Raw genomic sequence first — 42,296 nt, forward strand, 5'->3', positions numbered from 1 at the left:
CAAACAAATGGAAAAGTGATATGATAAATAGATAGAAAGAAGTGATAAACATTGTTTATTACTTCCTAAGCAATGTTTATCCTCCTTAATAAGGTTAGCTATGAACAATAAACGTCGTCCTATTGCCATTTTTCTTATTGTCATATTAATCGGTCTTGCTGTCGGTGGTTATTATTACTATCAATCAAAACAAGATAATGCATTAACGTTATACGGTAATGTAGATGTCAGAACGGTTAACCTTGGTTTTCGAGTTGGTGGTAGATTAGCTTCCCTTGAGGTTGATGAAGGTGACAAAGTCACTGCAGGCAAACAACTCGGAAAGCTCGATGACGCAACCTATATTAATGCACTGAATAAAGCGAAAGGTGTTCGAGACAGCGCAAAAGCACAACTCGCGCTGAAAGAAAGTGGCTACCGAACTCAAGAAGTTGCACAGGTTGAAGCTGAAGTCGCCCAAAAACAAGCGGCTTGGCAATATGCTGAAAGCTTTTATAAACGCCAACAAGGGCTTGCAGCTCAACGTGTTATTTCAGCAAATGACCTTGATAATGCACGTAATAACCGCAACCAAGCTTTAGCTGCATTAAAGGCCGCACAAGATAAACTCAATCAATATCAAAGTGGCTTTCGCCAAGAGGAAATTGCCGCGGCGCGAGGGGAATGGCTACAAGCTGAAGCTGCCGTGGCCCAAGCTGAACTAGACTTAAGTGATACTATTCTTACCGCCCCTTCTGCGGGAACAATTTTAACCCGAGCGATAGAACCGGGGACTATTGTTGGTGCGGGTAATACTGTTTTTAGTGTCACACTGACCCGCCCTGTTTGGGTTCGCGCTTATATTAATGAGCCTCATTTAGGCGCAGCGGTTCCCGGTAGTGAAGTGCTTTTATACACAGATAGCAGACCGAACACCCCATATCACGGTAAAATCGGGTTTGTTTCCCCAACCGCCGAATTCACGCCTAAAAGTGTGCAAACCCCTGAATTACGTACTGATTTAGTCTACCGATTACGTATTATCGTGAGTGATCCTGACGATGCATTACGCCAAGGTATGCCAGTTACCATTCGCTTTTCTGAAAACAAACAGTAAGAATCAGCGATGAATACTGACTACAACATACGTCTTCAAGGTATCGAAAAGTCCTTTTTAGGCCTTGATTTTCCTGCGGTTGAAAGTCTTACCGCTGAAATCCACGGAGGATCAGTCACGGGCCTCGTGGGTCCCGACGGCGCGGGAAAAACCACTCTGATGAGAATGCTAGCTGGGTTATTAAAACCCGATGCTGGCAATATCAGCCTGATGGGGCTAGACCCAATTAAAGACAGCATTGAAGTGAGAGCAAATCTTGGTTATATGCCGCAAAAATTCGGTTTATATGAAGATTTAACGGTGCAAGAAAACCTCGACTTATATGCTGATTTACGGGGCGTGATAGGGGAAGAACGAAAAAAAACCTATCAACAGCTACTGAACTTTACTAGTTTGACTGATTTTACTTCTCGCCTTGCCGGTAAACTTTCGGGAGGGATGAAACAAAAGCTCGGTTTAGCCTGTACTTTATTAGGTAAACCCAAGGTATTACTTTTGGATGAACCCGGTGTCGGTGTCGACCCAATTGCACGGCGCGAGCTGTGGCAAATGGTACATACCCTTGCTGACGATGGCATGTTGATCCTATGGAGCACCTCTTATTTGGATGAAGCCCAACAGTGCAAAGAGGTATTGCTGCTGAATAAAGGCAAGCTATTATATTCGGGCAAACCTGAACTATTGACTCAGAAAATGGTGGGAAGATCGTTTTTATTAGAAGTCCCAGCAACACAAAAGCGTACTCAACTACAAAATGCGCTGGTATTGCCCGAAACCACCGATGGCGTGATCCAAGGTCGCTACATTCGCTTAATTTTAAAGCCTGATGCCTCCCACGAAAATCTATTAACTGCGCTTAATCTCAGTTCGCAAAAATTGGTTGAGGCAGAGCCGCGCTTTGAAGATGCTTTTATTGATTTACTCGGAGGCGGTCCCTCTCATCGCTCTGAACTGGCTTCAATCGTGCCTCAAATCCCACCCAATCCGGATGAAACGGTCATTGAAGCACGTAATTTAACTAAAAAATTTGGCGATTTTGCGGCAACTGATACGGTTAATTTTCAAGTTAAACGCGGAGAAATATTTGGCTTATTGGGACCTAATGGAGCGGGTAAATCGACCACCTTTAAAATGATGTGTGGATTAATGAAACCGACCGATGGTCAAGCTTTAGTGCTGGGAATGGATTTAAAAACCAGTTCAAATAAAGCACGGCAGCATCTTGGTTATATGGCACAAAAGTTCTCACTCTATGGCAACCTAAAAGTAGGTCAGAATCTGAAGTTTTTTTCTGGGGTATATGGGCTCCATCATAAAAAGCAGTCCACCAAAATGAAGGAAATGATTGATGCCTTTAGTTTCACTCCCATTATTAATCAGATCACGGATTCATTGCCCTTAGGTTATAAACAGCGCCTTGCCCTTGCCTGCTCACTGATGCATGAACCTGATATTTTATTCCTTGATGAGCCCACCTCCGGTGTTGACCCACTAACCCGCAGAGAGTTTTGGTTACATATCAACGGAATGGTCGATAAAGGCGTTACTGTAATGGTCACGACCCACTTTATGGATGAAGCAGAATATTGCGATCGTATTGGCTTGGTTTACCACGGTAAAATTATTGCTGCCGGCACACCTGATGAGCTCAAGCAACAAGTCGCAACCACAAAAAATCCAAATCCATCCATGGAAGATGCGTTTATTGAGCTCATCTCTAATTATGACAAACAACAGGAGGCACAATGACCACCGCCGCCTCCCATTTTTCATGGCGCAGGCTTAAAGCCTTGTGCTGGAAAGAGAGTAAGCAAATTGTACGCGACCCAAGCAGCGCACTCATTGCAATCGTCATCCCGTTGATGCTGTTATTTATTTTTGGTTATGGCATTAATTTAGATTCAAGCAAGCTGCGTGTAGGCATTTTATTGGATCAACAAAGTCAGGAAGCACGTGAACTTGTTGATACTTTTACCGGATCCCCATTTATTGATGCCACGATCAGTGATAATCGGCAATTATTAGTGGATAAAATGCAAGCGGGTGAAATCCGTGGAATAGTCGTCATTCCGGTTGATTTTGCTGCACAATTATTAAAACCTGAAGGCCATGCGACAATCCAAGTGATCACCGATGGTAGCGAACCCAATACAGCTAATTTTGTTCAGGCCTACACCAAAGGTATTTGGCATACATGGCTTGTGCAGCAGGGTGAAAATAAAGGCTATCCCACTGACCCATTGATTGAGTTAAATATGCGCTATTGGTTTAATGAAGCCGCAATTAGCCAGCATTTTATTATTCCAGGTGCAATTAGTATCATCATTACTGTTGTCGGTGCTATTTTAACATCACTGGTGATCGCCCGAGAATGGGAGCGGGGCACAATGGAAGCCCTACTTTCCACGCAAATAACACGTACTGAATTACTGCTTTCTAAACTATTACCTTACCAAGTACTTGGCTCATTGGTGATGGTGTTATGTATGTTTGTCACCACCTTCGTGCTAGATGTGCCCTACCGAGGCTCACTTTTAGTCTTATTTGTCATTACCAGCCTTTACCTTGCCACCGCCCTCGGTATGGGGTTGCTAATTTCAACCATAACACGCAATCAATTTAACGCCGCCATGGTGGCCTTGAATGCCGCATTCTTACCCGCAATTATGTTATCTGGATTTATTTTCGAGATCGACAGCATGCCGGCAATCATTCAGGCTGTAACTTATTTTATCCCCGCACGGTACTTTGTAAGCAGCTTACAAACACTGTTTCTTGCCGGAGATATTTATATGGTGTTGTTCACTGATTTTCTTTTATTGATTGCTTCAGCAATTTTATTTATTGGCTTGACCGCGCTAAAAACGCGTCGCCGGCTTGATTAAGGTGCAACCATGTTTTATCGCTTATATACCTTGATTATGAAAGAACTACAATCATTACTGCAGGAGCCTCAAACGCGGATTATTTTGATCCTGCCGGTCATTTTTCAGATGATTTTGTTCCCACTCGCGGCAACGTTAGAAGTGACGAATACCACGATTGCTATTTTTGATGAAGATAGCGGCAAACACTCCGTTGAACTAACACAACGACTTGCCAAAGCCAGTGCATTTTCACAGGTGCTGTTACTAAAAAATGAACAGGAAATTCGCGAAACACTCGATAACCGTAAAGCGCTGTTAGTTGTTCGCTTTGGACAAAATTTTAGTGCTGATATTGCCAGCCAACATGGCGCAAATATGATGCTATTACTTGATGGCCGAAATTCAAATAGCGCACAAATTGCCGCCAACTATATTGAGCAAATAGTGATGCAATATGAGCAAGAACTCACAAGCGGTCGAACCTTACCCAATAATAGCGAATTAGTTGTCCGAAATTGGTATAACCCAAATTTAGACTATAAATGGTTTATCGTGCCTTCATTAGTTGCGTTGATAACAACTATTGGCGTGCTGATTGTCACCTCACTTTCTATTGCAAGAGAACGTGAGCAAGGTACGCTGGATCAGTTACTGGTTTCACCACTGACAACATGGCAAATTTTTATCGGTAAAGCGATACCTGCGCTGATTGTCGCAACAGTGCAAGCAACCTTAGTTTTGATTATTGGTATTTTCTGTTATCAAATCCCATTTGCGGGTTCATTACTGCTTTTCTATGCCACCATGCTTTTTTATGGATTATCTTTGGTCGGCTTTGGCTTGTTGATCTCAGCCCTCTGCTCAACTCAGCAACAGGCATTTATTGGCGTTTTTGTCTTTATGATGCCAGCCGTACTGTTATCTGGCTATGTTTCCCCTGTTGAAAACATGCCTGTGTGGCTACAAGACATCACTTGGATAAATCCAATACGACATTTCACTGATATAACTAAGCAGATCTATCTCAAAGATGCTGATTTTTCGGTAATTTTTCATAGTTTATGGCCGCTATTTATCATTGCCGTCGTCACTACGAATGTTGCTTACTATTTGTTTAGGAAAAAGATTGCATAGATTGCAAATTTTCAAAAAATGATATTGAAGTGATTCATTAGCTGATTAGATTTTATGATATTAATGCAATAAAAAACCCTTGCCTGTGCAATTATATTAATTCAATAAATTGCAGGGCAAGGGTTCTAATTTTTTAGTCTGTTACGCTAACGTTAATAAAACAGATTAGCGACGGTCACCGAAAATACGTAGCAACATCAGGAACAAGTTGATGAAGTCTAAGTACAGAGATAACGCACCCATAATTGAGTATTTGCGCATCGTTTCTCTGTCATTTTCGTCAATCTGTGAGCCCATGTCTTTCAGTTTTTGTGTGTCATATGCAGTCAAAGCAGCAAACAGTAACACACCACCGTAAGTGATCACCCAGTACATCATTGAGCTTTGCAGCCAGATGTTAACCAGTGAAGCAACCACGATACCAATCAGTGCCATAAACAGGAAGTTACCCATACCAGTTAAGCTACGTTTAGTGGTATAGCCATAGAAGCTCAGCGCACCAAACATCACTGCCGTGATAACAAACGTCCCTGCGACCGATTCACCAGTATAAACAGCAAGAATAACCGAGATAGTTAAACCGGTTAGCAGCGAGTACAGCATAAACATACCCGTAGCCATCATTCCGCTCATTCTTTGCAGTAAAAATGATAGCCCCATCACTAAGCCAAGCTCAGCAATGATCATGCCAAAAAATAAAATTTTATTCGTTGCAATCGTGATGTATAAACCACTGCTCAAAGAATACATCGCGACGAACGCTGTCAGCAGTAGACCGACTGTCATCCAGCCATATACTTGCGACATAAATGCCTGAACGCCAGTGTTGGCCCTCTGGACAAGAGAATCATTACGTTGATCAAACTGACCCATGATGGTTACCCTTCCATTAAAAGAAAAATCGACCTAGTAAAAATACTGCGATCGGAAAAATTATACCAAAGTTTATCACAATATTTTGACAATACATTCAGCAAATTCGTATTTTTCAGGGGAAAATGTGCGATTACCAGCGGTTAGCTGATGCTTCATCACTTTCTTTGGCTTCGACCCAACGCTCACTTTCAGGAAGCGCCTCTTTTTTCCAAAATGGGGCTTTAGTTTTTAAGTAATCCATAATAAATTCAGCCGCTTCAAATGCTGCATTTCGATGAGCACTCGTCACGCCAACAAATACAATCTCTTCACCGGGCTGTAAAGTTCCCACCCGATGAATAACACTCACTCGCTGCAAAGGCCAACGACCTCTCGCTTCTTCCGTTATATTTTTTAACGCTTTTTCAGTCATTCCTGGGTAATGTTCGAGGGTTAACGCCGCAACACTGTCCCCTAAGTTATGGTTTCTCACTTTACCCGTAAAAGTTACTACCGCACCATCGCTATCACATTCAGCCAACCACTGGTATTGTTCACCAACACTGAAGTTCTCAGTTTGAACGGCTATATGGGTATTTTCCATCCTCACCCTCCGGTTACTGGCGGGAAGAAAGCCACTTCATCCCCAGCGGTTAAAGGATGATCGCTTAAAACAAATGATTGATTAACTGCCGCAAGCAATTTGCCATCTTCGAGTGCGAGAGCCCAACGATCACCTTTTTGAGATAATACTTGGCGTAAAGACTCAACGGTTGGGTAATTTTCAGTGAGTTCTAAGCGATCCGTTCCGACTAATTCCCGAACTTGAGCAAAAAATAAAACTGTAATCATCATGCCACCTTAAAGTGTCCAGATTTGCCGCCTGTTTTTTCAAGTAAACGAACAGGGCCAATCACCATGTCTTTTTGCACCGCTTTACACATATCGTAGATTGTCAGCGCTGCCACAGAAGCCGCCGTTAAAGCCTCCATTTCAACCCCAGTTTTACCAGTTAAGCGGCAACAGGTTTCAATACGAATACGATTGTGTTCCTGTTCAGCTTCAAGCATGACTTCAACTTTGGTCAATAACAATGGATGACACAAAGGGATCAGCTGCCAAGTATTTTTAGCTGCTTGAATACCGGCGATACGTGCCGTTGCGAAAACATCGCCTTTATGGTGGCTACCATCAACTATCATGGCTAACGTTTCTGGGTTCATGGTGACATAAGCTTCGGCTCGTGCTTCACGAACCGTTTCTGTTTTTGCAGAAACATCAACCATATGAGCCTCGCCCGACGCATTGAGGTGAGTCAGCTGGGACATATTTTCTCCTAAAAATCAAAAATAGTTAGCCGCCAATGACGGATAAATTTGGGGTAATGCCGCTATCGCCCATATGAAGGAAATGTGTTTCACGTTTCGATAACAATCCACGTTGAATGCGTGCCTTAAGGGCTTCATTTTGATTATCATCACCCAGTAAATCACGAAGTGGAATGCCATTTTCACCAAATAAACACAAATGCAGATTGCCTAAAGATGAAACGCGCAGGCGGTTACAGCTTTGGCAGAAATCTTTTTCATATGGCATGATAAGCCCGATTTCACCTTGGTAATCAGGATGGCTAAACACTTGAGCGGGGCCGTCACTGCGAGAACGAGGAAGCATATACCACCCTTCGTTAATCAAGCGATCGCGGACGGTTTCTCCTGAAACATGGTAACGTTGGAATAAATCACTGCCGTCACCGGTTTCCATTAATTCAATAAAACGCAGTTGGATTGGTCGATGCTTAATCCAATTTAGGAAAGACTTCAGTGCGATGTCATTGACATTTTTCATCAACACCGCGTTAACTTTAATTTTTTCAAAACCCGCATCAAAGGCAGCATCAATGCCTTTCATCACTTGGAAAAATTTATCTTGCCCTGTAATGGCCGCAAACTGGCGTGGATCTAGACTATCAACACTGACATTAATCGCGCCGAGTCCTGCTGCTTTCCATTCTTTAACATCTCTTGCCATACGATAGCCGTTGGTCGTCACTGCGATTTTTTTGATAACGTCATTTTCATTAATTGCAGCAATGATATCGCTAAAATCTTTACGCATGGTTGGCTCACCGCCAGTGATGCGCACTTTTTCAGTGCCCAGCTCTGCGAATGCAGTACTAATACGGCGAATTTCATCGAGCGTTAGGAATTCATGGCGACCACTGGGTTTGTAGCCATCAGGGAGGCAGTATGTGCAACGAAAGTTGCAAACATCTGTAATAGAGAGACGAAGATAGTAAAATTTCCGGTCAAATTGATCGACAAGTTGCTGCATAATCACACCTTTCCAAATACGGGAGATGCAGACATTTCTATCACGCACCCTGGTGGTTCTAGACCACGGCCAGAGCATCATATTCGATTCATCGAACTTAGATACAAAGGCTAGGAGTTTTAATCGGAACTCAGTCACTGATTTTAAAACATAAAATAAGCAACAAGTTCACTTAATTTCTGTAAGGATTCTAGCGTATAGAAAAAGAAAAAGCGAATTGCAAATCGATATATAACAACATATACAACGACTTACAATAATTACTATATAATTACCGAAGCCCTTATTATCACAGGTAATTTTGGAATTATTAATCTGGAAACCAATACAATTCCACCTTGAATGGTTAACATATCTTATTATTTAAATAAACATTTATTGATATAGATCTAAAATGGGGCCTCAAGACCCCATCTAATTGTTTATATTATAAATATTTGAGTTAAAACGTATAAGTAACCCCACCACTTACCGTTCGTCCACGCCCTAACGTATTCGAAAGACTCTCGCCAAAACTGACTACATAGGCTCTATTGGTTAAGTTTTCGACATTTCCGCGAATAATAAGATCGTCAGTAATTGCATAACTCGCATAAAGATCGATTAGGGTATATTTCGGCCAATCTGCCAAATACGGTTGGTTACTTTGTGCTGAATGATCTTGAAAGCCCGGCGTAAAGCGAACAACCATACCCCCGTCTAATTTACGATCAAATGCACGCCCGCCTAAAGTAAATGCGCCTCGATCTCCCGGTAGGTTAGCCGAGCTGCTAAAAACAGCGCCATTGTGACAATTAATATACTCGCTTTGTTGTTCATCTGCTTCCATATACCAGTTGCCGGGACCACTGTTAGCACCGCCTTTCAGTACACCACCTAGCCATGCGGGATGCGCACAAAATTTATTTTTGCCAATCATATGAGTAAATGTTAAATCAGCATAAACAAAGCCTGCATCATAATTGATTTGATATTCAAACCCTCTAAACCGTGTTGTACTCAAGTTATTACTATATGCTGCATTACCAATACTCGGGTTAACCATTCCCGGTTTGGTACGGTTTAACGCCAGATTAATATAATTATCAACCCGGGTATCAAAGTAAGCCACTTTTGTCATCAATCGGTCTTCTTCAAGCACGAATTGGGGGTAATTGACATTCATTCCAACTTCCCATGCATTTGAGCGCTCAGGTTTTAAATAAGGGTTAGGGAATTGAGTCGATGAACTATGTGCACTGCCGGTCGTGAGTGTTTCGGTGATAGCAGGTGGTCGCCAAGAACGGCCATAGCTGGTAAATAGCTCCATCCACTCCAGACCGGGGTGAACAGCCAACCGAATATTAGGTGAGAATGCGCCTTCGGACTTATCTACATCCCATGACTGTACAATATTAACCCCCTGACATGCTCGAGAACTCAATGCCTTACACGGGTTATCTTTAGTATAAGGATATGTCCGATACCCCATACTTGTTTGACCTTTTAAATGGTAATAGTCGTAACGTATCCCACCTTCAAGAGTTAACCAATCATCATGCTCATAGGTCAATGTGGTAAATAATGAGCTAAGAGAGCGCTTACCATCTGGTGTAACACCACTTGCAGACTCTTGGGTTGAGCTACTTGAGGCCTTATCTTGGAATGTTTCTAACCCATAATGGGCTTTTAGTACATTATTATAGTTAAATTCAATTTCAGACTGGTTTTCAAGCTGTAATCCAACGGTTTTAACGCGGGTATCCATTTGATAACCGTTGTTAAACGCCTTACTTGTTGAATAAGTTTGACTATCATCTTGGGTATCGACGAAATAAACCTTACTTTTGAATTCGGTACTCCATGGACTATCACTAAATTGCTGATAATCTAAGGCAACGTTTTTAGTGGTTACATCACTAAATCCACTGCTTTTCCAACCCAATTTATACGGCCAACTTCCCGATAAGTTGGTTAAAGTTCCTGCATTTGGTGTCGCAACTTTAGTTTCTAAATAATTAAACTGTAATCGCTGGGAATCACTGATATTCCAACCTGCTTTTGCCAAATACGAGGTCATTTGATAATTACTGTCAGTCACTCGGGTATGTTTAAGGTCACGAACTAATTGGTCATAATGCCCAGTGTCATTATTGATCCGAATATCACCAATATTGCCATGAGTTCCGGGTTTGTAATCTCCTAAACGACGCTCGCTAGCGGCAAAGAGCAAGTCCCCTTTATCGTTACCTAACGCAATAATACTACTGCCCACAAAATGGGTATTGTTCGTTCCTGTGCTAGCATGGAGTTTTCCACCAAACGTTTTGTCTTTCGATAAAAAATCGGCAGCATTCACCGTCGTGAAGGTAGCAACACCACCAAGGGTACCGCCGCTTCCCATACCGCTACTATTGCCTTTTTGAATTTCAACTCCGGATAGCAGTTCAGAGTCGATATACATTGTGCCATTACGCTGACCATGACCACTTTTTTGGAAGTTTTGTCGCATACCATCAATATTCATATTGACGCGTCCATAATCTTGGATCCCACGAATATTGACTGATAAAGAAGGGTCTTGTTGACTAACGCTGGAGTAAACGCCCGTCGTCAATTCCAGCAAGTCTGCAATATGCTTTGGCGGCCTATCTTCAATTTGCTTTTGACTAATAACACTCACAGAGGAAGGCGTGTTATAAACCCAATCCCCCTGTTGAGTTGCGGATGCTATGACGGTAATTTTATCTAAGGTTACTGCGACTTTATTATCGGATTCGTTTTTCACTCCATTGATAGTATTACGATAAATAACCACACGGTTATTTTCGATTGTATAACGCACAGGGTTTGATCCAATGAGTTGCCGTAACCCGTCATTAAGCGATAAATCCCCTTTTATTGCGCGACTTTTTAAGCCCGTAATCTCCTGGCTATCAATTAATATCTCAACCTTAGCCTGCTGTGCATATTGCAATAGTGCCCGTTCAAGGGATTGAGCAGGAATCGAAAAGGCAATTGTTGATTGTAATTGATCCGTTGGTTGTAGCGCTTGAATTTGGGCATAAGCCACAAACGGCGCTACAGGTAATGCCATCAACGCAAAGTGAATACAAAGTGCAGTTTTGTTTTTATGGTGCTTTTTCAAAGTAGTTTTCATCCCTAAAATGATAATGGTAATAAAAATCATAATCACTTAGATTAAGACGCGCGAGATAGAAAAACCCGTAAACAATTCTTTATTAAATTGTTATCTAATTATTTCATTTTAACTATAGTGGTTATTTATCAATACATTAATGTCATAAATGGCACTTCATAAATTGATAAATGACGCGATGTAGCCAAATGCGTTAATCCACTTTCGATGGAGGCTACTTGAAACACACCACTGATACGCTGGTCGGACTGCTTAGCTAGCAGAATAACCGGCTTACTACGATAGCGGTTTATTTCACTGACCACGTCGCTCAATGTTCGCTGGTGGAAAATAATTTGCCCTTGTCGCCAAGCGGTGGAATTATTATGTTGAAGGGATGAAATAGGTAAAATATATTGCTGATATTGAATGGAATTCCCTGCCTTTACCGTCACACTTTGGCCTGTAAGCAATGAAATTTTCACACTGTGCTGATAAACGCTGACTTCAACTTGGTCGCTTTTATCATCAACGACAAATTCAGTGCCTAAAGCTTGAATAAATCCATTTTGTGCCAAGACGCGAAATGGGCGGAGTTCTTGTTGTGTTATTGGCGCAACCGTGAAGTAAGCACGGCCTGATAGTAGATTGACCTGCCGATAATTTTCATTAAAAGCTAGCGATAATTGCGCCCCACTATCAAGCTCAACTTGGCTACCATCGGGTAAGTTAACCCGCAATAATTCCCCCGTACTTGCTTGATAATCAGGAATTTCTTGAGCGTGATAATGCCAAATACTGACAGATAATACGCAAAAAATAATCATTGATGCCAATGCATACCAAGCCGTGTTATTGGTTGTTTTTTTCACGCTAATCGCTTTTGGTATAGCAATTGCCTCAACTTTAGTTTCACTCACTTTAACAGGTAGTGATGCCGTTAAAGACCATAACTGCCGGGCTTTATAATAAGCCGCTAAATGGTACTCAGATTGATTAATCCAAGCTTGAAAATCTTGTTCCTCTGTAACCGTCAGCTCTCTGTGAGTCGTTTTAATCACCCATAATGCCGCGTTATTTTCTATCTCTGAAGGGTTATCAATTAAATGCATCATTATCAATCCCTCCACTTATGAATAAGCATCGCCAATGCGCTGGCCAAATGTTTTTCGACTGTACTCAATGAAATATCCAGCATTTCAGCGACTTCACTTTGTGTTAAGCCCTCTTCCCGGTGTAACCGGAAAATCGCCTGAGTACGAGGAGGCAATGTTGAAAGGATTGTTTGTATTTGATTAAGTTGCTGCTCTCGGATGACTTGCGCTTCAAGGCTTGTTGTATTTGAAGGCAATGCTTGCCATTGTTCATCACTGATCGCCATTGATGAGCGCGTTTTTTGTTGGCGAAAATGGTCAATCATCAAGTTTTTAGCCGTTCGATATAAATATGCATCAAAGTCTTGTATCGATGAATATTTCATTAATTCAGCCATACGAGCGAAACTTTCCTGCACAATATCCATGCTTAATGTATGGTCTTTTAAATATCCGTTCAGATAACGACATAACGAAGAGGAATGACGTGCAAATAAACCTTGCAACTCAGAATCTGACATATCAAGCCATAATATAATAATGAAAATGAGAATTATTTACATAGTATCGTTAATTATTCAAAATGGGAACTGGATGGATAAATTTGATTACCTTATCTAAGCCAGATACGGAATGTTCTCTTTTATTGTTTTTTATCACAGTAACCCAACTAAGAATGATGTTTTATGGTAGATTAACGCCCAATTATTGTTGCCAAGATTAAGAAATTATCGCTTGCAGAGCTATTTCCACCCTGAATAACATACCAAGTGACTATTTTTTATGATAATAGTTACTTGGCTTAAGCTTGCAGCTCTGAGTCATTAACGGATATAGGAATAGTATGCCAAATTGCAGTCTGACGGATCTCAGACATGTTGTCGCTCTTGGTGGCGGACATGGACTTGGTCGTGTGATGTCTTCACTTTCATCTTTAGGCTCCCGTTTAACTGGTATCGTTACAACAACCGATAACGGCGGCTCCACAGGTCGAATTCGTCGCGCCGAAGGCGGGATTGCTTGGGGAGATATGCGCAATTGCCTCAATCAATTAATTACTGAGCCGTCAATCGCCTCTGCCATGTTCGAATACCGCTTTACTGGTAATGGCGAGCTTTCAGGCCATAATTTAGGTAATCTGATGTTAAAATCATTGGATCACTTAAGTATTCGTCCTCTCGAAGCGATTAATTTGATCCGTAATATGTTAAAAGTAGATGCTCAATTAATTCCCATGTCTGAATCCCCTGTCGATTTAATGGCTATCGATGATATGGGCAATGAAGTCTATGGTGAAGTGAATGTGGACGCATTAGCTGAACTGCCAAAAGAATTACGCCTATATCCAACAGTTAAAGCTACCTCAGAAGCTATTCACGCGATTCATCAAGCTGAGTTAATTATCATCGGTCCTGGTAGTTTTTTTACCAGCCTGATGCCATTACTGTTAATGAATGAGCTCACTACCGCCTTACGTGAATGCAAAGCACCAATGATCTATATTGGCAATCTTGGCAAAGAGTTAAGTTCTTCCGCCGCTAACCTGACATTGCCCGAGAAATTGGTGATGATGGAAGCACATATCGGCTGTAAAAAGATCGATGCGCTAATTGTGGGTCCCCGTACTGATATTAGTGATATCAGTCGCGAGCGAAAAGTGATCCAGCGGGTACTTGAAGCTGACGACGTGCCTTACCGCCATGATAGAAAGCTGCTACTTAAAGCGATTGAAGAAACTATCCCACTATTGTGATCCTATCATTTCGCTTTCACCTAATCAGGCTAGGTTGAAAGCGACTTTGAATTAATCAGTCTTATTTAAACGCAATAACCCCTCATAAAAAGAAGGATATATTCTGTTTTTAATGACAATCAAAATCAAACCAGCAATTAAATATTGAATTTAACATCTCTATTTATTTTCTATTTTAATATATTTGCATTATATTTAAGTAATATAAATATAATTCATATTAAAAACACCAATAAAGAACCTCTTAATATGATTAATTATTATCATTATCTATTTTATAGATATAAATAAAATATAATTTATTGGAGGCTAGATGCTACAAGATTATTCACATATTTTAGTGCTTTTTTTGATAGTTGGAATTGGTTTTTTATTAGGACGAATAAAGTGGTTCAATGATAATAGTAATAATGCGATGACAAAATTACTCCTCAACATCACACTTCCATTAACCTTAATTCTATCAATAACACATGATTTTTCTAAACAAGAGTTTTTAGAATTACTGCCTAATATCATCTTACCTTTTAGTACCATATTGGTTTTGATGTTTATCTCTTTTATTACTGCACTACTCATCAAGTTACCCAAAAATGATAGAGGATTATTTATTGGTCTTTGCTCAATGAGCAGTACTATCTTTTTTGGTATACCCGTTACACTTGCCGTTTACGGCTCACATCAACTTCCTTATGCGTTGATGACCTATATTGCACAAACTATTCTCTATTGGACGCTCGGTATTTACTTGCTCAATAATGACAACAATGCTGAAAAATTCAACTTGGCGGATACAATCAAAAATATTTTCACTCCGCCTTTAGTTGCTTTTATCATTGGTGTGGTTTTATTACTAAACCATATTGAAATTCCATCATTTCTTTCTTCTTTTGCCCATTATCTCAGTGGAATGACCGCGCCTATTGCGATGCTCATTATTGGTACAATAATTTATATTACTGGATTTAAAACACTAAAAATAACACCTTATATTGTTGTTATTATTATTTTTAGATTTGTAATTACTCCTGCTGTAGTTTTATTACTTGGTAATTTATTATCCATGCCTTTAATGATGATAAAAATCACAATATTAGTGTGCTCATTACCTATTCCAAATACAACTGTCATTTTAGCCAGTAAATATAAAGCTGATGTGACACTCGCAACTCAGTCACTGACTTTTTCGATCGCCTTTTACTTATTATATATTCCCATTATTTTATTACTAATACATAAAATTTAACTATACTTAAATCCAACATATATTCACTGAGGTAGCATATTTATGATTGATATAAATAAGATTCAAACTGCCGTCGATAATGCCTATCAAAGTTTTCGATACGATACGAGTGGTGCGAATGCTGACTATATTCCTTTCCTAGCAAATATTGACAGCCAACTGAGTGCAATATCAGTTGTCACCACGAAAGGGGATGTGATAACGGCAGGAGATACCCAATATCGCTTTGCGATAGAGTCAATTTCGAAAGTGTGTACATTGGCGTTAGCACTAGAAGACTTCGATGCAAAAACAATTCAAGATAAACTGGGTGCATCAGCAACAGGCTTACCATTTAATTCCGTAATGGCATTAGAGCTACACGGCGATAAACCCCTATCCCCTTTGGTCAATGCCGGAGCAATGTCTGCAGCAAGTATTATTAAAGCGTCATCGATAGAAGAACGTTGGCAGCGAATTTTGGCGATACAACAAAAATTAGGTTCCAAAGCTATCAGCTTAAGCGAAGAATTAAATCAATCAGAACAAGCCACCAATTTTCATAATCGAGGCATCGCTTGGTTATTATACGCTGCGGGCTACCTGTATTGTGACACCATGGAAGCCTGTGATGTCTATACTCGCCAATGCTCTACGCTTATCACCACTGTCGAACTCGCCACAATGGGCGCGACCATTGCCTCTGGTGGAAAAAACCCGCTGACTCAAGAACACATACTTAAACCCGATAATTGCACTCGTATATTGGCAGAAATGACGATGGAAGGGATGTACGATAGCTCTGGGGATTGGGCTTATAACGTTGGGCTACCCAGCAAAAGCGGTGTCGGTGGTGGGATATTAACCATTGTTCCTGGTGTTATGGCTATCGCGGCATTTTCACCGCCTTTAGACCCGATCGGAAACAGTGTTCGTGGACAAAAAATGGTTGCTTCGATTGCCAATGAATTAGGCTATAATTTATATAAATGTATTTAGGGCCTGTTGATCGTTGAAGGTCAATTTTTATTCGAATAAAGACCTTTTTGGCGAGGCGAGAGGTTCGTCGCTTAGTAAACTAAGCAAGAGCCTCTCAACGGTGATTAATTTTACCGTTAGCCTCATTAAGAGTTAGCAATAAATTGATTTCTCAATGTTTGTAGGTCATCCCTCAATCGAGCAGCCGCCTCAAATTCAAGATCTTGTGCATGCTTATACATCTGCGCTTCAAGCTGTGAAATGCGCTTTTCCAACTCTTTTGTTGTCATTGATTGTGCATCCGCGATCACATCCTGTTTGATGCTATCTTTGCTGCGTTTACCTTTACCACCGACCTTATGGCCAATTTGGAGGATATCACCCACTTTCTTATTTAAGCCTTGAGGTATGATCCCATGCTGTTCGTTAAATTCGATCTGCTTAGCCCGGCGACGTTCCGTTTCGGCAATGGCTTTCGCCATTGATTTGGTGATCCGATCCCCATACAGGATCGCTCTACCATTCAGATTTCGCGCTGCACGCCCTATTGTCTGAATAAGCGAACGCTCAGAACGCAGGAAGCCTTCTTTATCTGCATCAAGGATCGCAACCAGAGAAACTTCAGGCATGTCGAGCCCTTCTCTTAACAAGTTAATTCCAACGAGAACATCAAACTCACCAAGACGTAAATCACGAATAATTTCAACACGTTCAACCGTTTCAATATCAGAGTGAAGATAACGAACACGTTCCCCATGCTCTTCAAGATATTCGGTTAAATCTTCCGCCATGCGTTTGGTTAACGTGGTGACTAACACCCGCTCATTTTTTTCGACTCGAATTCTTATTTCAGATAATAAATCATCAACTTGTGTCTTAACTGGACGTACTTCGATAATGGGATCGAGTAAGCCGGTCGGTCGAACCACTTGTTCAATGACTTCATTACCTGATTTATCAAGCTCGTAATTTCCAGGGGTTGCTGACACGTAAATCGTTTGGGGTGCTAGGGCTTCAAATTCCTCAAAACGCATTGGCCGGTTATCAAGGGCTGAGGGTAAACGAAAACCATACTCAACCAGTGTCTCTTTGCGTGACCGGTCGCCTTTATACATCGCGCCAATTTGCGGAATAGTTGCATGAGATTCATCAACCACCAGCAAGCCATCAGAAGGCAAGTAATCAAATAATGTTGGTGGTGGCTCGCCCGGAGCCCGCCCCGATAGGTAGCGTGAATAGTTTTCAATGCCTGAACAATAACCGAGCTCATTCATCATTTCTAAATCAAACTGAGTACGCTGAGCAACTCTTTGCTCTTCCACTAATTTATGGTTTTCGAGTAACACTTTGCGCCGTTCAACAAGCTCAACCTTGATATGTTCCATCGCCTCAAGAATACGTTCTCTCGGTGTTACATAGTGCGTTTTAGGGTAAACCGTAAAGCGTGGAACGCGATGCTGAATTTGCCCTGTCAGCGGGTCAAATAGTGAAAGTCTTTCGACTTCTTCATCAAATAACTCGATGCGTAAGGCATATTCATCAGACTCCGCAGGGAAAATGTCGATCACTTCACCACGAACTCGGAATGTACCTCGCGTAAAGGCCTGATCGTTTCGGCTATATTGCAGATCGGCTAGCCGTCTTAAAATGGAACGCTGATCAATGATCATACCGTCCGATAAATGCAACATCATTTTTAAATAGCTATTAGGGTCGCCCAAACCGTAAATAGCCGAGACAGAAGCCACCACAATCACGTCACGACGTTCAAGTAGGGCCTTGGTCGCAGATAAGCGCATTTGTTCTATGTGTTCGTTTACAGAGGCGTCTTTTTCGATAAAGGTATCAGAGCTCGGGACATAAGCTTCAGGCTGATAGTAGTCATAGTAAGAAACAAAGTATTCAACCGCATTATCGGGAAAGAAACCTTTCATTTCGCTATAGAGCTGAGCCGCCAATGTTTTGTTATGCGCCATTAGCATGGTCGGTCGGTTTTCTTTTGCAATCACATTGGCGATAGTAAAGGTTTTACCTGAACCCGTTACCCCCAATAACGTTTGATGAGCAAGTCCATCTTCTAGCCCTTCACACAACTTACTGATTGCTTCAGGCTGATCGCCTGCCGGCTGAAAATCAGAATACAGCTTAAAACTCTTACTCATTATCAACGCCTCTCAACTTATTCTTCCCAGTATGATACTGGATAAAAAACCAGCTTCAAGTCCTGAGATAAAATTTCTCTCTAAAACACTTTAAATATGTCAAAAAAAATGTTATCCCCAAAATAACGCTTGACCTTTTATAAACCAGATATTTTATGCTATCGCTTTTTATGGCTTTGTCGCAAATACAAATCTAAGCCTTGATTTTATTTAATTCGTTGAATTTAAATAATATTATCTTAACGTCCAGAATGACATCAAATAAAGACAAAACCGCTTGCTGTCTAGCGTAAGAATAGTTTTTTGACGGTAATGCACAGGGTTATCCACAGAAATGGTGGATAACTCTTGGAACCCTTTAGGCTCATGCTTTAGAGGTAGTCTTAAAATTTGTTAAACCTTAATTAAATGACAGTAAGATGACAATTAGCTAAAAAAATTTTCGCACTAAATTGGATATAAAAAAGATATTTTATGTGTTTTAACGAATATTCATGAGTATTTAACCTAAGAAACTTGACAGTAAATAGGTTAAGAACGTTAAAAATAGTGATTAAAAATAACAATAATATATCGACCCTCTGCACGTTTTGTATGTAGAGGATCTTATTGTATTTATATTGAATTTACTCAGATTTTGCTACAACAGCGAGAGGTTAATATACTGCCCAAGTTTCATTTCAAGATTTTTATCTTGATGAGGGATGATCCCTAAACAAGGGGCTTTAATCATCCGATTAAGTGTTGAAAGATACTCTACTTGATAAAAGCCCGCAGGTTCTACCTCATTAGCAATCCACCCAACTAACGACAAGCCTGATGCCACAATGGCATCTGCCGTCAATAAAGCATGGTTAATACAGCCTAATTTGATGCCAACAACCAAAATAACCGGCAATTGCTGTTCAATCACCCAATCCGCATAGGTTTTTTCAACGGATAATGGGGTATACCAACCCCCAGCCCCCTCGACTAAAACCCATTCCGCTTGGGATTGTAGTTGCATTAAACCTTCTGTCATCTGTGAAAATTTGATGGGTTTACCCATTTTCTCACTGATGATGTGTGGTGAAGTAGGCGCTTCAAAAACAATAGGGTTAACTAACTCATAAGAGAGTGGAATAGAACTATTGGCTTGTAACAGCAACGCATCATGATTTCGTAACCCTTGCGTTGTCATTTCACTTCCTGAAGCCACGGGCTTATATCCCGCAGTGGTTAAACCTTGTAAGTTCGCTGCTTGTAGCAAAGCGCAACTGGCGAACGTTTTTCCTACCTCGGTATCTGTTCCCGTTACAAAATAAGTTTTAGTCACGATAAATAAGCCCAAAAACAGTGTGATAAGTTAAAGGTAAGCCTTGCTCTGTGGCTGGGTATACAGAATCAAGCTGCTGTAAACGTTGCCGGGTCATTAACCCTGCTTTACGCCCCGCGGTTAAATGTGTTGCGCCAATTCCTTTTAGTGAGTTTAATAAATCATAAATATTGGCAAAATAAAGCGTATCTTGCTGTAGAGCTAATTGAGTACGCCATGCAGAGCAATTATCGATAATTCCTTGGTAACTTAAAAATGAATTAACATGAGAATGACTATCAAGCATTTCCCAGGCTTGGGATAATTCACCTAATGAATTTTCGGCCAGTGTAGTAAACGCAACGATTCCGCCACGTTTTGTGACACGATAAAGCTCCTCCAAGGCAGGATTAAAATCTCGGCACCATTGGATAGCCAAATTAGAAAACACCACATCAAACGCTTCATCACCGAACGGTAGCACTTCCATATCGGCGCATAAATAATGGGTCGCTGCATTTTTCTGTTTGGCGATATCTAACATCCCATCAGATAAATCGAGGGCAGTAACCTCATTTCCTTGCGCTTTCATTCTTTGGCTAAAAAAGCCAGTACCACAACCCGCATCTAAAATTTTTCTCGGGGAGGTTTGCCCTTGCTTTGCTAACTCAGCGGTGAGTTGAGATAATAATTGCCTACCGCTATTTTGTTGATAATGGGCAAGCGAATCGTAGCGCATTGCTGCACGGCCAAATGCAGAGGCGATTTGCTGCTTTTCATGGCATAAGCGCTTTTCACTATTCACAAGCAAAGTCATGCAGCCCCTCTAATAACCGGTCAATATCGTTTTGCTGATGTACGGCACTGAGCGTTATGCGTAATCGCGCGCTACCTCGAGGTACTGTTGGCGGTCTTATCCCTTGAACCCAAAGGCCTTTGTTTCGAAGATATCGAGCCAGTTGTAAGCTTTTATCATTATCACCAACCACCAAAGGTTGAATGGCGGTCATTGAAGGTAATAACGGCATATCGGGCAGATTAAGATTATTTTTGAAGTATTCAATATTGTGATTAAGCTGCGCTCTTGCAGCATCGGCATATTGAATTTGTTTTACAGCTTCAGATAACGCTACGGCCTGAGCGGGTGGCATTGAAGTACTATAAATAAGATGACGTGCCGCCTGAACAAAAAAGTCAGCGGTTTTATCATCACACAATACCGCAGCACCACTTAAACCAAACGCTTTGCCGAACGTCACAATTAAAATTTCCGGTTTAATGCCATAAACATCACAGCTGCCACGGCCTTGTGCCCCCCTAACACCCATTCCGTGAGCATCATCCACCATCAACCATGCCCCCTGATGAGTTGCAATCTGTTGCAACTCATCAAGCGGTGCACTATCGCCATCCATACTGAAAATGCCTTCAGTGATCACCAAAGTTTTCGCCGATGAAGAGGAAGCAGAAATAAGCGCCTGTAAAGTATCGGTGCTGTTATGGCTAAAGCGCCGTAATTGTGCGCCTGATTGCATCGACGCCTCTAAAATAGAGGCATGGCTGAGTTTATCGGCAAATATACGATCGTTTTTCGTCATAAGTGCAGAGATGACGGCATGATTAGCGGCAAAACCTGAAATAAACAGCAAGGCTTTTGAATACCCTAGCCACTCGGCTAATTGTTTTTCAAGATGATGATGTGCTTTGGTATAACCTGTAATATGGCCAGAACCACCACTACCCACTCCGTATTCAGCCGCCCCTTGTTGCCACGCGGCGATAATATCTTTGTGCTGACTGAGCCCTAAATAATCATTGGATGAAAAATTTAAATAGCTCTTCCCCTGATAACTTAGCTCCCGAGCATTCGCACTATCTACACATTGTCGTTCACGCCATGCGGAGACTTGCTTTCGTTGCTGCAACTGCGTTTCTATAAATGTATTCCAACCCATCATACAGCCGCGTTGTAAAACTGTGGGTTATCAGCGGTTAACAGTGTTTCTGCTATTTGTGCCGCTTGTTGGTTATCACCTTCAGTAATGTGGATACGTTCTGGGTTGATATCTAATTTTCTAAATAAAGCTAAATCTTTGTTTTCATCAGGGTTTGGCGTCGTCAGTAATTTGCAGCCATAGAATACTGAGTTAGCTCCTGCCATAAAGCATAGTGCTTGAGTTTGTTCATTCATGTATTCACGCCCAGCAGAAAGCCTGACATAAGAAGCGGGCATCATGATGCGAGCAACAGCAATCGTACGAATAAAATCAAAGGCATCGACATCTTCGTTATCTGCCATCGGTGTGCCTTCCACTTTCATCAACATGTTAATTGGCACACTTTCAGGTGGCTTAGGTAAATTAGCCAGTTGTACCAATAATGCCGCGCGATCACTCACGTTCTCACCAAGGCCTAAAATCCCACCAGAACACACTTTCATGCCGGCACCGCGCACATTCTCCAATGTATCAAGGCGATCTTGATAGGTTCGAGTGGTAATAATACTGCCGTAATATTCAGGAGAGGTATCTAGATTATGATTGTAATAATCCAGTCCTGCCTCGGCTAGCCGCTGAGCTTGTGCATTATCAATCATGCCAAGAGTCATGCAGGTTTCCATTCCAAGAGATTTAACTTCTTTGACCATCATTTCAAGATAAGGCATATCGCGTTCTTTTGGGTTACGCCATGCCGCCCCCATACAAAAACGGGTCGAACCTGCCTGCTTGGCTTTCTTTGCTGATTCAAGCACTTGTTCAATTTCCATTAAACGTTCAGTTTCTAACCCTGTTTTATAGCGGGCACTCTGTGCGCAGTATTTACAATCTTCAGGACATGCACCGGTTTTAATCGAAAGCAAGGTGCTGACTTGAACTTGTTGTGGGTCAAAATATTGACGATGAATTTGCTGTGCTTGGAATAACAATTCAAAAAACGGCATTGAAAACAGTTCATTAGCTTGTTTTATTGTCCACTGTTTTAATTGACTCACGGAAACTCTCCAGTTTAAAAAGTTGTTGCCAGTTTAAATATTGCGATTATCATGTCAACTAAATTAATAAAATAAAGTTGACGAATAGGCCGTATGAAACCCTTAATGGACCGCAGTGATATCGAGTTTGATGCTAAACATATTTGGCATCCCTACACATCAATGAGCCAACCTATTCCGGCTTACCCTATCGTTGCGGCACAAGGTGCTGAGCTGATTATGGCTAATGGTAAAAAGCTGGTGGATGGCATGTCTTCGTGGTGGGCAACCATTCATGGTTGCAATCACTCCGTACTTAACCAAGCGGCAATTGACCAAATTAATCAAATGTCACATGTGATGTTTGGCGGGATCACTCATCCTCCAGCAATCAGCCTGTGTAGAAAATTGGTTACTATCACCCCCGAGCCCCTTGAGTGTGTGTTTTTAGCCGATTCAGGCTCTGTTGCTGTTGAAGTTGCCTTGAAAATGGCGCTGCAATATTGGCAAGCGAAAGGGGAAAAACGCCAGCGAATTTTGACCTTACGTCATGGATATCATGGAGATACGTTCGGTGCGATGGCAGTTTGCGACCCTGATAATTCCATGCATGGTTTATACAAAGGCTACCTTCCTCCACATATTTTTGTTGATGCACCACAATGCGGTTTTTACGATGAATGGGATCAAAGGGATTTAGCGCCACTTGAACAGCAATTAGCAAAAAACCACCGTGAAATTGCGGCGATTATCCTCGAACCTATCGTCCAAGGTGCAGGAGGAATGCGTTTTTATCATCCCGAATATTTAAAAGGTGTCCGTATTTTATGCGACCAATACGGCATATTATTAATCGCTGATGAAATTGCCACAGGCTTTGGGCGTACAGGAAAGTTATTTGCTTGCCATCACGCCGATATATCTCCTGATATCATGTGTTTAGGCAAAGCCTTAACGGGAGGATATATGACGTTATCGGCTACTATCACCACACGCCATGTCGCCGAAACCATCAGTAATGGGGATGCGGGTTGCTTTATGCATGGCCCAACATTTATGGGAAATCCACTGGCTTGCGCCGTCGCTAACGCCAGTCTAAAGCTGTTATTGGATAGCCCTTGGCAACAAACCATTGCTAATATTGAACAACAATTAATGGCAGAACTTATGCCACTAGCAAGCTATTCCAGCGTACAGGATGTGCGTGTGCTTGGCGCTATTGGTGTGATTGAGATGAAGCAACCCGTGAACACAGCAGCATTACAAAAAGTCTTTGTGGAAGCCGGCGTGTGGATCCGCCCATTCGGCAAACTTATCTATGTGATGCCGCCTTATATCATTACCCCAGAGCAACTGAGTAAAATTACCAGTGCGATGAGAATGGTTTTAAATTAATTTATTTTTATTATTTTTATTATTTTTATTATTTTTATAATAAGAAAATCTCCTAAATAGTTCATGCTACAGGTAGGCGGCAAGCAAAGGTATCCCGGGGAGCATACACTAGTATGTGACTCGGGTAGCTGAGCGCAGCCAACACCCCTGTAGCGTGAAATATGACGGAGATTACAAAACCAAGACCCACATAGGCCCACTGCCGACCAAATACCTACCTATTTGCGTCAACTTACCGGTAATTACATCTATCTCCGATACCGCAATATGATCTGACTTCTGCCCACTTGAGATCAAAAAGCGTCCAGTTCCGTCAATATTAAAACCTCGTGGATGCATTTCGGTTGGATAGCGGTTTTCCAGCGTCAATGTTTTACCATCATCCGATATCAAATAGTGGCTAATATAACTGTCTGAACGTTCGCTGGCATACAGGTGGCGACCATCTGGCGTCACATGAATATCTGCCGCCCAGCGAGGGCTCTGATTACCTTCTGGATATATCGCGATATTTTGCATTTCGCGATAACGGGTAAATTTATGGTACACATTAATGGTTGAATCCAACTCATTAAGGCAATAAATTATTTTTTCGCGAGGATGGAAAGCTAAATGGCGAGGCCCTGATTTAACTGCCGTGGTAATTTGATCGGCTGTCGCTTCGGTTAAATAACCGTTTTTATCCAAATCAAATAAACGGATATGATCTTCACCCAAACACGGTACCCACAATTGCTGATTATCAGCATCAACATGAGATGAATGCGGATTATGCAACCCTTCAATCACTTGAATCGGTGACATTGGAATACCATCGCCGTTAATCGGTAATACCGCCAGATTTCCTTGATGATAAGAGGGGACAAACAGATATTTACCGCTGTTATCTAATGACAAATGAACAGGGGTTCCTGGCACTGAAGTTTCTGCTTTTTGGCGTAATGTACCTTTAGCTTCAATCTGATAAGTCACTACCCTAAAATTGGGGCGCACACCAATATAAAGGTGTTTTTTATCATGGCTTAGTACCATGGGTTGCACTTGACCCGGAGTGCTAACTGTTTGAATAAGGGTAAACTCGCCGGCTTGGTTCATCGACCACACATGAATTTGCTGGCTTTCGGGACTCGCAATATAAACAACCTGATCCATCTTGACTCCTAGAAGTGCTTCAGCGCACTGTTAATCTATAATACTGATAACCTGCAATATAATCGTTTACTATACACAAAATAATTTAAGATGCATGTCGTCGAAAAATGAAACATTTTTAAGGATTGAATGAAACCCGCAGCACTGTAGATTGAATCATAACAACTAAAATAATAATGATACTAAAACGCTTCAGTTACCGTTATGATGATAAAACGTACTTAAAATTCTTCCTCCTATATTCACAATATCAGTAATATAGGCAACCTCTAAAATCACGTGGAGCCGTTTATGTCATACCGCGTTATTGCGCTCGATCTCGATGGAACACTGCTTGATCATCAAAAGAAAATTCTGCCCGAATCCCTTGCTGTCTTAAATGAAGCTCGCCGCCAAGGCGTGAAAGTGATCATCGTGACAGGCCGTCACCATGTCGCCATTCACCCTTTTTATCAGGCGTTGGATCTTGATACCCCTGCAATTTGTTGTAACGGGACTTATCTCTATGATTATTTGGGTAAAAAAGTATTAAAATCTAACCCAATGACCTTAGATTCTGTGACCAGTATGATTGATAAATTACGGGGTTCAGATATTCAGCATTTGATGTACGTTGATAATGCAATGCTGTACAACGCACAGACTGAAAGCATCAAACGTACATTGAATTGGTCAGAATCGTTACCTGTAGCACAACGCCCAACCATTGAATTTGTTGAAGATTATTCACATGTCATGCATGACTATGATTCAATTTGGAAGTTTGCCGTTAGCTCTCCTGATCTTGATCAGCTTAACCAAGTGATCCATGAAATCGAAACCGATCTGGATTTAGATTGCGAATGGTCATGGGTCGATCAAGTAGATGTCGGCCGCAAAGGCAATAGTAAAGGGCAACGCTTAAAAGAGTGGGTAGAATCCCAAGGGATGACAATGAAAGATGTTGTCGCTTTCGGTGATAACTTCAATGATTTAAGCATGCTCACCACCGCTGGTCTTGGCGTGGCCATGGGCAATGCCGTTGACGAAATCAAACAGCAAGCCGCCCTCGTCACTCGCATCAATACCGAGCCCGGCATCGCCGAAGTTATTCGTAAATACGTTCTGTAACTCTATATTGTTGCCCATAAAAGGAAAGCTCGGCTTTCCTTTTTTTTGTGTTTTTTACGCTGACTTCACTAATTTTCCCCAAAGCTATTTGAATAACTCATCTAACTTCGATTATCTCCGAAATAATTACGCTAGGGCTAGTTAATGAAGTCAACAACTCTGTGGTGCAAAGAACAACGAGTCACTATAAGGATCGGGAAAGAGACACCGACTTAACCTGCGCAAAAACCCGCCGCCCCTTCCGAATAGAAAGCTCATCCCGTGCCCAGCGTGTGATCCTCGCCCACAAATAATGCTCATCGCCTAAATCCAGCTTCACATCTATTTGCTCGCCATCTTCAATCCACTCAATCACTTCTGCGGATAGAATATTACGAATACTGCTAATTTGTGGCTTTTCTAATACCAACGAGACATCTGAGGCATCAATACGTAAACGAACCTCTGCCCCTTGCGGAGAATTGACTCTTGGGATCCATAATTTTTGCCCTCCCACCATCACCGCTGTCATGGCATAATCAGGGTGTTGGCTGTGAACAATCACACTGAGAACGCTACTGAGCGTCTCTTGTTGCAGCCATGGGCGTAGCGCACTGCTAGCCCACACATCCTCCAGCGCACCAAACGCTTTCACCTTTCCTTCCGCCATTACGATAACTTTATCCGCTAATCGCAATATTTCATCAAGGCTATGACTGACATATAAAATCGGTATTTTAACGTCTTGCGACAGTTTTTCTAAATAAGGTAATAATTCGCGTTTACGCGGTAAATCCAGTGACGCTAATGGCTCATCCATTAATAAGATTTCAGGACCTGTTAATAAAGCACGGCCTATCGCAACCCGCTGCTTTTCGCCACCTGATAAGGTTATAGGAAAGCGATTAAGTAATTTTTCAATACCCAACAATCCAACAATATCATCAAAGCGATCTTTCATTTCGGGCGCCATACCATAGCGCAAATTACCTTTGACACGATAGTGCGGAAATAAACGCGCATCTTGAAAGACATAGCCAATATGACGTTTTTCAGGGGGCAAGCAAATGCGTTTCTCGATATCCACCAGCGTACGGCCATTAAGCACAATTCGTCCTTTGTTTGGCTTAGTTAACCCACCAATTACATTAATTAATGAGGTTTTTCCTGCACCTGATAGACCAAATACCGCAGTAATACTTTCTGTCGGGAGTTGCGTTTTAACTTCCAGCTGTAAATCGCCCAATTTTTGGGAAAAGTCGAGTTCTAACATATCAGGCTACTCCCAAACGCTTTTTGCCCCAACGGGTCAGCCACTCTGATATTAGTAATGAAATCAATGCTAATACAATAGCGATAATACATAAACGCGCAGCATCAACTTCAGCGCCCGGCGTTTCAATCAAGGTATACATGGCCAGTGGAATAGTTTGTGTTTCACCCGGAATATTAGAAACAAAAGTGATCGTGGCACCGAATTCACCCAATGAACGAGCAAACGCCAGTACGGTGCCGACAATAATGCCCGGCAATGAAAGCGGAATAGTAATAGTAAAGAATACCCATAGCGGTGTTGCCCCGAGGGTTCTCGCGGCTTGCTCAAGCTTTCTGTCTACCGCTTCGAGGGCCAAGCGGATCGCTCGAACCATCAATGGAAAAGCCACCACCGCCGAAGCTAATGCAGCACCACGCCAACTAAAAGTGAAGCTAAAACCAAACCAGTTATACAGCCATTCACCAATAAAGCCGCGTTTTCCCATACTGATCAACAATAAATACCCCACTACCACTGGTGGCAATACCAATGGTAGATGGATAATGCTATCAAGTAATGTCTTTCCGGGAAAATTGCAGCGGACCAATATCCAAGCCACTAAGATACCCAGTGGTAAGCTAAATGCCACCGCCACACTGGATACTTTCAAACTCAAATAAATCGCTTCCCATTCATAAGCACTTAACATCGGCAAGGCTAATTTCTCTCAATGATGATTAATTAACGAGGGGTGAAACCAAAACGTTTGAACACTTCAGAAGCCGCCGGAGTTTTCAAATATTCATAGTAGTCACGAGTGGCTTTATTATCCTGATCTTTGACGATTGCCATTGGGTATTCAACGGGCTTATGTGAATCCGCAGGAAAAATACCCACCACTTTCACTTTTTGGCTGGCAACGGCATCCGAACCGTAAACAATCCCTAAAGGGGCTTCTTGGCGCTCAACTAGCGCCATACCACTGCGCACATTATTCGTTCTCGCCAACAAAGGGTTTACCGTATCCCACGCGCCTAAATTAGCTAAGGCTTCTTTCGCATAAATCCCTACAGGAACATGGTCAGGGTCACCAACGGCTAAACGACCGCCATCGAGCAATTTTTTCCAATCTGTTTGCTTATTAATTTCAACTTTATCAATAGTCGAATCTTTTGGCGCAATCAAGACTAACTCGTTTCCTAACAGGGTATAACGAGTATTATCCACCATGAGGTTTTTATCAATGGCGAAGTCCATCCATTGTTGATCCGCTGAAATAAACATGTTTGCTGGCGCACCTTGTTCAATTTGGCGAGCCAGTGTTGATGATGAGGCATAAGAGGCAACAACTTCAACATTCGTCTCTTTTTTATACTGTGCTGAAATCTCATTCAGTGCGTTAGTCAGTGATGCTGCCGCAAATATCGTGATTTTCTCAGCGGCAAAACTGTGACTTGCCATCGTTAATGTTAACGTAGCGCCTGCAAGTAGTGATACCAAACCTTTTTTCATTTTATTCACCGTTGTATTAAATAATGCGTTATATATATCAGGACATAGCGATAACTTAAAGCCAAACTATAAATAAAAGTGTGCTAGCGCAATAAATGAGGCAATTTGCCTAATAAAAACGAAAAAAGGAGAATATCAAATAGGTCTAATAACGAATAGGTCGTAACGAATATGACTCTTCATTCAACACTAAACTCTTTATTTTATCGACCTTAATATCCGCAGCTTTAGTTATTTTTGAAGGGTATAAAACAAATTTGCCCCCTGAACACTCGCGTATTCAGGGGGCAATAATTGATAAACAACAAAACGCGCTATGCGTTATTTGTTTTCAGTATTGTGATGATGTGGAACGTGGGCTTTTGACAACAGGTTGAAAAAAGCGCCGAGACCATAAATTAGCCCCATAATCAAAAACATCACCACAGGAACCATCATTAAGGCAAAGCCTAAACTTTTTAGAAGTTCTAACATTAAAAGCCTCTTCAGTGATACTGTGCCCACCCAGCCTTCTGATACGCTGACGAGGGAAATTAAGTTGAATCAAAATAATAACGCATAATCGCGTTATAATGCATACTATTTTAGACAAAATATGATACTAGAGACATACTAAACGTGCTTTTTACGTCTATTGTCGTCAACCCGACAGGAGGGGTTAATTGATGCAGGCAGAAATTTTACTGACATTAAAGTTACAGGGGAGTTTATTTGCAGACCCTCGCCGAATTGCACTATTAAAACAAATCAAAGCAACGGGTTCAATTAGCCAAGGGGCTAAACTTGCCGGTATTAGCTATAAAAGCGCTTGGGATGCCATCAATGAGATGAATCAACTCACTGATGATATTCTAGTCGATAGAGCCACTGGAGGTAAAGGGGGTGGCGGTACAACACTGACGGCTTACGGTGAAAGACTACTTCAACTTTATGATTTACTTGCTCAAATACAGCAAAAAGCCTTTGATGTATTAAAGGATGATAAGCTTCCCCTGGACAGCCTCCTTGCCGCTATTTCACGGTTTTCATTACAGACCAGTGCGCGAAATCAATTTTTTGGTACGCTCATTGCGCGTGACCATACCCACGTGCAACAACACGTACAAATTCGTTTAGCGGATAACCATACCGTTATCAACGCAGCATTAACGGAACAAAGCGCAAACCGCTTAAATCTAAGCGAAGGTAAAGAGGTTCTCGCGCTGATCAAAGCCCCTTGGGTAAAACTCACTAAGCAGCAGCCCAAACCAGCCGAATTTGATAACCATCTTGGTGGCAAAATTACCGCATTAGAACGCGGTAAGGATAACAGCGAGGTAATCATTACGCTTACAGGTGGCGAAACCTTGTGCTCTACCTTAACCAATAGTGAAGTCGATGAACAAACGTTACGCATTAACGATAAAGTCACCGCATTGTTTAATGCAGACCAAGTGATTATTGCCACACTTTGTTAATCATTTTTAAATGCTTACATATCCGCAAAGTAAGTAAGCATTCACCTTTTTTCGCATCCAACATCGCCAAATTGTTGACTTTATCTTCAATCCTGATTATTTGTGGTAGAAGACAAGGTCAATAATAATGATAAGGAAGCTTAATGAGCTCAATAAAAATACAACATGCCAGCTTTAAGCTCAGTGATACCCAAACCCTTAATATCGCCGAATTAGAAATTAACAAAGGCGAAAGTTGGGCATTTATTGGTGCTAATGGTAGTGGAAAATCATCCCTTGCACGTGTTCTCTCGGGAGAACTCCATTCGCTCTCAGGTATTGCCGAGAATACCTTTAACGCCCCTATTCGCCTCTCTTTTGAACAATTACAAAAAATTATCAACGAAGAATGGCAACGTAACAACACAGATTTACTGAGTGAAGATGAAGAAGATACTGGCTATACCGCTGCTGAAATCATTCAGTTAAACCATAAAGATAATGAATATTGCCTAGAGCTTGCGGCTAAGTTTGGTATTAGTGACCTACTTTCTCGACGTTTTAAATACCTTTCCACAGGAGAAACCCGCAAAGTCCTGTTATGTCAGATATTAATGGCGCAGCCGGATCTGTTAGTGCTTGATGAACCCTTTGATGGTCTCGATGTTTATTCAAGAAGCAATCTAAGTGAATTACTATCCAGCTTATCTGAAAAAGGGTTAACCCTTATTATCATCCTTAATCGTTTTGATGAACTACCTGATTTCATCAACAATATGGGCGTTGTGGCGGATTGCAAATTAACACTTGCGGGAAATAGAGAGTCAGTACTTGCTAACACCTTGATTAACCAATTACAGCACAGTGAGAAAATCAAACAGCTTTCCATTCCTCAAATGGAAGACCCTTCAACGGAAAAACTGCTGGATGATAATACCCCAAGAATTATTTTAAGAAATGGAGTCATTAGCTACAATGATAAGCCCATCCTCCATGGCTTAAATTGGCAAGTCAACGCAAACGAACATTGGCAAATTATCGGTGAGAATGGTGCAGGAAAATCAACCCTACTTAGCCTGATTACCGGTGATCATCCACAAGGTTACAGCAATGATTTAACCCTATTTGGCCGCCGCAGAGGCAGTGGTGAAACCATCTGGGATATCAAGCGCCATATCGGCTATGTTAGCAACAGTATCCACCAAGAATATAGAGTATCGACTAGCGTCATTAATGTGATTATCTCCGGTTTTCATGACTCCATTGGTTTATACCAAACGCCATCAGACCGACAAATTCAATTAGCCCGTGAATGGCTAGCGTTGCTCGGTTTTCCATCACAAACCGCTCAACAACCTTTTCATCGCTTATCTTGGGGGCAGCAACGTTTAGTGTTAATTGCACGTGCGTTAGTTAAACACCCTGCAATGCTTATTTTAGATGAACCACTGCAAGGGCTAGATGGTCTTAACCGATTGTTAGTTTTACGCTTTATTGATGTCATGCTCAGCCAAGGTACAACTCAGCTTCTATTTGTCACTCATCACCAAGAAGATGCGCCAACCTGTATCACCCACAGGCTAACATTTGTGCCTGATCATGGGAAATATCGCTATAATATCGAGATCCTTTAAATAAAAATAAGCCTTAAGATCGTGCCGATAAATTCAATGAGTAATATATCGGCTATTTTAATCTATTGATTAATAACTAAAACAAAGAAATGAAACGCATAATAATTTGTTTTTTAAGTTATTTTTTATAACATGATTATTTTTTTGTTATTCACACGTCGAAAAGAGAATAAATATCATTACACTTTGCCATTCTTAATAACTTGAACATTTAAATAGGTATTCTTTATGGCTTGGTTAATATTAGCCACTTCCCTTGCGACTCTAGCAACGCATCGGTTAATTTCAGCACTGTTACTTTTACTGGCTATTGGAATGGCCTTTTTTAGCGGCATATTGGGCTGGCAAGCTATCGTATTATTGGCTTTTATTATCTTGTTAGGCGCTATTCGAGTGCGCTTTTCATCAAATTTAACCATTAAAGTGATGAGCGAAATCATGCTAGTGGCTTGCGCCATTGGCTTATTTATTCATCTATTTCCCGGATTTAATAACGAAAGATACCTCGACAAAGTGTTCGTCGGTCCACAAAGTTCGCCGTTCACTATGTACTTAAATTTCGATAAAGCACTCATTCCCTTTATTTTATTGGCCTGCTTACCCACATTATTTTCAACTCAACCAGTCAAAACGGCAACCTCGACCCAATGGGCACTACTCATTGTTTCTGTTCCCCTATTACTTATTATCGCAGCCCTTGCAGGTGGCCTTGGTTTTGAAGCCCACTTTCCAACGTGGTTACCTGCATTTGTAATTTGTAACCTTTTTTTTGTTGCTCTCGCTGAAGAGGCTTTATTTCGCGGATATTTGCAACAACGTTTAACTTTATGGCTTAGATCCCCTTACCTAGCACTGATACTCAGCTCACTATTATTTGGTGGATTACATTTCGCTGGAGGTCCCTTATTAATCCTTTTTGCCACCCTCGCCGGGGTGATTTATGGCCTAACGTGGTTGTGGAGTGGTAAATTATGGCTTGCTGTATCGATTCACTTCGGGTTAAATTTAATCCATCTATTATTTTTCACCTACCCAGTAAAAATGATGGCTGGATAAAAAAGTAACACTCTGAACGCTGTTTTACCCCCGACTTGGTGAAATTTTTATCTAGAAATATCACTGATAATCTATTTTTTGATTTGGTTTGGGTAAAACGTAAGTTGTCACTAGCGTTCGAGTCGACTATCCCTATAATGTAAGTCAGCAACGATTAATTTCTAATTTGAATGTACTGATAGGAGTTTTAGCTATGGCTGTAACTAAACTGGTTTTGGTAAGACACGGTGAGAGCACTTGGAATAATGAAAACCGCTTCACTGGCTGGACTGATGTTGATCTGTCAGATAAAGGTCGCGAAGAAGCAAAAATTGCAGGCCAACTGCTAAAAGATGAAGGTTTTGTTTTTGATTTTGCTTATACCTCTGTGCTTAAACGTGCCATCCATACTCTTTGGAGCATCCTTGATCAAGTGGAGCAACAATGGTTGCCAGTTGAAAAAAGCTGGAAACTAAATGAGCGCCATTACGGTGCGCTACAAGGTCTAGATAAATCAGAAACCGCAGCTAAATACGGTGACGAACAAGTTAAATTATGGCGTCGTGGTTTTGCCATCACCCCACCAGATTTAACCAAAGATGATGAACGTTACCCAGGTCACGATCCACGTTATGCAAAACTGTCTGACAGTGAACTGCCTGTCACCGAAAGTTTAGCAACCACTATCGACCGTGTTGTGCCATATTGGGAAGAAATCATCAAACCGCGCGTTGCCAATGGCGAGAAAGTTATCATCGCGGCTCACGGCAACTCACTGCGTGCATTAGTTAAGTACTTGGATAATATGGGCGAAGAAGAAATTTTGAACCTGAACATTCCAACAGCTGTTCCAATGGTTTATGAGTTTGATGAGAACATGAAACCTATCAAACGCTACTATTTGGGCAACCAAGACGAAATCGCAGCAAAACAAGCTGCGGTAGCAAACCAAGGTAAAGCTAAGTAATTACGGGCTTATTTGATGAAGAAAGGGTTGAGCTAATGGCTCAACCCTTTTTTATGACATTAAACCAATGAGTATTTAATTTTATTCAAAATATTAGAATAAATATCTTACACCGAACATGACTTCTTGCGATTTAAGATGCGCCTTCATTTGCTCATCCTGATGCTTTCTAATATTATCGAAATTATTCATACCGCTTTCAATTTTACCTAAATCGATATAGCGATAACCTAGATCAAAATTCAGTTTATCAATAGGCTCATAACTGATACCTGCACCTACGGAGTAAGCCAAATTGGTATCAGTGTTACTGCCATACTGGCGAGAAGCATTTCCCTGCCAACCGGACGATTTCACTTTTGCAATCCCTAAACCAACCGTACCATATAATGACACCCCTTGATAAACTTCATAGTCACGATAAGCATTCAGCATTAAACGTTGGGTATCTGTTTTATGATGATTTAAGCTTGTTGGGAACATTGAAGAACCACTGGTATATTCCGCTTTTTTCTTAAAAGTGTATTCCGCTTCTGTTCTCCAACCGTTACCGTATTGGTAACCCGCTGCGATAGCACCATTGTAAAAATTTTCTTTATCATTGCCAGACACAAATTGTCCAATCCCAGGACGGCTACTCGTATCCATGCTATCGGCTTTTTGCCACACTTTCATAATCCTTGCTGCGCCATAATATCCTTCATCACTTGTTGACGCTAAAGAAACACTATTAATGCCAGATAATGCAAGTCCAATCGATATCACGATATATTTATTCATTAGTAATATTATCCATATAAGTTATAATCACAAGACGTTACCATATCACTTAGGTAAAAATAACCAAATATAAAAATATTGCTTAAGTTATTCATATTTTTTGAATATTAATATATTGACATCCTAGTGTCGAAAAAATGAATAACCGACTATCATAGAGAAAATTATTTGAAAGGTTATAAAACAAAGTAATGAACAAATTTAATCTTTATGTTTGGGTTGGACTGGTACTGAATGTCAGTATTTTAGGTTCACTGCTTTATTTGCTCCAAACCGGCGAACTCGTTATTGATGGGTCGAATGGCGCACCTAATGCCGATTTAATGAAAACCTTAATGATTATCGCTTGTGTGAGCTTTCCTGTGCAATTGATCAGTATGGTGATAATGAGCTACAAGCCAAGGCTTTCTATCGCGATTGCTATCATCAGTAGCCTAGCGCTTATGCCGATTACAATCGTATTTACCATGGGGATGATTTTTTCAGCTATTCGTTGGCGTTATCACCAATTAACGGCTTTTGATACGACGATTAATATCGATTTTGATGTCAGTGTTCCCTTTAACAAACGTAAAAACTCCATCATTATTGCTGTATTAGGGGTAACCAGTGTTGCCCTGATTATTTTAAGTCAAAGCCTTGGTATGTTCCTATTTGTCCTTACTATTTTCCTTGGAATTTTTGGTAAAAAGGCAAGTAATAGTGTTTATCTTGCAACCAAAGATAACTACTTTTATATTCGCCCAAGTATTTTCGCCTATTGCTACCGTATTCCACTCGCAGACGTTAGTTATGTAGACCGTGAAAAAGGGAAAGTGATTTTTGACGTAAAAACAGAGGAAAATACCCTTCAGTTATCGGCTAATCCGGTCAATTTGACTGCTGAAGATCACACTAAGCTTGAAGCATTGCTCAATAAAGTGAATAAATAGATTAACTGTATATTAAATACCTCTGCCCATATGTTCGTAGGCAGAGGTAAATTTAATTTACTGCGCTTGTATTTCTGGAATAAAGCTTACTGAATTAAATAAAATCGAGGAATCAACACCCATAATCTGACTTGAATGAGTATCAATAATATTAAAACCTGCAATAGAAACCGTCAAACTATCGAAGGTATCATGAATAGAGGCATTAATAAGAGGAGATATATTTATATCATCGCCATTAGTAATACCATGTTGTTTGAAAACTTCATCTCTAAGTTCGATTCGTTCTATGTATGAATTTATATTTCTTTGAGCATTGAGAATATTCGATTTAATGTAAGCAACTTCTTTTTTAGTCAGACCATCTTCTAACAATATATTTTTTTGTGAATCAATATAATCCTGACTATTTTTAATATGCTCTTTAAATGACTTCATAATTTCAACATGGTCAGCACCATGATATTTACCTTCTATTTCAAACTCCTCAATTAATATATTTAAATTATTAACAGACCATCTCATACTTGAATTTTTAGCATGAATATTTAATGTCGATTTTTGAAGACTTTCAAATAAAGTACGCATTTGAGGGTTAAGATTTTTTATCACAGAAGATAGTCCACTGCTTATTCTAGGAGGTTGAACAAAATTATTGCTTAATTCTTTTCCTTTCTTAAGAACTTCAGATAAGATTTCTGATCTTTCATCTGGATTTTCAATATATGATTCAATATCATCAGAAAATGAGTTGTACTTATCAATTGATTTGATCATTTTTCCTGAGTATTCTTTATGAGAATCAATATATTCATTTAGAACTATAACATCGTTACTAGATAATTCATTTTGACATTTAGTCACATCTAAAATAATTTCATTAAATTTATTTTCATAACGAGATAACTCTCTACTATAAAACTTGAAGTTTCTATAATTGTTATTTATATTTTCTCTAATATCTTGAGACTCAAACATTAAACTAATAGTATAATTCAATTGATTAGATTTTTTTAAATTATAACTTTCCATATATTATTCTCCATATTAAATTCCATTTTTAAATAATGCGTCAATATAAAACAGATATATTCAACCGCACTAAACAAACAATAGTAAAATAATGTATAAAAAACAAATTTAATTTTTATATAAAAAAGCAAAAAATCATATTAAAAAATAACATCACCAAAGCAATTTTTAGTTAAATTAAAATAAAGCCAATTCTATTAAAGAATTGGCTTTCGAAGTATAGAGTATAGTCTTTAAAATTTATTTATTACGACGAGCAATCACCGCGTCAGATAATTGGCGCAATACTTTTTCGGTATCATTCCAACCAATACAAGCATCTGTTACGCTTTTCCCGTAAACCAAAGGGTCGTCTGACTCTAGATTTTGACTCCCTTCAACAAGGTTGCTTTCAATCATGATCCCGGTAATTGAGCGGTCACCTAGACTCACTTGCTGACTAACATCCGTCGCAACTTCCATCTGTTTTTCAAATTTTTTGCAACTGTTTGCATGACTAAAGTCGATCATAATGCTTGGCACTAACCCTGCGGCGACTAAGCCTTCACGAACGGCTTTCACATGTTCTGCACTATAATTCGGCTCTTTACCGCCACGTAAAATAATATGGCAATCTGGGTTTCCACCTGTATTAACAATGGCAGAGTGGCCCCACTTAGTGACGGATAAGAAACAATGTGCAGAGCGCGCAGAATTAATCGCATCAATCGCAATTTTGATCGTACCATCGGTACCATTTTTAAAGCCAACAGGACAAGAAAGCCCTGACGCTAGCTCACGGTGAATTTGTGATTCAGTTGTTCGAGCACCAATGGCTCCCCAACTCATCAAATCTGCAACATATTGTGGGCTAATCACATCCAAAAACTCGCCTGCAGTCGGTAAACCTTGATCGTTAATGGTTAACAATAATTCACGCGCAATACGTAAACCTTCGTTAATATCAAAGCTATGATCCATGCGAGGATCGTTAATTAAGCCTTTCCAACCCACGGTAGTACGTGGTTTTTCAAAATAAACACGCATTACAATTTCAAGTGTGCCTTTTAGTTCGTCACGTAACTTATTCAAGCGTTCGGCATACTCTAAAGCCGCTTTGGTATCATGAATAGAGCAAGGACCAATCACAACCACTAAGCGGTCATCTTTACCCGCTAAAATATTATGGATGGCTAGGCGTGCTTCATGAACGGTGAACGCAGCTTTATCGGTTGCTGGAAATTTTTCAAGCAGAGCAATAGGTGGTAACAATTCTTTTATCTGTTTTATTCTGACGTCATCGTTCTGATAATTCATACCCGTGTATCCAATGTTTATTATTTTAACTGTGGTTGATTTGCATGCCTTTTAAGCATCGAAATTTTAATCTAACCGTTCAGCCGGCTTCTGTAAACAGTCAAGCGCACGATGTAACACCTCATTATTACGCTTCTGATTATAAAATGAGGTCAAACAGTAATATTTAGCACAATTGATAAGCTTATTACGCCTATAACAGAGTAAAAAAAAGAAAAAACGGCTAAACAACGAGAATGTTGCTTTAGCCGTTTTATGTTGTTTTTTTATACTTAAATGCGATTTCGTTACTTAATATTCCTTAGTTCTTGAGTTAGCGCTGTAATCACTACTCACGAACCATGGGTACTGAACCATTCTCTTTCGCTGATTTAATCCACAACCGCGAACCATTTAACGCGATACCTAACAGAATTAAATATTCCAAAGACATCGCATAAACGCCTTGAATAAAGAAAATCACAATGCTAATAACGTTGATCACCACCCATAATAGCCAGTTTTCAACGTATTTACGTGTCATCAGTACCATGGCAACCACCGACAACACGGTCATGGTTGAATCCCAGAATGGGAATGCATCCGGTTCAATCGCCGGCATTGTTAAGTTAGCACCAAACATATTCAAGAACTCAACAGCCCAAGTCGCTAATGCACCAAAAACAGTATCAATGTTAAAGGTGAGGTAAGCGATCACTATCACTGAAATAACTAACGTAGCGAGTGCCTTTGGCATACTTAGCCAGCGAATTTTTAATTCAGCTTGTTGAGAACTTGTCACACGACTCCATGCGTACCAGCCATAGATATTCGCAGCAAAGAAAAAAACCTGTAAAAGTAAGTTCGCATACAACTGAATTTGAAAGAAAATTACCGCAAATAACGTGACGTTAATCAAACCAAATAGGTAGTTAATCGTTTTTTCTAAGCTTGCGAGGAAAATACACAATAAACCCGCAATTGTTCCAACCGCTTCAATATATGATAAATCATAGACGGAGTCCCATAACGGGATCTGTACTAATGTATTGGCTGTACTGAAAAAGTCCATCTCAAAGTCCTATATAAGTGGGTTGTATAGTCATTGCTCTTCACAGTATACCCATCATTCTTCAAGTTACTGACGCGACACCCAGCTAAATTAGTCACAGAGTTTATTGATATTCCCCGACTATCTTCGTTTGTCACCTACTTGCAACTCAAATTATTTTGGGTATGTATATAAATTACTTATTATTTTAGACTCTCTGCAAAATCTAACATTTTATTTAATGGTAAGAGGGCTTTTTTCCGTAATTGTTCGCTAACATGAATTTGATGATGTTCAGCATTGCCTTCAAGGGCTTCTGCTATTGCCTGTAAACCATTCATTGCCATCCAAGGGCAATGAGCGCATGTTCGACATGTCGCGCCTTCTCCTGCCGTAGGGGCTATATATAAGGACTTTTCAGGACAGGCTTGCTGCATCTTATAAAAAATACCTTTATCTGTCGCTACAATCATTGATGGGTTGGGTAGTGTTTGAGCCGCTTTAATCAATTGACTGGTTGAACCCACGGCATCCGCTAAATCAACGATAGCCTGTGGTGATTCAGGATGAACTAATACAGCGGCCTCTGGATACAAAGCTTTCATCTTTTCCAATGACTGCGTTTTAAATTCATCATGAACAATGCAAGCACCTTGCCAGCACAAGATATCGGCTCCAGTTTGCTTTTGTACATAGCGCCCTAAATGGCGATCCGGTGCCCAAATAATTTTTTCACCTAAACTATCAAGGTGTTCAATGAGCTCAACGGCAATACTTGAAGTTACAACCCAATCAGCACGCGCTTTAACCGCCGCTGAGGTGTTTGCATAAACAACGACGGTTCTGTCAGGGTGTTCATCACAAAAGCGTGAGAATTCCTCTTCGGGACAGCCAATATCGAGGGAGCATTGGGCATCTAGGGTTGGCATGAGGACATTTTTTTCTGGGCTGAGTATTTTTGCTGTCTCCCCCATAAAACGTACACCAGCAACAAGTAAGGTAGAGGCTGGATGGCGAGCACCAAAACGCGCCATTTCTAAAGAATCTGCAACGCAGCCCCCGGTCTCTTCTGCGAGAGCTTGAATTTCAGAATCTGTGTAATAATGCGCTACGATAACCGCATTTTTTTCGATCAGTAACGATTTGATACGCTCACGATAAAATGCTTTCTTATCCGAGCTTAATAATGCAGGTTTAACCGGGAATGGGTAAACTGACTGATCAAAGTCGATAAACTCGCTCATTACTTCCCTCTGTTTAGCATAAAACGATTTTATAACTAAAATAGCTTAAAAATCACTTAATGCCGATTATTTTGTTTTATATACTAAACACGATACCTCAGTTTGCTTAATAAGTCTCCACCATTTTAGCGTGGGCATGACAACTTTTGTGTGGTGTGAATGTCATTTCACGCTGTTTACGTTAGTTTCTTCGCTTTTCATCAATTTTATCGGTATCGTGTCGATTCCTATCATGTTTATACTCAAAATAATTCAAGATATAGGTAGGCAACAAGCGAAGATAACCCGGTCAATATAAATATAATTAAACTCGATGATCCGGATAACTGAGCGTAGTCAACAATCCCCGCGGCTTGAAGTATGCCGGATATATAGGTTATATATGGAATCACCTGCATCGTTAATAAATAAAATAATATCTATTTCACTCCTCGATCCTAGAATTGAAGCAGTAATCCTAACCGGTTCAAGAGGAAGAGATCAGCATATTGATCGCTATTCAGATGTCGATATTGAATTAATTGGTTATGGAGCCAGTGAGCTTTTTAATGATAAAAAATGGGTAAACCATTTTGGTCACTCTCTTATTGCATTACATTTACGCAATCTAGAAGAACATGAGCCTGACTGGCCCACTTGTTTAGTTATTTATGAGCAAGGTCGAAAAGTTGACTTCACGTTTGCTGAACCTGAGCGTTTACAAAAAATGAAACGTGAAGGCTTAGACAGTACCTTTTCACGTGGCTTTGTTGTATTACTTGATAAAAGTGGTATCACTGACAACTTAGCCAGCACGGTTAATCCCAACTCACTATTGCCCAAAGTTCCTAACGAAACGCAATTTACAGATCTGCTTTCTGATTTTTGGTTTGAAGCACACCAAGTTTCTATCGCATTAGCCCGAGATGAATTGTGGGTTGCTTGGTCTAGAAGCGCAGATATGAAGCAGTTTTTTTTATCATCCATCGAACTTCTTGTTTCGCTGAAAAGCCATGCGAAAAAAAATGTCTGGTATAACGGCTGTAAATACCATGAATGGATGCCTGAACATTTTATTGATGCCCTTGAGACTATTTTTGATTGTAGTACTGCGCAAAAAGCGGCGTTATCCCTACACTGTTTGATGTCATGCTTTTTAGAAGCGACAACAGAGCTGTCTTTATTATTAGGTTATGACGACAAACAAAATGTGGGTAGCCAAATGCAAGAACTGGTTACGGGCATTTTGAAAGATAATGGATTGATTGCTGAGGGTGCTTAGCGCTTAGTAATGGCGTAAATATGATGGCAAAGGAGTGCTGTTATTGTTTAGCTAGCTTATCGAATTAATACTTAAGGATGCTTTCGATTAACTCTGGGGAGTCTTTTAGATGGTGCGCCGTGCGGGATTTAAGCCTTTCAGGCTTACCCTTTGGGTCAAACCTGCAACCAGCTTATCGTGGTACAGCTTTCCGACTGAGTCAGTACTCAAAGGATGCTTTCGATTAACTTTGGGAGTCTTTTAGATGGTGGGCCGTGCGGGATTTAAGCCTTTCAGGCTTACCCTTTGGGTCGAACCTGCAACCAGCTTATCGTGGTATAGCTTTCCGACTGAGTCAGTACTCAAAGGATGCTTTCGATTAACTC

Annotated in this window: 39 protein-coding genes and 1 riboswitch (1 of these 40 cut by a window edge); of the genes, 16 read left to right on the forward strand and 23 right to left on the reverse strand. The window is 40.6% G+C overall.

The window, feature by feature from the left end; translation table 11 throughout:
• From M998_RS05365 to M998_RS05385, 5 genes are all read left to right on the forward strand, one after another.
• On the forward strand, positions 1-19 hold the 3' end of the coding sequence (locus M998_RS05365; protein WP_068907940.1) for a CerR family C-terminal domain-containing protein. 674 nt of this gene lie to the left of the window's left edge; 19 of the gene's 693 nt are visible here — the last part of the coding sequence; its start codon lies off the left edge, out of view; its stop codon occupies positions 17-19.
• Positions 20-100: 81 nt separating this feature from the next.
• Positions 101-1,096, forward strand: a complete 996-nt coding sequence (gene hlyD, locus M998_RS05370) for a secretion protein HlyD (protein WP_068907942.1) — start codon at positions 101-103, stop codon at positions 1,094-1,096.
• Between the two features lie 9 nt (positions 1,097-1,105).
• On the forward strand, positions 1,106-2,845 hold the full coding sequence (locus M998_RS05375; protein ID WP_068441863.1) for an ATP-binding cassette domain-containing protein: 1,740 nt from the start codon (positions 1,106-1,108) through the stop codon (positions 2,843-2,845).
• On the forward strand, positions 2,842-3,981 hold the full coding sequence (locus tag M998_RS05380) for an ABC transporter permease (RefSeq protein WP_068441858.1): 1,140 nt from the start codon (positions 2,842-2,844) through the stop codon (positions 3,979-3,981). Before M998_RS05375 ends, M998_RS05380 begins: the two co-directional genes overlap by 4 nt.
• 9 nt (positions 3,982-3,990) lie before the next feature.
• A complete protein-coding gene (locus M998_RS05385) occupies positions 3,991-5,097 on the forward strand; it encodes an ABC transporter permease (RefSeq protein WP_068441854.1) in 1,107 nt (368 codons plus the stop codon).
• 165 nt (positions 5,098-5,262) lie between these two features.
• Here the strand turns inward: M998_RS05385 and M998_RS05390 are convergent, their stop codons facing one another.
• The 8 genes from M998_RS05390 to M998_RS05425 all read right to left on the reverse strand — a co-directional run bounded on the left by M998_RS05390 (position 5,263) and on the right by M998_RS05425 (position 13,019).
• Positions 5,263-5,970, reverse strand: coding sequence for a Bax inhibitor-1/YccA family protein (locus M998_RS05390; protein ID WP_068441851.1), 708 nt, complete (start codon positions 5,968-5,970; stop codon positions 5,263-5,265).
• Between the two features lie 133 nt (positions 5,971-6,103).
• A complete protein-coding gene (gene moaE, locus M998_RS05395; RefSeq protein ID WP_068907944.1) occupies positions 6,104-6,556 on the reverse strand; it encodes a molybdopterin synthase catalytic subunit MoaE in 453 nt (150 codons plus the stop codon).
• A 2-nt stretch (positions 6,557-6,558) separates the two neighbouring features.
• Entirely contained in the window at positions 6,559-6,804 is a 246-nt protein-coding gene (moaD, locus tag M998_RS05400; RefSeq protein ID WP_068907946.1) for a molybdopterin synthase sulfur carrier subunit, read from the reverse strand.
• Positions 6,804-7,280, reverse strand: coding sequence for a cyclic pyranopterin monophosphate synthase MoaC (moaC, locus tag M998_RS05405; protein WP_068441842.1), 477 nt, complete (start codon positions 7,278-7,280; stop codon positions 6,804-6,806). Before moaC ends, moaD begins: the two co-directional genes overlap by 1 nt.
• A gap of 25 nt (positions 7,281-7,305) precedes the next feature.
• A complete protein-coding gene (gene moaA / locus M998_RS05410; RefSeq protein WP_068441839.1) occupies positions 7,306-8,286 on the reverse strand; it encodes a GTP 3',8-cyclase MoaA in 981 nt (326 codons plus the stop codon).
• Positions 8,276-8,415, reverse strand: a riboswitch (molybdenum cofactor riboswitch). Its footprint overlaps the gene before it by 11 nt.
• A 313-nt stretch (positions 8,416-8,728) precedes the next feature.
• Positions 8,729-11,413, reverse strand: coding sequence for a TonB-dependent hemoglobin/transferrin/lactoferrin family receptor (locus M998_RS05415; protein WP_311136275.1), 2,685 nt, complete (start codon positions 11,411-11,413; stop codon positions 8,729-8,731).
• A 140-nt stretch (positions 11,414-11,553) separates the two neighbouring features.
• Positions 11,554-12,519 (reverse strand): FecR family protein, encoded by a 966-nt coding sequence (locus tag M998_RS05420; protein ID WP_068907948.1) that lies wholly within the window; start codon positions 12,517-12,519, stop codon positions 11,554-11,556.
• Positions 12,520-12,521: 2 nt separating this feature from the next.
• Entirely contained in the window at positions 12,522-13,019 is a 498-nt protein-coding gene (locus M998_RS05425) for an RNA polymerase sigma factor (protein ID WP_068907950.1), read from the reverse strand.
• A 323-nt stretch (positions 13,020-13,342) separates the two neighbouring features.
• Between M998_RS05425 and M998_RS05430 the strand changes: the two genes are divergently transcribed.
• The 3 genes from M998_RS05430 to glsA all read left to right on the forward strand — a co-directional run bounded on the left by M998_RS05430 (position 13,343) and on the right by glsA (position 16,475).
• Positions 13,343-14,251 carry a gluconeogenesis factor YvcK family protein gene (locus M998_RS05430; RefSeq protein ID WP_068441830.1) on the forward strand — a complete coding sequence of 303 codons (909 nt, stop codon included), beginning with the start codon at positions 13,343-13,345 and terminating at the stop codon, positions 14,249-14,251.
• A gap of 313 nt (positions 14,252-14,564) precedes the next feature.
• Positions 14,565-15,497 (forward strand): AEC family transporter, encoded by a 933-nt coding sequence (locus M998_RS05435; protein ID WP_068907951.1) that lies wholly within the window; start codon positions 14,565-14,567, stop codon positions 15,495-15,497.
• Positions 15,498-15,539: 42 nt separating this feature from the next.
• On the forward strand, positions 15,540-16,475 hold the full coding sequence (gene glsA, locus M998_RS05440; RefSeq protein ID WP_068907953.1) for a glutaminase A: 936 nt from the start codon (positions 15,540-15,542) through the stop codon (positions 16,473-16,475).
• A gap of 125 nt (positions 16,476-16,600) precedes the next feature.
• On the opposite strand, the gene uvrB is transcribed toward glsA, so the two are convergent.
• From uvrB to bioB, 5 genes are all read right to left on the reverse strand, one after another.
• Positions 16,601-18,616 (reverse strand): excinuclease ABC subunit UvrB, encoded by a 2,016-nt coding sequence (gene uvrB, locus M998_RS05445; RefSeq protein ID WP_068907954.1) that lies wholly within the window; start codon positions 18,614-18,616, stop codon positions 16,601-16,603.
• Between the two features lie 640 nt (positions 18,617-19,256).
• Complete coding sequence (bioD, locus tag M998_RS05450; RefSeq protein ID WP_068441815.1) at positions 19,257-19,931, reverse strand: dethiobiotin synthase; 675 nt, start codon at positions 19,929-19,931, stop codon at positions 19,257-19,259.
• Entirely contained in the window at positions 19,924-20,727 is an 804-nt protein-coding gene (gene bioC, locus M998_RS05455) for a malonyl-ACP O-methyltransferase BioC (protein WP_073890116.1), read from the reverse strand. Before bioC ends, bioD begins: the two co-directional genes overlap by 8 nt.
• Positions 20,708-21,865 (reverse strand): 8-amino-7-oxononanoate synthase, encoded by a 1,158-nt coding sequence (bioF, locus tag M998_RS05460; RefSeq protein ID WP_068907956.1) that lies wholly within the window; start codon positions 21,863-21,865, stop codon positions 20,708-20,710. The genes bioC and bioF overlap by 20 nt, the downstream gene beginning before the upstream one ends.
• The gene (bioB, locus tag M998_RS05465) at positions 21,865-22,902 is read right to left on the reverse strand and encodes a biotin synthase BioB (RefSeq protein WP_068441810.1); all 1,038 of its coding nucleotides are present in this window, start codon (positions 22,900-22,902) and stop codon (positions 21,865-21,867) included. The genes bioF and bioB overlap by 1 nt, the downstream gene beginning before the upstream one ends.
• A 105-nt stretch (positions 22,903-23,007) precedes the next feature.
• On the opposite strand from bioB, the gene bioA reads away from it, so the two are divergent.
• A complete protein-coding gene (bioA, locus tag M998_RS05470) occupies positions 23,008-24,276 on the forward strand; it encodes an adenosylmethionine--8-amino-7-oxononanoate transaminase (RefSeq protein ID WP_068907958.1) in 1,269 nt (422 codons plus the stop codon).
• Positions 24,277-24,447: 171 nt separating this feature from the next.
• On the opposite strand, the gene pgl is transcribed toward bioA, so the two are convergent.
• On the reverse strand, positions 24,448-25,428 hold the full coding sequence (gene pgl / locus M998_RS05475) for a 6-phosphogluconolactonase (protein ID WP_068907959.1): 981 nt from the start codon (positions 25,426-25,428) through the stop codon (positions 24,448-24,450).
• 291 nt (positions 25,429-25,719) lie between these two features.
• Here pgl and M998_RS05480 point away from each other — a divergent pair, with 291 nt between their 5' ends.
• Complete coding sequence (locus M998_RS05480; RefSeq protein WP_068907961.1) at positions 25,720-26,538, forward strand: pyridoxal phosphatase; 819 nt, start codon at positions 25,720-25,722, stop codon at positions 26,536-26,538.
• A 184-nt stretch (positions 26,539-26,722) separates the two neighbouring features.
• On the opposite strand, the gene modC is transcribed toward M998_RS05480, so the two are convergent.
• From modC to M998_RS19260, 4 genes are all read right to left on the reverse strand, one after another.
• On the reverse strand, positions 26,723-27,790 hold the full coding sequence (modC, locus tag M998_RS05485) for a molybdenum ABC transporter ATP-binding protein ModC (protein WP_068441799.1): 1,068 nt from the start codon (positions 27,788-27,790) through the stop codon (positions 26,723-26,725).
• A gap of 1 nt (position 27,791) precedes the next feature.
• A complete protein-coding gene (gene modB / locus M998_RS05490) occupies positions 27,792-28,481 on the reverse strand; it encodes a molybdate ABC transporter permease subunit (RefSeq protein WP_068441796.1) in 690 nt (229 codons plus the stop codon).
• Between the two features lie 32 nt (positions 28,482-28,513).
• Positions 28,514-29,284 carry a molybdate ABC transporter substrate-binding protein gene (gene modA / locus M998_RS05495; RefSeq protein ID WP_068441793.1) on the reverse strand — a complete coding sequence of 257 codons (771 nt, stop codon included), beginning with the start codon at positions 29,282-29,284 and terminating at the stop codon, positions 28,514-28,516.
• A 321-nt stretch (positions 29,285-29,605) separates the two neighbouring features.
• A complete protein-coding gene (locus M998_RS19260; protein ID WP_073890112.1) occupies positions 29,606-29,758 on the reverse strand; it encodes an AcrZ family multidrug efflux pump-associated protein in 153 nt (50 codons plus the stop codon).
• Between the two features lie 191 nt (positions 29,759-29,949).
• Between M998_RS19260 and modE the strand changes: the two genes are divergently transcribed.
• The 4 genes from modE to gpmA all read left to right on the forward strand — a co-directional run bounded on the left by modE (position 29,950) and on the right by gpmA (position 34,356).
• Positions 29,950-30,741: a molybdenum-dependent transcriptional regulator gene (gene modE / locus M998_RS05500; RefSeq protein ID WP_068907963.1), complete on the forward strand. Its 792-nt coding sequence runs from the start codon at positions 29,950-29,952 to the stop codon at positions 30,739-30,741.
• Between the two features lie 143 nt (positions 30,742-30,884).
• Entirely contained in the window at positions 30,885-32,354 is a 1,470-nt protein-coding gene (gene modF, locus M998_RS05505; protein WP_068907965.1) for a molybdate ABC transporter ATP-binding protein ModF, read from the forward strand.
• 228 nt (positions 32,355-32,582) lie between these two features.
• Entirely contained in the window at positions 32,583-33,410 is an 828-nt protein-coding gene (locus M998_RS05510; protein WP_068907967.1) for a CPBP family intramembrane glutamic endopeptidase, read from the forward strand.
• A gap of 193 nt (positions 33,411-33,603) precedes the next feature.
• Positions 33,604-34,356, forward strand: a complete 753-nt coding sequence (gpmA, locus tag M998_RS05515) for a 2,3-diphosphoglycerate-dependent phosphoglycerate mutase (RefSeq protein WP_068441782.1) — start codon at positions 33,604-33,606, stop codon at positions 34,354-34,356.
• A 93-nt stretch (positions 34,357-34,449) separates the two neighbouring features.
• On the opposite strand, the gene M998_RS05520 is transcribed toward gpmA, so the two are convergent.
• A complete protein-coding gene (locus M998_RS05520; protein WP_068441780.1) occupies positions 34,450-35,136 on the reverse strand; it encodes an outer membrane protein in 687 nt (228 codons plus the stop codon).
• A 191-nt stretch (positions 35,137-35,327) separates the two neighbouring features.
• On the opposite strand from M998_RS05520, the gene M998_RS05525 reads away from it, so the two are divergent.
• Entirely contained in the window at positions 35,328-36,068 is a 741-nt protein-coding gene (locus M998_RS05525; RefSeq protein ID WP_068441777.1) for a hypothetical protein, read from the forward strand.
• Positions 36,069-36,125: 57 nt separating this feature from the next.
• Here the strand turns inward: M998_RS05525 and M998_RS05530 are convergent, their stop codons facing one another.
• The 4 genes from M998_RS05530 to nadA all read right to left on the reverse strand — a co-directional run bounded on the left by M998_RS05530 (position 36,126) and on the right by nadA (position 40,670).
• The gene (locus M998_RS05530; RefSeq protein WP_068907968.1) at positions 36,126-37,100 is read right to left on the reverse strand and encodes a hypothetical protein; all 975 of its coding nucleotides are present in this window, start codon (positions 37,098-37,100) and stop codon (positions 36,126-36,128) included.
• A 240-nt stretch (positions 37,101-37,340) separates the two neighbouring features.
• A complete protein-coding gene (gene aroG / locus M998_RS05535) occupies positions 37,341-38,396 on the reverse strand; it encodes a 3-deoxy-7-phosphoheptulonate synthase AroG (protein ID WP_068907970.1) in 1,056 nt (351 codons plus the stop codon).
• A gap of 328 nt (positions 38,397-38,724) precedes the next feature.
• Positions 38,725-39,447 (reverse strand): nicotinamide riboside transporter PnuC, encoded by a 723-nt coding sequence (pnuC, locus tag M998_RS05540; protein ID WP_068907971.1) that lies wholly within the window; start codon positions 39,445-39,447, stop codon positions 38,725-38,727.
• 182 nt (positions 39,448-39,629) lie between these two features.
• Entirely contained in the window at positions 39,630-40,670 is a 1,041-nt protein-coding gene (gene nadA, locus M998_RS05545; protein ID WP_068907973.1) for a quinolinate synthase NadA, read from the reverse strand.
• Positions 40,671-41,052: 382 nt separating this feature from the next.
• Between nadA and M998_RS05550 the strand changes: the two genes are divergently transcribed.
• Entirely contained in the window at positions 41,053-41,931 is an 879-nt protein-coding gene (locus M998_RS05550; protein WP_068907974.1) for an aminoglycoside 6-adenylyltransferase, read from the forward strand.
• Positions 41,932-42,296 lie beyond the last annotated feature (365 nt).

Origin of the sequence: Providencia heimbachae ATCC 35613, from assembly GCF_001655055.1 — a bacterium.
In the GTDB taxonomy this organism is placed as follows: domain Bacteria; phylum Pseudomonadota; class Gammaproteobacteria; order Enterobacterales; family Enterobacteriaceae; genus Providencia; species Providencia heimbachae.

Coding starts and splice junctions, on each gene's coding strand:
- hlyD (WP_068907942.1), top strand. CDS start 101: ATGAACAATAAACGTCGTCCTATTGCCATTTTTCTTATTGTCATATTA.
- M998_RS05375 (WP_068441863.1), top strand. CDS start 1,106: ATGAATACTGACTACAACATACGTCTTCAAGGTATCGAAAAGTCCTTT.
- M998_RS05380 (WP_068441858.1), top strand. CDS start 2,842: ATGACCACCGCCGCCTCCCATTTTTCATGGCGCAGGCTTAAAGCCTTG.
- M998_RS05385 (WP_068441854.1), top strand. CDS start 3,991: ATGTTTTATCGCTTATATACCTTGATTATGAAAGAACTACAATCATTA.
- M998_RS05390 (WP_068441851.1), bottom strand. CDS start 5,970: ATGGGTCAGTTTGATCAACGTAATGATTCTCTTGTCCAGAGGGCCAAC.
- moaE (WP_068907944.1), bottom strand. CDS start 6,556: ATGGAAAATACCCATATAGCCGTTCAAACTGAGAACTTCAGTGTTGGT.
- moaD (WP_068907946.1), bottom strand. CDS start 6,804: ATGATTACAGTTTTATTTTTTGCTCAAGTTCGGGAATTAGTCGGAACG.
- moaC (WP_068441842.1), bottom strand. CDS start 7,280: ATGTCCCAGCTGACTCACCTCAATGCGTCGGGCGAGGCTCATATGGTT.
- moaA (WP_068441839.1), bottom strand. CDS start 8,286: ATGCAGCAACTTGTCGATCAATTTGACCGGAAATTTTACTATCTTCGT.
- M998_RS05420 (WP_068907948.1), bottom strand. CDS start 12,519: ATGATGCATTTAATTGATAACCCTTCAGAGATAGAAAATAACGCGGCA.
- M998_RS05425 (WP_068907950.1), bottom strand. CDS start 13,019: ATGTCAGATTCTGAGTTGCAAGGTTTATTTGCACGTCATTCCTCTTCG.
- M998_RS05430 (WP_068441830.1), top strand. CDS start 13,343: ATGCCAAATTGCAGTCTGACGGATCTCAGACATGTTGTCGCTCTTGGT.
- M998_RS05435 (WP_068907951.1), top strand. CDS start 14,565: ATGCTACAAGATTATTCACATATTTTAGTGCTTTTTTTGATAGTTGGA.
- glsA (WP_068907953.1), top strand. CDS start 15,540: ATGATTGATATAAATAAGATTCAAACTGCCGTCGATAATGCCTATCAA.
- uvrB (WP_068907954.1), bottom strand. CDS start 18,616: ATGAGTAAGAGTTTTAAGCTGTATTCTGATTTTCAGCCGGCAGGCGAT.
- bioC (WP_073890116.1), bottom strand. CDS start 20,727: ATGACTTTGCTTGTGAATAGTGAAAAGCGCTTATGCCATGAAAAGCAG.
- bioF (WP_068907956.1), bottom strand. CDS start 21,865: ATGGGTTGGAATACATTTATAGAAACGCAGTTGCAGCAACGAAAGCAA.
- bioA (WP_068907958.1), top strand. CDS start 23,008: ATGGACCGCAGTGATATCGAGTTTGATGCTAAACATATTTGGCATCCC.
- pgl (WP_068907959.1), bottom strand. CDS start 25,428: ATGGATCAGGTTGTTTATATTGCGAGTCCCGAAAGCCAGCAAATTCAT.
- M998_RS05480 (WP_068907961.1), top strand. CDS start 25,720: ATGTCATACCGCGTTATTGCGCTCGATCTCGATGGAACACTGCTTGAT.
- modC (WP_068441799.1), bottom strand. CDS start 27,790: ATGTTAGAACTCGACTTTTCCCAAAAATTGGGCGATTTACAGCTGGAA.
- modB (WP_068441796.1), bottom strand. CDS start 28,481: ATGTTAAGTGCTTATGAATGGGAAGCGATTTATTTGAGTTTGAAAGTA.
- modA (WP_068441793.1), bottom strand. CDS start 29,284: ATGAAAAAAGGTTTGGTATCACTACTTGCAGGCGCTACGTTAACATTA.
- M998_RS19260 (WP_073890112.1), bottom strand. CDS start 29,758: ATGTTAGAACTTCTAAAAAGTTTAGGCTTTGCCTTAATGATGGTTCCT.
- modE (WP_068907963.1), top strand. CDS start 29,950: ATGCAGGCAGAAATTTTACTGACATTAAAGTTACAGGGGAGTTTATTT.
- modF (WP_068907965.1), top strand. CDS start 30,885: ATGAGCTCAATAAAAATACAACATGCCAGCTTTAAGCTCAGTGATACC.
- M998_RS05510 (WP_068907967.1), top strand. CDS start 32,583: ATGGCTTGGTTAATATTAGCCACTTCCCTTGCGACTCTAGCAACGCAT.
- gpmA (WP_068441782.1), top strand. CDS start 33,604: ATGGCTGTAACTAAACTGGTTTTGGTAAGACACGGTGAGAGCACTTGG.
- M998_RS05520 (WP_068441780.1), bottom strand. CDS start 35,136: ATGAATAAATATATCGTGATATCGATTGGACTTGCATTATCTGGCATT.
- M998_RS05525 (WP_068441777.1), top strand. CDS start 35,328: ATGAACAAATTTAATCTTTATGTTTGGGTTGGACTGGTACTGAATGTC.
- M998_RS05530 (WP_068907968.1), bottom strand. CDS start 37,100: ATGGAAAGTTATAATTTAAAAAAATCTAATCAATTGAATTATACTATT.
- aroG (WP_068907970.1), bottom strand. CDS start 38,396: ATGAATTATCAGAACGATGACGTCAGAATAAAACAGATAAAAGAATTG.
- pnuC (WP_068907971.1), bottom strand. CDS start 39,447: ATGGACTTTTTCAGTACAGCCAATACATTAGTACAGATCCCGTTATGG.
- nadA (WP_068907973.1), bottom strand. CDS start 40,670: ATGAGCGAGTTTATCGACTTTGATCAGTCAGTTTACCCATTCCCGGTT.
- M998_RS05550 (WP_068907974.1), top strand. CDS start 41,053: ATGGAATCACCTGCATCGTTAATAAATAAAATAATATCTATTTCACTC.